The 41,067-nt window shown below is 39.6% G+C and carries 36 protein-coding genes and 1 tRNA gene; 19 read left to right on the plus strand and 18 right to left on the minus strand.

Features of this window, described 5'->3' with window-relative positions:
• Positions 1 to 264: GatB/YqeY domain-containing protein (locus RI557_RS06300; RefSeq protein WP_310682770.1), on the plus strand; the 264-nt coding region annotated here is incomplete at its 5' end.
• Positions 265 to 462: 198 nt separating this feature from the next.
• A complete protein-coding gene (locus RI557_RS06305; RefSeq protein WP_310682771.1) occupies positions 463 to 1,458 on the plus strand; it encodes an aminopeptidase in 996 nt (331 codons plus the stop codon).
• Between the two features lie 89 nt (positions 1,459 to 1,547).
• On the opposite strand, the gene groL is transcribed toward RI557_RS06305, so the two are convergent.
• The 7 genes from groL to miaB form a co-directional block, all read right to left on the minus strand.
• A complete protein-coding gene (groL, locus tag RI557_RS06310) occupies positions 1,548 to 3,194 on the minus strand; it encodes a chaperonin GroEL (protein ID WP_310668738.1) in 1,647 nt (548 codons plus the stop codon).
• Between the two features lie 37 nt (positions 3,195 to 3,231).
• Positions 3,232 to 3,510, minus strand: coding sequence for a co-chaperone GroES (gene groES / locus RI557_RS06315; protein ID WP_310668739.1), 279 nt, complete (start codon positions 3,508 to 3,510; stop codon positions 3,232 to 3,234).
• Positions 3,511 to 3,689: 179 nt separating this feature from the next.
• The gene (secG, locus tag RI557_RS06320) at positions 3,690 to 4,112 is read right to left on the minus strand and encodes a preprotein translocase subunit SecG (RefSeq protein WP_151169896.1); all 423 of its coding nucleotides are present in this window, start codon (positions 4,110 to 4,112) and stop codon (positions 3,690 to 3,692) included.
• 6 nt (positions 4,113 to 4,118) lie between these two features.
• The gene (locus RI557_RS06325; RefSeq protein WP_310682773.1) at positions 4,119 to 5,069 is read right to left on the minus strand and encodes a hypothetical protein; all 951 of its coding nucleotides are present in this window, start codon (positions 5,067 to 5,069) and stop codon (positions 4,119 to 4,121) included.
• Positions 5,069 to 5,572 (minus strand): LptE family protein, encoded by a 504-nt coding sequence (locus RI557_RS06330; RefSeq protein ID WP_310682775.1) that lies wholly within the window; start codon positions 5,570 to 5,572, stop codon positions 5,069 to 5,071. The genes RI557_RS06325 and RI557_RS06330 overlap by 1 nt, the downstream gene beginning before the upstream one ends.
• A gap of 1 nt (position 5,573) precedes the next feature.
• Positions 5,574 to 6,824 (minus strand): sigma-54 dependent transcriptional regulator, encoded by a 1,251-nt coding sequence (locus RI557_RS06335; protein WP_310682777.1) that lies wholly within the window; start codon positions 6,822 to 6,824, stop codon positions 5,574 to 5,576.
• 1 nt (position 6,825) lies between these two features.
• Positions 6,826 to 8,286: a tRNA (N6-isopentenyl adenosine(37)-C2)-methylthiotransferase MiaB gene (gene miaB, locus RI557_RS06340; RefSeq protein WP_310682778.1), complete on the minus strand. Its 1,461-nt coding sequence runs from the start codon at positions 8,284 to 8,286 to the stop codon at positions 6,826 to 6,828.
• Positions 8,287 to 8,508: 222 nt separating this feature from the next.
• On the opposite strand from miaB, the gene topA reads away from it, so the two are divergent.
• The 7 genes from topA to gldN all read left to right on the plus strand — a co-directional run bounded on the left by topA (position 8,509) and on the right by gldN (position 18,087).
• Positions 8,509 to 10,863 (plus strand): type I DNA topoisomerase, encoded by a 2,355-nt coding sequence (topA, locus tag RI557_RS06345; RefSeq protein ID WP_310682780.1) that lies wholly within the window; start codon positions 8,509 to 8,511, stop codon positions 10,861 to 10,863.
• Positions 10,864 to 10,865: 2 nt separating this feature from the next.
• Entirely contained in the window at positions 10,866 to 12,035 is a 1,170-nt protein-coding gene (locus RI557_RS06350; RefSeq protein WP_310668745.1) for a formimidoylglutamase, read from the plus strand.
• 133 nt (positions 12,036 to 12,168) lie between these two features.
• Entirely contained in the window at positions 12,169 to 13,155 is a 987-nt protein-coding gene (locus tag RI557_RS06355; protein ID WP_310668746.1) for a type IX secretion system membrane protein PorP/SprF, read from the plus strand.
• 91 nt (positions 13,156 to 13,246) lie between these two features.
• Positions 13,247 to 14,560: an SUMF1/EgtB/PvdO family nonheme iron enzyme gene (locus RI557_RS06360; protein WP_310668747.1), complete on the plus strand. Its 1,314-nt coding sequence runs from the start codon at positions 13,247 to 13,249 to the stop codon at positions 14,558 to 14,560.
• A gap of 41 nt (positions 14,561 to 14,601) precedes the next feature.
• A complete protein-coding gene (gldL, locus tag RI557_RS06365) occupies positions 14,602 to 15,435 on the plus strand; it encodes a gliding motility protein GldL (RefSeq protein WP_310668748.1) in 834 nt (277 codons plus the stop codon).
• 86 nt (positions 15,436 to 15,521) lie between these two features.
• Positions 15,522 to 17,216, plus strand: coding sequence for a GldM family protein (locus tag RI557_RS06370; RefSeq protein WP_310682784.1), 1,695 nt, complete (start codon positions 15,522 to 15,524; stop codon positions 17,214 to 17,216).
• A 7-nt stretch (positions 17,217 to 17,223) separates the two neighbouring features.
• Positions 17,224 to 18,087 (plus strand): gliding motility protein GldN, encoded by an 864-nt coding sequence (gldN, locus tag RI557_RS06375; protein ID WP_310682787.1) that lies wholly within the window; start codon positions 17,224 to 17,226, stop codon positions 18,085 to 18,087.
• A 73-nt stretch (positions 18,088 to 18,160) separates the two neighbouring features.
• Here the strand turns inward: gldN and der are convergent, their stop codons facing one another.
• Together der and era are read right to left on the minus strand one after the other, a co-directional pair.
• Positions 18,161 to 19,474 (minus strand): ribosome biogenesis GTPase Der, encoded by a 1,314-nt coding sequence (gene der / locus RI557_RS06380; RefSeq protein WP_310682789.1) that lies wholly within the window; start codon positions 19,472 to 19,474, stop codon positions 18,161 to 18,163.
• Positions 19,475 to 19,477: 3 nt separating this feature from the next.
• On the minus strand, positions 19,478 to 20,362 hold the full coding sequence (gene era, locus RI557_RS06385) for a GTPase Era (protein WP_310682817.1): 885 nt from the start codon (positions 20,360 to 20,362) through the stop codon (positions 19,478 to 19,480).
• Between the two features lie 249 nt (positions 20,363 to 20,611).
• Here era and RI557_RS06390 point away from each other — a divergent pair.
• Positions 20,612 to 20,684, plus strand: a tRNA-Met gene (locus RI557_RS06390).
• A 59-nt stretch (positions 20,685 to 20,743) separates the two neighbouring features.
• Here RI557_RS06390 and RI557_RS06395 read toward each other — a convergent pair.
• From RI557_RS06395 to RI557_RS06410, 4 genes are all read right to left on the minus strand, one after another.
• Positions 20,744 to 22,183, minus strand: a complete 1,440-nt coding sequence (locus RI557_RS06395; protein WP_310682794.1) for an O-antigen ligase family protein — start codon at positions 22,181 to 22,183, stop codon at positions 20,744 to 20,746.
• Between the two features lie 3 nt (positions 22,184 to 22,186).
• Complete coding sequence (locus RI557_RS06400; RefSeq protein ID WP_310668238.1) at positions 22,187 to 23,212, minus strand: hypothetical protein; 1,026 nt, start codon at positions 23,210 to 23,212, stop codon at positions 22,187 to 22,189.
• 121 nt (positions 23,213 to 23,333) lie between these two features.
• Entirely contained in the window at positions 23,334 to 24,779 is a 1,446-nt protein-coding gene (locus tag RI557_RS06405; RefSeq protein ID WP_310668239.1) for a flippase, read from the minus strand.
• Between the two features lies 1 nt (position 24,780).
• On the minus strand, positions 24,781 to 25,512 hold the full coding sequence (locus RI557_RS06410) for an FkbM family methyltransferase (protein WP_310682799.1): 732 nt from the start codon (positions 25,510 to 25,512) through the stop codon (positions 24,781 to 24,783).
• Between the two features lie 71 nt (positions 25,513 to 25,583).
• Here RI557_RS06410 and RI557_RS06415 point away from each other — a divergent pair, with 71 nt between their 5' ends.
• The 6 genes from RI557_RS06415 to RI557_RS06440 are packed head-to-tail and all read left to right on the plus strand — an operon-like array spanning position 25,584 to position 32,788.
• On the plus strand, positions 25,584 to 26,711 hold the full coding sequence (locus RI557_RS06415) for a glycosyltransferase family 1 protein (protein ID WP_310668241.1): 1,128 nt from the start codon (positions 25,584 to 25,586) through the stop codon (positions 26,709 to 26,711).
• A complete protein-coding gene (locus RI557_RS06420) occupies positions 26,708 to 27,313 on the plus strand; it encodes a ribonuclease HII (protein ID WP_310668242.1) in 606 nt (201 codons plus the stop codon). The genes RI557_RS06415 and RI557_RS06420 overlap by 4 nt, the downstream gene beginning before the upstream one ends.
• On the plus strand, positions 27,310 to 27,915 hold the full coding sequence (locus tag RI557_RS06425) for a hypothetical protein (protein ID WP_310668243.1): 606 nt from the start codon (positions 27,310 to 27,312) through the stop codon (positions 27,913 to 27,915). Before RI557_RS06420 ends, RI557_RS06425 begins: the two co-directional genes overlap by 4 nt.
• Entirely contained in the window at positions 27,912 to 28,700 is a 789-nt protein-coding gene (locus RI557_RS06430) for a peptidylprolyl isomerase (RefSeq protein ID WP_310668244.1), read from the plus strand. Before RI557_RS06425 ends, RI557_RS06430 begins: the two co-directional genes overlap by 4 nt.
• 5 nt (positions 28,701 to 28,705) lie before the next feature.
• Complete coding sequence (locus tag RI557_RS06435; protein WP_310668245.1) at positions 28,706 to 31,414, plus strand: DUF3352 domain-containing protein; 2,709 nt, start codon at positions 28,706 to 28,708, stop codon at positions 31,412 to 31,414.
• A gap of 21 nt (positions 31,415 to 31,435) precedes the next feature.
• Positions 31,436 to 32,788 carry a DUF5723 family protein gene (locus tag RI557_RS06440; RefSeq protein WP_310682801.1) on the plus strand — a complete coding sequence of 451 codons (1,353 nt, stop codon included), beginning with the start codon at positions 31,436 to 31,438 and terminating at the stop codon, positions 32,786 to 32,788.
• A 177-nt stretch (positions 32,789 to 32,965) separates the two neighbouring features.
• On the opposite strand, the gene RI557_RS06445 is transcribed toward RI557_RS06440, so the two are convergent.
• Both RI557_RS06445 and RI557_RS06450 read right to left on the minus strand, forming a co-directional pair.
• On the minus strand, positions 32,966 to 33,958 hold the full coding sequence (locus tag RI557_RS06445) for a glucosaminidase domain-containing protein (RefSeq protein ID WP_310682803.1): 993 nt from the start codon (positions 33,956 to 33,958) through the stop codon (positions 32,966 to 32,968).
• 93 nt (positions 33,959 to 34,051) lie between these two features.
• Positions 34,052 to 35,026 carry a D-alanine--D-alanine ligase gene (locus RI557_RS06450; protein ID WP_310682805.1) on the minus strand — a complete coding sequence of 325 codons (975 nt, stop codon included), beginning with the start codon at positions 35,024 to 35,026 and terminating at the stop codon, positions 34,052 to 34,054.
• Between the two features lie 86 nt (positions 35,027 to 35,112).
• Between RI557_RS06450 and RI557_RS06455 the strand changes: the two genes are divergently transcribed.
• Both RI557_RS06455 and RI557_RS06460 read left to right on the plus strand, forming a co-directional pair.
• Positions 35,113 to 36,252 carry an acyloxyacyl hydrolase gene (locus RI557_RS06455; protein WP_310682807.1) on the plus strand — a complete coding sequence of 380 codons (1,140 nt, stop codon included), beginning with the start codon at positions 35,113 to 35,115 and terminating at the stop codon, positions 36,250 to 36,252.
• On the plus strand, positions 36,237 to 36,971 hold the full coding sequence (locus RI557_RS06460) for a GIN domain-containing protein (RefSeq protein WP_310668250.1): 735 nt from the start codon (positions 36,237 to 36,239) through the stop codon (positions 36,969 to 36,971). The genes RI557_RS06455 and RI557_RS06460 overlap by 16 nt, the downstream gene beginning before the upstream one ends.
• A gap of 1 nt (position 36,972) precedes the next feature.
• Here RI557_RS06460 and RI557_RS06465 read toward each other — a convergent pair whose 3' ends face one another.
• The gene (locus RI557_RS06465; protein WP_310682809.1) at positions 36,973 to 37,653 is read right to left on the minus strand and encodes an SDR family oxidoreductase; all 681 of its coding nucleotides are present in this window, start codon (positions 37,651 to 37,653) and stop codon (positions 36,973 to 36,975) included.
• Between the two features lie 20 nt (positions 37,654 to 37,673).
• On the opposite strand from RI557_RS06465, the gene RI557_RS06470 reads away from it, so the two are divergent.
• A complete protein-coding gene (locus RI557_RS06470; protein WP_310682811.1) occupies positions 37,674 to 38,228 on the plus strand; it encodes a hypothetical protein in 555 nt (184 codons plus the stop codon).
• On the opposite strand, the gene purL is transcribed toward RI557_RS06470, so the two are convergent.
• Positions 38,225 to 40,462, minus strand: coding sequence for a phosphoribosylformylglycinamidine synthase subunit PurL (gene purL, locus RI557_RS06475; protein ID WP_310682813.1), 2,238 nt, complete (start codon positions 40,460 to 40,462; stop codon positions 38,225 to 38,227). The genes RI557_RS06470 and purL overlap by 4 nt on opposite strands.
• A 170-nt stretch (positions 40,463 to 40,632) precedes the next feature.
• Positions 40,633 to 41,067: T9SS type A sorting domain-containing protein (locus RI557_RS06480; protein WP_310682815.1), on the minus strand; the 435-nt coding region annotated here is incomplete at its 5' end.

A 41,067-nucleotide genomic window follows, 5' to 3' on the forward strand; every position in this document is an offset into this window, starting at 1 on the left:
GATAGTGCTGAGCTTTTCAAGGAGCAGGGGCGTGATGACCTGGCAAAAGATGAAGAACTCCAGGCTGCAATTATTGAAGAATACATGCCTGAGCAAATGAGTGAAGATGAAGTGAGGGCAGAAGTACAAAAAGCGATTGAGCAAACCGGAGCTTCAGGTCCTTCAGATATGGGGAAAGTTATGGGACCTCTTGTTGGTAAACTCAAAGGAAAGGCAGATGGTAAATTGATCTCTTCACTTGTTAAAGAAGAACTCAATAAATAAACATTCTGTCTTTTTAAAAATGATAATAGGGGGGTGTATCAAAACCGAAAAATCTTACATTTTCGGTTTTAAAAAGCTACTTACATAAACTGAAGAAGGAGAAAGTACTGGATTAAAATATTGCAAACAAGGCCTTTTTTATCTCATTAACGCTTTTTGATACACCCCCTTTTTTTATTTCCGGAAATGCGGTTATTAATGTCTAATGCAGTAGTCGTCTTGCTAATCTCAGCACTGGCATTCCTCGATCTCATCGGTTATGGGATTAGGCAGGGTATGGGTCAATTGAGAATTTTGCGAAAAGCTGAGCCGCTTGAAGAGGTCCTGAAAAAGGACGAACTACCAGATGATTATCGCGATAAAATAAATTGGATCAATGAGGTTAAGCAATTTGCTTATGATTCTTTAAAACTCGATAAGACTGATAACTACACAAGTTTTTACGATCATGGTAATGATCCCATTCTCTGGGTTGTTACAGCCACGCCACAGTTTTCACTTCAGCCACATCGCTGGAAATATCCTTTTTTGGGGAGTTTACCTTACAAAGGTCATTTCAAGAAAAAACTTGCTGTAAGAGAGAAGCGAAACCTCGATACATTAGGCTTTGATACACGAATTGGAAGTGTTGATGCCTGGAGCACTCTCGGGTGGTTTTCAGATCCGATTTTGAGCGGAATGTTACAGCGAGACTCGGCAGAGTTAGCCGAACTTATTATTCATGAACTTACGCATTCAACTATTTATTTGCCTTCACAGGCAGATTTCAATGAAAACCTGGCGACATTCATCGGGAGGCAGGGAGCTATGAGATTACTTGCATCAAAAGGTGAGAAAGACCTATTGAAACGTTACGGTCAGAACCTGGATGATGAAGTAACCCTAAGACTTTACCTCAATCGGTCAGCTAAAGAGTTGGATTCGCTCTATCAAAATTTTGATCAGAACCTTTCAGCCAAAGAGAAAAGAACTTTAAAAAAGCAGAAAATAAGATCGATACTTGATGGCTTGTTGCAAGTTCAACTTAAAGAAAAAGAGTTGAATCCGGCTTATTTTAATGCTGACCGAGTGAACAATGCCTTCTTTTCAACTTACCTCACGTATAACGCTTCACAGGATAGCTTACAGTCAGATCTCGATCAAAACTACGGTGGTAACCTGGTTCGCTACATCGATCATTTCAGAGATATTTGATAGCAAAGTTTCCGGATCTGACCGTTACCAAATAAAAAATCCCGACCTCAAGTGAAGCCGGGATTTTTATGTTTAACTAAATAGGTTGATTACATCATACCTGGCATTCCGCCACCCATGCCGCCTGGCATTCCGCCACCGGCTGGTTCATTGTCATCTTCTGGTTCATCAGCCATAACGCACTCAGTTGTGAGTAACATGCCTGCAATTGAACCTGCGTTTTCAAGTGCTACGCGAGTCACTTTAGTTGGGTCAATAACACCAGCTTTTAGGAGGTTTTCAAATACCTCAGTGCGGGCGTTGTACCCGTAATCGTCTTTTCCTTCAAGTACTTTTTGAACGATTACAGCACCTTCACCACCTGCATTGTGTACGATTTGGCGTAAAGGTTCTTCAAGTGATCTGCGAACGATTGCAATACCGGTTGTTTCGTCTTCGTTTTCACCCTCAAGTGAATCGATAGCTTTAATACCGCGGATGAGCGCAATACCACCACCCGGTACAATTCCTTCTTCAACCGCTGCACGAGTTGCTGCAAGCGCATCGTCAACGCGATCTTTCTTCTCTTTCATTTCAACTTCAGTAGCTGCACCGATGTAAAGAACAGCAACACCACCAGCTAATTTAGCAAGGCGTTCCTGAAGTTTTTCTTTATCGTAATCAGATGTAGTTGATTCGATTTGCGCTTTAATTTGATTCACGCGAGCATCGATGTTGTCTTTTGCACCATTACCGTTTACGATAGTAGTGTTGTCTTTATCGATTTGGATTTTTTCGCAAGTTCCAAGGTCTTCAATAGTTGTATCTTCTAATTTACGACCTTGATCTTCACTGATTACATTACCACCAGTTAAGATTGCGATATCTTCGAGCATTGCTTTTCTGCGATCACCAAATCCTGGTGCTTTAACTGCTGCGATTTTCAATGATCCGCGAAGTTTATTCACTACTAGAGTAGCAAGCGCTTCACCTTCGATGTCCTCAGCAATGATCAATAAAGGTTTTCCACTTTGAGCTGTTTTCTCGAGGATCGGAACCATATCTTTCATAGTAGAAATCTTCTTATCGAAGATGAGGATGTAAGGATTCTCGAGATCAGCGATCATTTTTTCAGAATCAGTCACGAAATAAGGCGAGAGGTATCCGCGATCAAACTGCATACCTTCAACTGTTTTTACTTCAGTCTCAGTTCCTTTCGCTTCTTCAACGCTGATTACACCGTCTTTACCAACTTTTTTCATCGCCTGAGCGATGAGACTCCCTATTGTGTTGTCGTTATTAGCTGATATAGATGCTATTTGCTCTATCTTGGAGTTGTCATCGCCAACCTTTTTAGAAATTCCAGTCAGGTGTTTTACAACTTCAGCTACTGCTTTGTCAATTCCGCGCTTAAGATCCATTGGGTTAGCACCTGAAGCAACGTTTTTAAGACCTGTTGTAATCATTGATTGTGCTAGAACTGTAGCAGTTGTTGTACCATCACCGGCAATATCAGCAGTTTTAGAAGCTACTTCTTTTACCATTTGAGCGCCCATATTTTGGAAAGGCTCTTTAAGCTCAACTTCTTTTGCTACTGTAACACCATCTTTGGTTACTTGAGGAGCACCAAATTTTTTGTCGATAACTACATTACGTCCTTTTGGACCTAATGTAACTTTTACTGCATTCGCCAATGCATCAACACCAGCTCTCAACTGATCTCTTGCGTCAATGTCGTATAAAATATCTTTAGCCATTTTTATTCAGATTTAATTTTATTCAAAAATTGAATGATTAAACAATTGCGAAAATGTCTGATTCTCGCATGATCAAATAGTCTTTACCTTCAATTGAAATTTCAGTACCAGAGAATTTACCGTAGAGAACGGTATCTCCTTCTTTTACAGTCATCGGCTCATCTTTCTTTCCGCCTCCTACAGCAACCACGTTTCCTCTTTGAGGCTTTTCTTTTGCTGTGTCAGGAATGATAATTCCGCTAGCTGTTTTCTCTTCTGCAGGCGCTGGCTCTACTACCACGCGATCTGCTAAAGGTTTAATATTTAATCCTGCCATTTTATTAAAATTTTAAAATTGATTGTTTTTAAATTTTCAACTGTTACATGGTCATAAAATGTGCCAATAGTGTGGTAGATACATTTTGTCAGCGAGTAGAGAATTTTGGGCAAAAAAAAATGTCAGCATGCTGTCATGCTGACATTTTTTATAGAGTGAAACTATAATGTAATGTCAAATTATTCCTGATCTTCTTCTTCGTCATCGAAGATTGGCAAATCTTCACCACCGCCATTTTCTGCAGGAGCTTGTTGTTGCTGTTGCTGCTGAGGCTGTTGTTGTTGAGGCTGACCCGGTTGTTGTGGAGTTTGTGTTGGTTGAGATTCCATCAACTCTTCGAGTTCTCCTCCCTGGTTTTGATTACCTGTAGCAACCTGTTCTTTTTTCATGAATGATGAAGAAGCGATGCTCAACAACATCAATACAATAACAAGTGTCCATGTAGATTTTTCGAGGAAATCAGTTGTGCGCTTAACGCCACCAATTTGATTAGCTCCTGAAAATCCTGATGCCAAACCACCACCTTTAGGGTTCTGAACGAGAACAACTAAGATGAGTAAAAGGCAAACAACTGCGATAAGTACGGTGAAAAAAGTTGCCATAATTATTTATTTGTCTTGATTATCGATCTTTTTAAGTTGGCCGGCAAAGTAAGCCTTTTTTTCGGGATATTTCAACATGAGTTTGTTGTAGATATTTTTTGCTTTTTCAATATTTCCCTGCTGAGTGTAAATTTTAGCCAATGTCTCCGTCACGAAATCGTCATTATCAACGACATTCATGCGGGAAATGCCTTCTGGTGAAAAGTCTTCGTCTTTGTCGACTTTTGAGATTTGCGGTTCTTCTTTTATGAATTTATCAATCAGCTTACTTTGCTGCTGTTTTTGTTCTTGTTTTTCTTTCTCTCGAACTTTTTCAAGTCTTTCTTTATCTAAGATTTGCAGCCACTTTGAAAATGCCTGTCTTTCATTTGGAGAAAGCTTTTTCTTTTCACGGTCAGAGCCGGACGTTTCCTCAGGCTTTTCTGGGTCTTCGAAAGTTTTGTTTTTCTCAGGAATGTCGTCAGATGTGAAGGCGTAAGCGCTTTCCATTGCGTGCTTGAGAACCTCATTTTCTAACTCATCGAGTTGTTCTTCTTTTTGAGGATTTGCCTCATCAGCAATTTCTTCCTTTTCTCCAGGGATAATTGTGGTTTCGCCTTTTAAAGAATGAAACTGAAGTGGATTTTGAAAAGCTACATCTTCATCTGTAGCGGTTTCTTCTTTTTCAGCTTTAGGTGTCTCGGGCTGTGGTTTCTCAACAGTGCTGGCTATAGTGGTTCTGACCGTTTCCCTGTAAAGCAATTCGTACAATCTTTTGCGATTGGGAATGAGGATAGCCGTCTTTTTTATTTGCTGGCCAGCGTGAAGGTCGTTGTTGTCGTGTAGTTTTTTGGCTAAAAGCAAGTGCGGGAGTGTCATGTAGGGGAAATCACGAACGAGCTGATTGAGTTCTTCAACTGAAATCTGGTTGAGAATATCAATGTTACTCAGTATTTGTGTGATTTTTTGACTATTCATTACCAGTTCCCTATAGCGCTTTGCAAAATATCCTGTGTGAGTTGTTGGTTGATGTCTTCTATTAATTGATCTTCAACTTGCTTTAATGACGCGGTGCTTTCGTAATCCTCAAATTTACTGAATTGTTTTTCAAAGTTGTCTTCTTCATTCAAGGTATTTGTAAAACGTACGCTCACTGTTATTGTCAATCTGTTGAGTGCTGCTTGCTCATTTCCCTGAACAGCAACCGGTGCGTTGTTGTACCCAACTATTTCTCCTTCAAACTGAAGTTCGCCATTATTCTCAACTAATGCGATATTGGTTTGTTGGAGGAAAATATCTTTCAAACTTTCTGTAAAAGCCTGGCTGTAGGTTGGCGGAGCCAGCGGAGCTACACTCGGGAAATATTGAATGCTTACTGTTTCGGCATCAGTACTAATACCGGTGAACGAGTAATTTACTTTGCAGTTTTGAAGCAAAACGGGAATGCAAAGAAGTATTATGGCTGTAAAAAAACGTTTCATATTAACTCAATTCGTACTCTTTAATTTTTCTGTAGAGCGTGCGTTCTGATACGCCTAATTCTTCAGCAGCATATTTTCGTTTGCCGTTGTGTTTTTCAAGTGCTTTTTTGATTAAAATTCTTTCTTGATCTTCAAGGTTTAGTGACTCTTCAACTTCCTGGTGTTGGTGGAAATTAGAGTCCTGGAATTCTGCCTGTGCAGCATTTGCCTCGCTCGTGTGTGCAGGTAATTGTAGAGCCTGGTATTCGGGGTCTTTTGCCGGATCAGTCTCAGCTTCAGTATAAAGCTCTTTGATTATTTGGGTATCCTCATCAGAGATGCTACCATCTTTTAACAAGTCACCAACGAGTTTTTTGAGATCGTTCATCTCATTCCTGAGGTCGAAAAGTATTTTGTAGAGAATTTCCCTTTCGTTTAAGTCACTGTCAGATCCTGAGTTGCTTTGCCTGGTTGCCGGTAGGTTGGATTTCGATAAATCCGGGAGGTATTTGAGCAGTGTTTGAGCACTAACATTTCGTTCCTCTTCTAATACGTTGAGTTGCTCAGTAATATTTTTGAGCTGGCGGATGTTTCCGTGCCAATAGTAGCGTTCAAGCATCTCGCGTGCCTCATCTGAAAGTCTGATGAGGGGAGTTCTGTATTTTTCAGAAAAATCGGCTGCGAATTTTCTAAAGAGAAGATGAATGTCTTCTTTTCTTTTGCGTAGTGGAGGTAAGTGAATAGGAACAGTGTTTAACCTGTAGTAGAGATCTTCTCTAAACTTGCCAGCATCAATAGCTTTTGGGATATCGACATTTGTTGCGGCAACGATTCTCACATCCGTTTTTTGAACTTTTGATGAACCAACCTTTAAAAACTCCCCGGCTTCCAAAACACGTAATAGTTTAACCTGAGTTTCAAGGGGCATTTCAGCTACTTCATCGAGAAATATTGTACCGCCACTAGCTTCTTCAAAATATCCTTTGCGTTCGGTCCCTGCTCCGGTGAAAGATCCTTTTACGTGTCCAAAAAGTTCAGAGTCCATTGTGCCTGATGGTATAGCACCGCAGTTTACGGCTATGTAGGAGTTGTGTTTCCTCGGGCTCTGACTGTGAATAATTTGCGGGATGGCCTCTTTACCAACGCCACTTTCACCGGTAACCAGTATTGATAAATCAGTGGAAGCAACGCGAACAGCTGTTTCCAAAGCCCGGTTTAGTCCATCGTTATTCCCGATGATGCTAAAACGTTGCTTGATGGGTTGTAAATTCATTTTAGGCTGTTGTTAGAACTTTTTCTTCATCCACAACTTCACCGAGTAGTGTGGCACTTGTGCAATCAGTTACTTTCACTTTAACGTACTGCCCTTTTTGGTAGTCTCCTTTTGGGAATACAACCATTGTATTATGTGTATTTCGGCCGCACAAGTCATCATCAGATTTTTTGGATACTCCTTCGATCAGAACCTCAAATGTTTTGCCGAGTTGACGTTTGTTGCTCTCGGCAGAGTGCTGTTGTTGAAGTTGGATAATTTCCTGCAGTCTTGCTTTTTTAACTTCATCAGGAACGTCATCTTCGTATTTCCTTTCAGCTAAAGTTCTTGGGCGCTCTGAATATTTAAACATGTAAGCAAAGTCGTATTTAACTTCCTTCATGAGACTGATGGTTTCGTTGTGTTGCTCATCAGTTTCGCCACAAAAGCCGGTAATGATATCGGTTGAAATTGCACATCCGGGAATGATGCGGTGAATTGCTTCAATTCTGTTCATGTACCACTCTCTGGAATAACCGCGATTCATTTTTTTGAGCATTTCAGTATTTCCACTCTGTACAGGTAAGTGGATGTATTTACAAATGTTGTCGTACTTCGCCATTGCGTGAAGTACATCGTCAGTCATATCTTTTGGGTGAGAAGTTGAGAATCGGATTCTCAAATCAGGGGCAACCTGCGCGACCATTTCAAGAAGTTCAGCAAAGTTCACCGTAGGCTTGGATTCATCCTTGATTCTGCCTTTGCTTGACATGTTCCAGCGGTAACTGTCAACATTTTGCCCTAAAAGTGTCACTTCTCTATATCCGTTGTCATAAAGCTCTTTTGCTTCCTGCACGATAGACTGCGGATCGCGACTTCTCTCACGACCACGGGTAAATGGAACAACACAAAAAGAGCACATGTTGTCGCATCCGCGCATGATAGAAATAAAGGCTGTTACTCCGTTTTTATCGAGACGAACCGGAGAAATATCAGCATACGTTTCCTCTCTTGAAAGAAGTACGTTTACAGCTTTTTGTCCTCCTTCAACTTCACTGATTAAGCCCGGGAGATCACGATAGGCATCAGGCCCTGCTACAAGGTCAACGAGTTTTTCCTGGTCGAGTAGTTTTTTCTTGAGGCGCTCAGCCATACAGCCTAAAACTCCAACAACGAGATTTGGGCGCTCTTTTTTAGCATTTTTGAATTGCTTGAGACGAGTGCGTACACGTTGCTCGGCATTATCTCTTATAGAACATGTATTTAGCAGCACAACATCGGCCTCACTACTTTGGCTAACTGTTTCATAGCCTTCTTTTGAAAGAATTGAAGCAACTACTTCGCTGTCTGAAAAGTTCATTTGACAACCGTAACTTTCCAAATAAAGTTTTTTATTTCCTCCTTTAGTGGAATCTAATAAAGTTACCTCACCTTGTTTGCTTTCATCAATAGTTTTATTTCCTTCGTGCAATCCTTCTATCATGCCTTGTGTGTTTTAGCAATTCTAAGCCCGCAAAAATAACGAATTGCGTGTTGGTGTCAAAATGACAGTTGAGAATGAATTGTTAAAATCATAGGTCATTCCCTTGTTTTTTAGCTTTATGTTAGTTGCGCCTATTGGAAAGAGAAAAAATGTTTGCTTTTCTTTGTAAGCATTCAACAAGGCATTAATGTGCCTGTTAGAGAAAAAAATGTCTAGAAAAATATGAACTTAGTTATAGTGGAGTCGCCTGCAAAGGCTAAAACGATTGAGGGGTTTTTGGGTAAGGATTTTGTCGTGAAGTCGAGTTATGGACACGTTCGGGATTTAGCCAAAAAAGGACTCTCGGTAGATGTTGAAAATGCATTTGCACCTAATTACGAGGTTTTATCTGATAAAAAGAAACTGATCTCAGAACTCAAGAAGTTAGCTAAGAAATCAGAGATGGTTTGGTTAGCAACGGATGAGGATCGCGAGGGAGAAGCGATATCCTGGCATCTTTACAATGTGCTAGGGTTAAAGCCGGAGAATACAAAGCGCATTGTTTTTAATGAAATTACGAAACCGGCTATTACAAAAGCGATTGAAAACCCGCGCAATATCAATGACAACTTAGTAAATGCTCAACAAGCGAGAAGGGTACTGGATCGATTAGTTGGTTTTGAGTTGTCTCCGGTTCTTTGGAAAAAGGTACAGCCCAAACTGAGTGCCGGTAGAGTGCAAAGTGTTACTGTTCGGTTAATTGTTGAGCGGGAGCGTGAAATTGAAAAGTTTACTCCGCAAAACTCTTTTAAAGTATCAGCCTATTTCGATGTTGACGGTACAACTTTAAAGGCTGAGCTGAATAAAAAATTCAAAACTGTTGCAGAGGCAAAGACTTTCTTAAACGATTGCTCAGACAGTAATTTCTCAATTGATAAACTGGAGAAAAAACCGGGTAAAAGAACTCCGGCTGCTCCTTTTACTACATCAACTTTGCAACAGGAAGCGTCCAGGAAGCTCGGATTCTCAGTTGCTCAAACCATGTCGGTAGCTCAAAGATTATACGAGTCAGGTAAGATCACTTACATGCGTACTGATTCAACGAATTTGAGCGATACTGCAATCAAGCAAAGTAAAGCTGTGATCAGTGATAAGTTCGGATCTGACTATCACAAAAGCAGAAACTACGCGACAAAATCAAAAGGAGCTCAAGAAGCGCACGAGGCTATTAGACCAACAAACCTCGGTGTAAATGAGGCTGGAGATGATTCTGCACAAGAGCGACTCTACGACCTTATTTGGAAGAGGACGATTGCCACTCAAATGGCAGATGCTAAATTAGAACGCACAACTGTTACTATTCCCGTTCAGAACCGAGACGAGGTTTTTACGGCTAAGGGTGAAGTAGTAAAGTTTGATGGTTTCCTCAAAGTTTACGTTGAGTCGACTGATGATGAACACGAAGAGGATAAGAAAAATACTCAGGGGTTATTGCCTCCATTAAAAGAAGGTCAAAACCTCGATCTCCAAAAAATTGATGCAATTGAAAGGTTTACGCACCATCCACCACGATATACTGAAGCAAGTTTGGTTAAAAAGCTCGAAGAGTTAGGGATTGGAAGACCTTCAACTTATGCACCAACAATCAGCACAATTCAAAAGCGCGGTTATGTTGTAAAAGAAGATCGTGACGGATACGAGAGGAAATATAAGCACTTAACGCTTAAGGAGAGTGAGGTCAAAGAAGAAGAGAAAAAAGAAAACACAGGTGCAGAGCGCAAAAAACTGTTCCCAACCGATATAGGTGTGGTGGTAAATGACTTCTTAATCGATAACTTTAACAAGATTCTCGATTACAACTTTACTGCTGAGGTAGAAAAAGAGTTTGACGATATTGCCCAGGGCCAGCTGAAGTGGAATAAAATGATCGATAATTTTTATGGTCCGTTCCATTCAAATGTAGAAAATACTCTCGAACATTCAGAACGCGCTAAAGGGGAACGTCACCTGGGAGATGATCCAAAAACTGGAAAGCCAGTTTATGCAAAGATCGGTCGTTATGGCCCCATGGTTCAATTGGGTGAAACGGAATCTGAAGAGAAACCGAAATTTGCCTCTTTGCGAAAAAATCAGAGTATCCAGCAGATTTCACTTGACGAGGCGTTGGAGCTTTTCAAACTCCCAAGAGAACTCGGTGAGTTTGAAGGTGAAAAAGTATCAGCTAATGTTGGTAGATATGGTCCTTACGTTAGGCACAAAAGCCTTTTTGTTAGCTTGAAAGAAGACGATCCTATGGAGGTGAATCTCGACAGAGCTATTGAGTTGATAAAAGAAAAACGCGAGCAGGCTGAGAAAAATAAAATCAAGACATTCGAGTCAGAGCCCGATTTACAGGTTCTGAAAGGTAGGTACGGACCTTATATAAAGTATAAGAAAAAGAACTTTAGAATACCTAAAGATGTAGAGCCTGAGGAGTTGACACTGGAAGATTGCATGGGGATTATTGAAAAAGGTGGAAAGTCTGGAAAAGGGAAAAAGAAGCCGGCAAAATCAACTAAATCAAAGGCTAAAAAGAGTACTAAAGCTAAGAAGAAATAACGATGGATATTGCATTTTACTTCAATGAGGTAGATGCTCAACTCATGAAAAATGGGAAGGGCGACCTCGGCTCCATAATTGAAAAGCACGGAGATGGTGAGCTACCATCAATTACTGAAGGTGTTCAAATAGTTTTATTTGGAGTTGGAGAATCACGAAATGCATTATCTAATAGAGGGTCAGAACACGGAGCAAATTATGTGAGGAGCTATTTGTACAAGCTCAAAAAGACTTCAGGGTTTACGTTACCGATTATAGATTTGGGAAACATTCTTGGAGGCGAAACAGTTTCTGATACTTATTATGCCGTTAGTTCTGTAGTAGCTTATCTTGTAAAGCGGAACTGTATTCCGGTAATTATTGGGGGAACACAGGACCTGACATATGCAAATTATCTCGCTTATGAGAATTTGGAGCAGGTTGTAAATTTAACGACTATCGATAGGAAATTCGATATGGGAGTTTCACAGGAAGAGGAAATCAATAATGAAAACTTTCTTAGTAAAATCTTGCTCCATCAGCCAAACTACTTGTTTCATTATACCAATATCGGTAACCAGAGCTATTTTGTAGCTGAGGATGTGAAAGACCTTATTGATAAACTCCACTTTGATGAGTTGAGGCTTGGCTTATGTAGGCAGGACATGAAATTGGTGGAGCCGCTTGTTCGTAATTCAGATATTGTAAGCTTTGATATGAGCTCTATAAAAGGGAGCGATTCACCGGGGAACGAAGTTGCCGGGCCAAATGGATTTACAAATGATGAATGTTGCCAGGTAGCAAGATATGCGGGCATTAGTGAAAAAGTCACGTCAATTGGTTTTTACGAGTACGATCCTGAGTTTGACCACCAGGGGATATCAGCACATGTTCTGGCTCAAATGGTTTGGTACTTTATAGATGGCGTAAATTCTCGAAAAGGTGACCTTCCTTTAATGAATTCGAAAAACTACCTTAAATACAGAGTACACATTGATAGTTTTGATGAGGATCTTGTCTTTTTGAAAAGCGTTAAGACAGATAGATGGTGGATGAATGTTCCTTTCCCTTCTCCAAAAGCGAACAGATTCAAAAGACATCAATTGGTGCCCTGTAGTTATGAAGATTATCAGGAAGCCTGTAAAAATGAAGTTCCTGATTTGTGGTTAAAAACCTATCAAAAATTCTTGTAGTATTTAATTTATTCAAAAAATCAATCTGTTTAAGTTATCACACGATTGATGTTAAAAATTTTTGTTAATAAAATCTTTTGACTATTTTAGCCACCACTATTAGGACAATTGCTTTAATAAAGCGTATTACTCTATGAAGAAAATTTTACTTTGGAGCATTGCTGTAATGAGCGTGACTACTGTTTTTGGGCAGCAAGACCCCCAATTCACGCAGAATTATTTTAACAGATTCTATCCGAACCCTGCAGTAGCAGGAAGTAATGACGGAATTTGCGCAACACTTATTGGGCGTCAACAGTGGGTTGGCTTTGAAGGTCGGCCTGAATCGTATCTGTTTACGGCTCATATGCCATTTACTGATCCATGGTTAAATCAGTCTCACGGGGTTGGTTTTAGTGTACTTTCTGATAAACTAGGTCAGGAGACTACCTTTGGCTTTAAGGTGTCTTATGCTTACAGAAGAGCTATTGGTCCTGGTATGTTAAGTGGTGGATTTGGCTTAGGTCTCATCAATAAAACAATCAATAATGATTGGGATGCAGTAGATGATTTTCAAGTAGATCCATCTATTCCAGATAATGGAGCTTCAGACCTTTCATTTGATATGGACTTTGGTCTGTATTACAAAATACCTAAAAAAGCTTATGTAGGTGTGAGTGTTACTCACTTAAACGGAGCTGTCCTTCAGGATGAAGATCAAAATGCTGCGAGTATTCCGGCTAACTTAGAATACGGTATGGCTCGTCATATTTATGTGATGGCAGGCTACCAAACTCAAATCATCAGTCCAGATTGGCAAATTAAGCCAAATGTATTTGTTAAGTCTGATGGTGTCTCAACTACTTTTGATATTGCAGGATTAATCGAATATCAGGAACGTTTTTGGGGAGGTATAAATTACAGGCTTCAGGATGCAGTAGGTCCTATATTAGGAGTTAATTATCAAATGCCGGGAACTGGTCTAACAGGAGGTATGTTGAAAGTTGGTTACTCGTATGATGTGACTACCTCTCAACTCAGAAAACACAGTTCAGGTTCTCATGAGTTAATGCTTAATTACTGCATGAATATCATTTCAAAACCAAAATTCGAGCGTCACAGAACAGTACGATTCCTGTAATTCTTCATAATAATTGAATAAACAAGGCGTTAAAACTGGCACAATTTAATTGTAAGATTATATTTGTGTCATCGATATAAAACACACCAGCATGAAACGATTGTTGTTTTTCTTAATAATAGGTGCTTTTGTTGCCAGTTGCGGACCACGTGAAAATGGTCAGCTAATTGGTGTGCAAAACAGACCAGCCTGGTATGATATTGATCCTTACGGAACAGTATATATACCAATGGGAAGCTTTACTATGGGGGGTAACGACCAAGATGTACCTTATGCCCATGTTTCAAAAGCGAAAACAGTTTCTGTTCAGGCATTTTACATGGATGATACAGAAATCACTAATAATGAATACCGTCAATTTGTACATTGGGTAAGAGATTCAATGGCTCTGACACTTCTAGCAGATGTAGATGAAGAGCAATACTTTATCATGGAGGATCAATATGGTAGAGAACTTGATGAGCCTAAATTGAATTGGGATGCTGAAATTCCATGGAATAGTCCAGAGGAAGATGTTCAGGATGCATTGGCTCCATTATTCTATCCTCGTGCAGAAAGAATTCATGGTATAAAGCAAATTGATACAAGAAGGTTGATCTATGAGTACACATGGATGAACTACAGGAAAGCGGCCAATAAAGGTCGTCCTCGTCATCAGTATGGTGAACCGGAAGGGTTAGATCGTACCAGCTTTATTGAAAGAGATAGGGTAGAAGTGTACCCAGATACTCTATGCTGGGTGGCTGATTTCTCTTACTCATTTAATGAGCCAATGACGAATACGTATTTCTGGCACCCTGCATACGATGATTATCCTGTTGTGGGTGTTAATTGGAAACAAGCTACTGCATTCTCTCAATGGAGAACGCAATTGTTTAACTCTTTCTTGAGAAGAGCAGGAGTTCCAATGGTTCAGGATTTCAGATTGCCTTCTGAATCTGAATGGGAGTACGCAGCTCGTGGTGGACTTGACCTTTCTTCATATCCATGGGGCTCACCTTACATAAGGAATGATAAAGGGTGCTTCTTAGCAAACTTTAAGCCTTTAAGAGGTAACTATGTAGATGATGGAGGTTTCCATACTGTAGCGGCAAATTCTTATTCACCAAATGATTACGGTCTTTATTGTATGGCTGGTAATGTTTCAGAGTGGACTAAGAATGCATATGATGAGTCTGCCTACAGTTTTTCACATGACTTGAATATGGACTACCAGTACCAGGCTGATGAAAATGATTTGCCAGTATTTAAAAGAAAAGTTATACGCGGTGGTTCCTGGAAAGACGTTGGGTATTATATCCAAAACGGAACAAGAGCATACGAATATCAAGATACAGCAAAAAGTTACATAGGTTTTAGAAACGTAATGACCTACCTTGGTAGGGCGAAAGGCGATAGATTATAATTTTATTAACACAGTTAAACTGAACTCTAAATCGATTAATTATGAGCAAGGAAATAACAGGTTTTAAACCGGGTAGTAAGAGCTGGAAAAACTTCATGGCGAAAATGTATGGTATCGGAGGCGCCATTGTAATTATTGGGGCACTCTTTAAGCTACAACACTACCCCGGTTCAAGTATTATGCTTATAGTTGGACTTGGAACAGAAGCCCTTATTTTTACATTTTCTGCGTTCGAACCCCTACATGAAGAACCAGATTGGTCAAAAGTTTACCCTGAATTAGCTGAAGATTATGACGGTGAACCTGCTGAAGGCGGCCGCGGTGGCGGTAGCGGAGGTGGAGTTTCATCAACTCAGGAGCTCGACCTTATGTTGGAGCAGGCCAAGATAGGCCCTGATCTTATTGAAAGTTTGGGTAAAGGCATGAATAATCTAGCTGATACAGCTAAGAATATGAATAATCTTGGCGATGTTGCCGGAGCTACAAACGATTTTGTTGATAATGTTAAAGATGCCTCAACAAGAGTTGGCGAGTTATCTGAATCTTATCATCACGCAGCAGAATCTCTAACTGGTTTGTCTGTATCAAATGAAGATGGAGCTACTTATGCTGAGAACCTCAAAAAGGTAACAGATAATCTTTCAGCATTGAATAATGTATATGAGCTGCAATTGAAAAATTCTGAAGATCAAGCTGAGGTATCTAACCAAATGTTTGAAAATATTCAGGAGCTTATTACTAACCTTAACAATTCAGTTGAGGATACAAGAAGATATAAAGATAACATCTCTGAGCTTTCTAATAATTTAGAATCGCTCAATACTGTTTATGGTAACATGTTATCTGCAATGAACTTCCAGAAGCCACAGAGCTAAGCTGAATTACTAGTAATTTATTAATTGTTGAATCTTATAAGAAGAGACATTGATTTGTCTCTTTTTCATAATAATAAAGGAAACAAATGGCTGGAGGAAAAGAGACACCCAGGCAGAAGATGATCGGGATGATGTATCTTGTACTTCTTGCACTTCTGGCAATGCAGATGTCAAAAGAAGTACTACTATCTTTTGTAGTTATTAATGATGCCATGGAGCAGACTAATGAAGCTCTTGCTGAACAAAACGCCTCTACAATGGCTGAGTTTGAAAAGCAGAACTCCATTAACCCAGAGAAAGTTGGGAAGTGGTTAGATAAGGCTCAAACTGTTGTTTCTGCATCTGATGAGTTGAATCAGTATATAACAGATCTTAAAAGGGTTCTTATAGCTCAAACTGAGGCAGGAGCTGAAGACAACGAAACTGCTAAGAAGAATTATGTTGACTTAAGAACTGAGGAAGGAATTCCTAAAGATTCTGTATGGAACTTACAGTTTGTTCAATCTAAGGATAAATATGACGAAGTTACTACTATCATGATTGGCCCGGAGCCAGCAAATCCTAAGGAAGGACCATTCACGGCTTTGGAACTTAAGAGCAAGATGCAAGAATTTGATTCAAAAATTGAATCTTCACTTCCAGATAAATACAAAGCTAATTGGGATATGGGATTTAATTTTGATCCTATCCGTGTAGCTAGAGATGAAGTACAGGAATGGGAATCAGCTAATTTTTACCATGTTCCTATTTCTGCCGTTATCACAAATCTAAGCCGTTATCAGGCAGAAGCAAAAAAGATTGAAGGAGATGCCCTTAAGTTACTTTTTAGTGAAATAAGTGCTGAGGATTTCAAGTTTGACACACTGGCAGTGAAAGTAATTCCTAACTCTAATTATGTGACTTTAGGTGATTCTTTCAAAGCTGATGTAATTGTAGCTGCTTACAGCACTACTGATAATCCAAAATTAGAAGTTGGACAATCAATAGATACTTCAAGTGCTAATCCTGAAGACTGGAAAGTTTTAGACCCATTAGATACTTCTAGAGTTCATGTGGAAAATGGTGTAGCTCAATATGCATATAAGCCTACTACTGCAGGTGAAGTTGAATGGGGAGGCTTTATTAAAATTAGAAAACCTGGATCTGAAGAATATGTTCCATATCCATTTAAACATAAGTTCATCGCAGCTAAACCTTCAACGGTTGTTTCACCTGTAAAAATGAATGTTGTTTACCGTGGACTTTGGAATCCAATTGATGTTTCAGTTGCAGGGTTTAGTGCTCAAAAAATTAAAGCCAGTGCTTCAAACGCTGATCTGAAAAAGATTAGTCCAGGTCAATATGAAATACTTCCAAAGAATGGTAAAGAAGTTAACGTGTCTGTTCAAGTTGAAACAGAAGATGGAGGTACTAAATCAATGGGAGAGCCGTTTAAGTTTAGAGTAAAGGATGTACCTAAACCAGAACCTTACTTTGGAACAACTACTGGAAGTGGTTCTATGACAAAAGGAGGGATTAAGGTTAATGATTATGTAAGAGCGGAAATGGAAAACTTTGATTTTGAAGGTGTAGAGTGGGATATAACAAAATTTACTATAAGTGTTTTAGTTAACGGAGATTACCTCAATGAAGAAGTTAAAGGGAACAAAGTTTCTGCTGAACAAAGAAGGCTTTTAAACGGACTTAACAGTGGAGATCGTTTAACAATTGAGAATATTTGGGCTAAAGGTCCTGGAGGTAAGACTAGAAATTTAAATAATATAATTATTGACGTTAAATAATATTATTATGACACGACTGATTCTTCTTTTCTCAATGATACTTATTAACAGTACATTATTTTCTCAGGTTTTAGACCCTGATGACTCTCCACTAGATGGAGTCTATTCTAAATCAATGCATAATGCGAATAGAGAACCTATTCCATACGTTCATTTGCGAGAAGCAGATTTAATGTGGCTCAAACGTGTTTGGAGAGTAGTTGACATGGAGGAGAAGATGAATCAGGTTTTTTATTACCCTAAAAAACCAGCTCAAGGAAGAAAGAGTCTTATGTATGTTATTAAAGAAGCTATTACAGAGTCTGGTAACATCACTGCATATGAAGCATATGATGGTACTGAAAAAAACGATATGTTTACAATTCCGATGACTCCTGAAAAAGTTAATAATGATGTTCTTTCTAATACTACTACTGAACAGAAGATTGGTCCAGATGGAGAAACTGAAGATGTAGAAACTACGACTCCAATAGAATTGAGTAAAATTACTCGTTTTATGATTAAAGAAGAGGTTTTTTTTGATAAACAAAGATCTGTACTTGAGTTTAGAATACTCGGTATCGCACCAATGGTTCCAGTTTTAAACTCTAAAGGTGAACTGCAGAGTGTCCAGGAAGGTTTTTGGATTTATTTTCCAGAAGCTAGAAGAGTATTTGCTCAGGCTGAAGTTTACAACCGTCATAATGATGTTCATAGACTGACTTATGATGATATTTTTATGAAGAGAATGTTTTCCTCTACAATAGTTAAAGAGAGTAATGTTTATGATAGAAGCTTGGATCAATATCTCTCACCACTAGATGCTTTGCTTGAAGCTGAGAAAATTGAAGATAAAATCTTCAAGTTTGAACACGATCTTTGGAGCTTCTAATCAATGAATTTACTAGACACAAAAAAGGCTACCAATTGGTGGCCTTTTTTATTGCCTCAATTATTTTTGATCTTTATTTCTTACGCATGAATATTCTTAAAGGTGTCCCTGTAAAGTCGAATTGCTCCCTTAACTTATTTTCCAGAAAACGTTTGTAGGGCTCTTTAACGTATTGAGGAAGGTTTGCGAAAAACGCAAATGATGGGAACTTCGTAGGGAGCTGTGTCACGTACTTTATCTTGATGTATTTCCCCTTTACTGCCGGAGGCGGTTGTTTAGCGATAACAGCCTGGAAATAATCATTAAGTGGTGATGTTTTAATTCTTCTTTTACGGTTCTCGTAAGCTCTGATTGCTGCATCAAGTGATTTGTGAATCCTCTGCTTGGTCAATACTGATGTGAAAATAATTTCAACATCATCAAATGGGTTTATTCTCGACCTAATCAGTTTCTCAAACTTTTTCGCTGTTTGATGATCTTTCTCGATAAGGTCCCATTTATTGACGAGGATTACAACAGCCTTATTGTTCTTCGCTACAAGACTAAATATATTCAAATCCTGTGAGTGAAAACCTTCTTCAGCATCGATCATTAAAATGCATACATCTGAGCTTTCAATCGATCTGATAGAACGCATTACCGAGTAAAACTCAAGGTCATCATGGACTTTAGACTTCTTTCTTAGCCCGGCTGTATCTACAAGAGTAAAATCAAATCCATAGGCTTTGTAATGGGTGTCTATAGAGTCTCGAGTAGTACCTGAAACAGGCGTTACAATATTTCGGTCAGATCCTGTGAGTGCATTGATGAAAGAAGACTTTCCGGCATTTGGTCTGCCTACAACAGAGATGCGCGGTAATTCCTCCGCATCTTCGTCTGGATCTGACTGTGGTTTTGGAAATTTTGCAACTACTTCATCTAAAAGGTCTCCGGTACCGCTACCATTCATAGCTGAAATGGGATAAGGTTCACCAAGTCCCATAGCGTAGAACTCTGAGGCATCCATCTTTCTGTCATTTGTATCAGCTTTGTTGGCTACTACAAAAACAGGTCGGTCTTGCTTTCTGAGTAAGTTGGCCACATCATTATCCATATCGGTGATCCCTGTCATTGTATCAACAACGAACATGATGACATCAGCCTCTTCAACGGCCAATTGTACCTGCTTGCGGATTTCATCCTCAAATACATCGTCACTTCCGGTAACATAGCCACCTGTATCAATGATGCTGAATTCCTTTCCAATCCATTCTGATTTACCGTAATGACGATCTCGTGTAACACCGCTGAATTCATCAACGATGGCATCACGCGTGCCTACTAAACGGTTGAAAAATGTTGATTTTCCTACGTTGGGTCTACCAACGATGGCTACCATGTTTGACATATCTTATTGAATGTATCCGAAGCGTTTTAGCTTATTTGCGTTGCTTCTCCAGTTTTTATCTACTTTGACATACAGGTCTAAAAAAACCTGTTTCCCTACAAATGTCTCAATATCTTTACGAGCATCAATTCCCACTTGTTTGAGCGCTTTTCCACCTTTACCGATTAGGATACCTTTTTGCGAATCGCGTTCCACGTAAATTTCGGCTCTGGTTCTGACGATATCTTTTTCTTCTTTATAAGATTCAACCACTACTTCTGCCGCGTAAGGAATTTCTTTTTTGTAGTGTAGAAGCAGCTTTTCGCGAATGATTTCTGATATGAAAAAGCGCATCGGCTTATCAGTGAGTTGATCTTTTGGGAAATATGGTGGCGATTCAGGTAAAAGTTCTGTGATCTTTTTCAGAACCAAATCCACATTGAGGTTATGAAGTGCCGAAATGGGTAGTATTTCTGCCTGTGGGAACTCTTTATTCCAAAACTCAACTTTTTCTTCTAGCTCTTTTTGGCTTGAGAGATCAATCTTATTCACCAAAACGAGGGTTGGGAGTGAAGCCTCATTAATCCTTTTTATTAGCTCAGGATTTTTAAAACCTTTTTCACCAATTTCCACAACAACGAGGAGTACATCAGCATCCTGAAGAGCATTGTACACATAATTCAACATCGATTCGTGTAACTTGTATGCTGGATCTACAATTCCGGGAGTATCAGAATAGACGATTTGAAAATCCTCTCCATTCACAATTCCCATTATGCGATGGCGTGTAGTTTGCGCTTTTGAAGTAATGATGGACAGCTTTTCACCAACCAACTTATTCATCAACGTGGATTTTCCTACATTCGGACTACCGATGATGTTTACGAATCCCGATTTGTGCAAAGTGATTTTAATTTTAGATTTCTTTTGCAAAGAAACGAAATCTTTTATTACATTTGCACTCCGCTATCGAAAAGGATGGCAAACGTTCAGAAAAATAAACCGATTTAGGTTAAAAATATATCGCGGAGTGGAGCAGTTGGTAGTCCCGCAAAAACAGAAATCTGTTGATTTCGATTTTTTGCGAGGATGCACGCGCAAAGCGCGGCACTCGTTGGGCAAAGCCCAATTACCAGTAGCACCCGCACAAACTTATATCGCGGAGTGGAGCAGTTGGTAGCTCGTTGGGCTCATAACCCAAAGGTCGCAGGTTCGAGTCCTGCCTCCGCAACTTATTTAGGCTGGTCAATCGACCGGCCTTTTTTGTTTCTGAAAATTCAAATTAAAAAATCAGCTGGCTTTTTCTATACTCTGCTCATTCTTTTCGCAGTATAGATCCATCACAACGATAACAGCTAAAAAGCCCCAGAATGGGACACTTGCTTTGTCAGTATCTAAAAAGTTATTGAGAACTCCATGAGTTAAATAAGTTGTTAAGCCGAGTATGACAGACATTAAAATAGCCCTGTCACGCTTGTGTTTAAGCTTGTAATATAGAGGGATTCCTGTATAATAGAGCATGAAAACAATCAGCAAAAATGTAACCATTCCCATTACTCCCTGTTCGGCTAAAGGACCAAAATATTCGCTGTGAGCTGTTCCAAGGTCGCCAAAGTTCGTTGAGATAATGGTCAGATCCGAAGAGTGTTGGTAAGGAGCATACAAAAAGGCATAAGTTCCCGGGCCTTTACCCATCACAGGATCTTCAGCGAACATTCTAAATGCGGATTTCCATCTGTTAATACGTTCCAGGTTTGAGGCATCAGTAGCCACATTCGTAATTGACTGAACGTGCTCTGCCAAATCTCCTGATGAATCCTGTCGGTTTTGTTCAAGCTCTTGCAGAATCGTTGTTTGAAAAGAAAAGACCAACGCAACTAACGTTACTCCCATTAGAGATAATACCCACCACCTAATGCGCAATTTGATTAGTATAGCCAGAAATATAGCAGCAACAACACTCACCCAGGCAGCTCTTGTGTAGCTCATGATCAGTCCAATCAAAAAGATGAAAAAGAAAAAACCAGAAATAATCTTAGCATCAATTTTGAATTTTTCATCAAACATGAAATTGAAAAGCAACGGGATGAACATCGCAATCAAAGCTCCATAGCTCGTGTGATCGTTGAAAAATGGAGCCATTACCCAGTGAGCAGCTTTCTCATCAAAAGCTCTAACATATTGTCTGGACATTGTATAGATAATCACAAACGTCATCGGGATGATGTACATCCAAAAATACTTAATCAACAGATCTCTGTATCGAAACATCTGTACAGCGATAAAGTAAAATGTCACAACAAACCACAATCTTGAGATCAAAAACTTGAAAGAAACAAGTGGTAACTCACTGGTGATTGATGTCAAAAACATCCAAATGAGATTGATGAAGATAGCAATACTAATAGGATGCTTTACTATTCTCATGTCGTACCGATGATCGTAAAAAACCTTGAAAAGGAATACGAGCATGGCTCCGAACATGAGCGGATCAGTAGGTAAAGTAAGTCCAAAACCGCCACCAACATTGTCAATTGTGATTGAAACTGGAGTGACAAAAACAATCAATAGCATCAGCCAGTGGAGCCTGAAGAGGGCGAGATAAACGATAAGCAGGGCAACAGGTAAAGCGAGAAACCAAAGCACCTCGAAATACAGGAACAGGGCTGCCAATACAATGAAAGCCAACCCAGATCCGTAAACCCATTTTTGTTTTAAGCTATCCAGCACAAACTATTTATTTTCAGAAGATCTCAACCTACGGAAGTTCTCGTAACCGATGATGACCAAAATTGTCAATAGAAATGCAGAGAGTGTTGATACAACAACAATCAGCCACCTTACAGGATAAGCTTTTTTCTCTTGAGGTACTGCTCGGTTCACAACGAATTTGTGCGATACACTTTGGTTGGCATCAACTTTAACTTCTTCGTACTTTCCCTGAATGAGCACAAAGCGCTCTCTCAAAAACTCGAGGTTTTCAGTCATCGACTTGTAAGCAGATCCATATTTGGCGAGCGTATCGAGTTTTGCGTCAAGCGTCTTAATCGCCCGTTGATTATTGTTTGAAATTGCTTCGTAATAAACCTTTGTCAATTGCTCAATTTGCTTTTCGTACTCGTGAACTCCTTTGTTCCTCAAAATAGTTAATGAGTCATCGAGTGTTTGCATATAGCTACTGAGATCTTCATACTCTTTTTTGATAACCACGAGAGCATCTCTAGCTCGATCACGAAGCATTTCATTTTTAGTTGAATCGACAAGTGAGGCAATATCATTTGCAATATTAGCTGCCATTTGCGGGTCTTTATCAAGCACATCAATCCTTATAGAGTTAAACTCAGTTCGTTTGAAGTTGACATTGCTTTCCCATTTCTTAGCCAGACGCGTTTTAGCATATTCAGCCTCAGGGTCAATTTCATAATGCTCCATTAAGTTGTACTTGCCCCAAATCTTCCACTTGATTTTGTCAGAGTTCAAAATCTGTAGCATCGCCTCAGCCTGTTCCTCCTCACCAAAAGTGGAAATGTCGTTTTTCCCCTGAGCATCTTCAGTCATCACTGCCTTTGAAAGAGAACTGTTTTGAGCAGGGAAAAAGATAACGCTCGAATTGTACTTTTCCTCAATCAGTAGCGAAACAACTGAACTGACAATTGCGGCTACAATAGAGACTATGATTAAAGGTTTTCGGTATCTGAGCAGGAAAACGATCAGGTTACTCGAGTCGAATTCAGCTTTGTTTGGGGTTTGATCAGTCATGAAATATTGATTTTAAAGCGCCAAAAATATGAAACGAACATAAACAAACTTTCATCACACTTCTATAAGTACTATGATTTAGTGTTTATGCTAAAAGAAAACTGAAAAATTCAACGTTTAATCAGGTTCTATATTTCAACAAATTAAATAAATCTTTTAGTCTGATTAGCTTTAAGAGGAATGCACCTGTAATGGTCAGAACCGGGATAGCGAAAACACCAACATATTTAGGGATTTGCGTTTCCTTTTCAAGATATATGAGTGCTGCCATTAATACGATTAACCCAAGTGATTTCAAGAGATCTTTTTTATGAATTTTAAGATCGTTGAACTTATTGGCAGCAACAAATTGTGCAATCGCTACACCACTTTGAGTAACTGCTGTAGCCCATGCAGCACCCAGGGCTCCATAACTTTTGATTAAAAACCAGTTGAGGATAACATTTACTACTATTCCGGCCAGCGATAGAAGGTTCAATAACTTCATCTTTCCCTGAGCAGTGAGCAAGGTCCCGTAAATGTAGTTAGCAGCCATTGCAATGAAAGCGATCATTAAAACAGGGAAAATAGATGATGTTTTTTCCAATTCTGCTTTGTAGAGTAAATCAATTAATTCACCTCCGTAAAACCAGGACCAAATAGAAATTATCACAGCCGGAATAAGTAAAAGCCTTACAGTCCAATCGACAATTGGCCTTACTGATTCTCTGTTCGCGATGAGTTTTGAAAAAACAGGAAGTAATAGCGTGGCAAACAAAAAAGCAAACATATTGGCCGCTTCATAAACTTTGTAGCCTTGTGCATAAATACCTGCCTCAGTAGTTCCGTTTGGTAAAAGTCGCTCAATCATTACCGAGTCTATTCGCGTGTAGAATGACATGAGTAATGTTAAAAGCGCAAAAGGATAGCTTTGTCTCACGACTTTTTTGAGCAGTCCTTTTTTTATCGTCCATTTGACTTTCACTCTTTTTCCCGCCATTACGATTACAGCATAAACGATGGTTAAAGCGTAAGCTATCGTTTGTGCCCAGGCAAAATGGAAAATGGAGAAGCCGGCTTTATTTGGTTCTGACCATAAAAGAGCGCCACAAATCACGATCATTAATATGCGATCCAAAACAGAAGCTACACTATCCCACTTGAAAAGGTGAAGGCCGGCTAAGTTTGACCGCAAAAACATGAGAGCTGAAGAAAGAAAAAGATTGAGCGCAATGATCCACAACAAATCGAGATAGTGTGATGGATATTTCATCACCCAAACACCTAAGATCATAAGAACTGCGAGATAGATGATGCCTAAAAGCAGCTTAACGCCTGATATTGTTACGAAATGATTTTTGACGAAGTAATTGTCCTGCGCTACCTGTTTATTTGTGTAGTTGTTGAGTCCGGCATCGAGGATAATGAAAAATAAATACCCAAAATTGAGCAATGAGAAATAAGTTCCAAACTCGGTTGGGCCCACGGCATTTTGCACCATAACGGTGATGCCTAAAATCCAAAAGGGTTTAACCAAAAGATTTAGGCCGAGCAAAAAAGCCAGGTTTCTCAAAAACTTTTGCTGCAATTTAAAGGGTTTTAGTGCTAAAGATGAAGTTTTGAGTGTGGTGTGACTCCGGATTATATGGGGTAACCTTTTTATCTACAACAACATAACAGGTGTAGCCTAAATTCTTTAAAAATTCAAAGCATTTCTCCCTGTTTTCGTTTTCCCAAAGTTCAGTATAAATAATGGGAAGGTGTTGTTTTAAAAGCTGTTCTCCTCCTTTGAGTACGAAATACTCAAAATTCTCAACATCCAGTTTAATGCCACTTACACGCTCATTCTTCAACTCGGTTAGATCATCTAAACGAAATTGTTGGGTTGTTATTTTTTCACCCTCCGTAAAATCTGTGATCGATTCGTGATTGACATGACTCAACCCCTGCATTTTTACATCATCAACGACAGGAACAATCATCTCAATTTCATCACGGTCAGAGCCGAGCGCAAAATCATAAACCTGTACATTTTGTAGGCCGTAATGGTCGATGACACTGTTGAGCGCTTTTATGTTTTGGGGAATGGGCTCAAATGCTTTTACAGATTGACATTTTCTAGCCAAATGAACACTCATAATGCCAATATTGGCTCCAATGTCTAATACTGTCGATTCCCTGGGTAACAATTCCAAAAAAGTGAAAAAATCACGTTCCTTACTGTCCCATTTGAGCGTATTTATTTTAAATCTGGCGAAGGTGAATAAATAGCGCTCGTAGCCCAGTATGTTTTGTAAAAGGTATTTGATTCTTGTTTTCAAGGCGGTCAAAGATAGTTTTTTCCTCAAGTAGAATAAGGGATTACTTATTTTCGCAAACCAACGAAAGAAACATGAAAATTGCTGTCAATACAAGATTATTGTTGCCAGGTAAACTTGAAGGGATTGGCTGGTTTACATACGAAACCATGAAACGTATTGTAAAACAGCACCCTGAGCACGAGTTTCACTTCATCTTTGACAGGTCTTACGATGCTGATTTCATCTTTGAAGATAATGTAAAAGCTCATGTTTTGAATCCGCCAGCTCGTCATCCAATTTTGTTCTACTTTTGGTTTGAGTGGCGACTTCCTGGTTTATTGCGTAAAATAAAGCCTGATGTATTTCTCTCACCTGATGGCTATCTCAGCTTGTCATCCTCTGTCAAACAATTAGCAGTAGTTCATGATATTAACTTTGAGTATTACCCGTCATTTTTACCATTGGGAGCAAGGATCTATCTAAAAACATTTTTTCCAAAGTTTGCTCGCAAAGCGACAAGGATAGCTACGGTATCAGAGTTTTCTAAAAAAGACATCAGTTCTCAATACAATATTGATAACTCATTAATTGATGTGGTTTACAATGGAGCATCTTCAATTTATAAACCGGTTGATGAGAACGATAAAAAGAAAGTAAAGGCAGAGTTCACGAATGGGAGTGATTATTTTGTTTACGTTGGCGCTATACAGCCACGAAAAAACATCACGAATTTGATGCTGGCATTTGAACAGTTTAAGATTGATTCCGGATCTGACCAAAAGCTCGTACTTGTTGGTGAAAAGAAATGGTGGAGTAAAAAACAGGAAGAAACATTTGAATCGCTGGCGTGCAAAAAAGATATTATCTTTACCGGTAGGTTAGAGCAGGATAAACTCAATCAGGTTCTTGGAGGTGCCATGGCTCTGGCATACGTTTCTTTATTTGAAGGTTTTGGAATTCCAATTCTCGAAGCTATGAACTGTGATGTTCCGGTTTTGACTTCCAGTGTGACTTCAATGCCAGAAGTTGCCGGAGAGGCAGCTCTTTTAGTAAATCCTTTTACGGCCGAGAGTATCGCAGAAGGAATGTTGGAGTTGTATCAAAAACCGAAGTTACGCCAGGAACTTATCCAAAAAGGAAGAGAACAAAGAGCGTTTTTCAATTGGGAAAAAACAGCTGACTTACTGTGGCAAAGTATCACTAAAACAGCCAATCAATGAGTTTGCTTTTGCAACATACACCTGGAGTAATAGAAGCGGGCTGCGATGAAGCTGGGCGTGGCTGCCTTGCCGGACCTGTAGTTGCTGCAGCTGTTATTTTACCAAATAATTTTGAAAATGCACTACTCAATGACTCCAAACAGCTTTCTGAGAAAAATAGAAATGAGCTGAGGTCAGTTATTGAAAAAGAAGCATTGGCGTGGAAGGTCGCTTTTGTCGATCACGAAGAAATAGATGAAATCAATATCCTGAAAGCTTCTTTCATGGCGATGCACCGCGCAATTGACGGACTCAAAGTTAAACCTGAATCTCTACTGATTGACGGAAACCGGTTTGTTCCTTACTATAGTATCAAACACCACTGTATTATCAAAGGAGATGGGAAATATTTGAGTATTGCGGCTGCGAGTATTTTGGCAAAAACGCACAGAGATCAGTACATGGAGGAACTCCACGAAAAGTTCCCTGATTATGGATGGTTGAAAAACAAAGGCTATCCTACAAAGCAACATAAAACAGCAATTGCAAAAATAGGCCCGTCACCTTTTCACCGTAAAAGTTTCAACTGGAAAATCAGGCAAACTAAGCTCAAGCTGAAATGAGAAAATGGCTTTTGATAATCGCTCTCTTTTTGACCTCTGCTGTTGAGGCGAGCCATTACATGGATTATGTAATCTTCAAGCAGGATACTTTTTTTCAGGGATATTTTGATGATTCTATCGTTCCTCAAAGTAAAGATGGCGTTTACCTCAAGCCTGTTTTTAAAAACCGGCTTTTTGGAACTACACGGGAAGAGTTTTTTGAAGTCGTGAAGAAAGATCTTTATCCAAAATCTCATCAATTTATTTCGATAAGCTCAAAACTAGATACGTGTTTTGTTGAAGTGGATTCATCCATTATGAAATCCATTCATCCTTACAGGTTCCACAATGAAATGCTGGCTACTCTAACGCATTCCTCGTTGTGCGATGTGGTTTTGATAAATGTATCAGGTGAGCGTGGTGAGGCTCTGACCATGAAAGACCTTGAAGCGCCTTATTTTACGATGATTCGCGATTCAGCATATATCAAAGAAGAAACCGTAAAAGAAACACGAAAAATTGATGATATTGGCAAAATACAGCCCCTTGAAATCATTTTACTCACCTTTGCTGCTGTATTTGCATTGACAACCTTATATTTAGCACTAAAATCGAAAAGATGATGAGATTTTTTCAAATCGTATTGATCAGTTTATTCTTTGCAAGTTGTGGAGGTTCACAGTCAGAACCGAAACAAAAAAAGCAGCCAACGAACAAAATAGACAATAAGGCCCAGCCAAAGAAAAAAGAGCCTAAAGAGAAGACTTATCCTAAGCTCAATAACAAAAACGCGGCTGATTTTCTACTCGAATACGGCAAGAAAAACAATGAAACTCGCGCTGTCATCAAAACGAGATTGGGTGATATTCAGGTGAAGCTATATGAAAACACTCCTGTTCACCGCGCAAACTTTGTCTACCTCACCAAGAGAGATTACTACGATATGACTGAGTTTTACCGCGTAGCTGAAGGTTTCATTTGCCAGGCAGGTAACAGCGATTCGTGGGATACGCAAAAACTGAGAGCTAAAATTGGTCATTACACGCTCATGCCGGAATATGTGAAGTCAAATATCCACAAGTACGGATCCATTTCTGCAGCACGTCAATACAAGAAAAACCCTGACGAAAGATCTTCAGGTTATGAATTTTTTATTTCAACGGGAAGGGTTTATTCAAAAGCTGAGCTAAAAGCTATTGAAAAGGAAGAAGGAATTACCTTTACTGAAAAGCAGCTAGAAGCTTACTCTACTGTTGGAGGGAATCCTTATTTAGATGGCGACCACACAGTATTTGGAGAAGTGATTAGCGGAATGGATGTGGTTGATGTTATCGATACACTTGAAGTTGATCGCAAAGAATGGCCAAAAGACATTGTGCCTATTGATGTTGACATTGTAAACGAATAATTTTTATGCTGAAAAGAATAATCCTCTATGTTTTTATAGCTCTAATGATTGGAGCGCTTGTTTGGGTTTTCCTCGACCTGCGACAAGCGAATAAACCGGTAAAAAGTGCGTTGTATGCTATTCCTCAAAGTTCGTCAATTGTTATTGAAAACGATAACCCATTTGAAACATGGAACAGGATTGCCAATAAAACTGTGATTTGGGAGGAGTTTAAAACGCTTGATGGCTTTCAGTATGCTGATTCGTCCTTATTTCACCTCGATACTTTGCTCCAAAAAGATGAAAGTTGGCACACACTTTTAGAAAAAGAAAAAACCTATCTCGTGTTCAATCACAACGAAAACGGAGCGGAATGGGGTTGGCTCATGAAGTTCCCCGCTAACTATGACTATTCAGAGCTCGAAGGGGTTTTGACTCAGTCGCTTGAAGCGAAGAAAGACTCTGCCGGATCTTACTCGTTGAATATTCACGAGAAAAGCTTTTTTGTGCAATTCAAAGAGCAAATGGTGGTTGTGTCTCCTGCGAAAAAGTTCATTTCCAAAACGCTTCAAACGCTCGAAAGTGATGAGTCGCTCGCTTCAGATTCGCTTTTTAATGAGGTGTACAAAACAGCCGGTTCAACGAATCATGGTCACGTTTTTGTCAACTACCAAAATATTTCTGCTATCGGTCAGAACCTGATTAAAGCTGGCGATAAAGAGGTTTTCAAAACTGTTACCAATCATTTTGCTGAGTGGTCTGTCATGGATATTTCAATGAAATCTAACGAGGTAATGCTCAATGGATTTACGAATCTCGATCCGCTCAATAATCAATTTTTGGGAACGTTCTCTAATCAGAGTCCGCACGATCATGATGCTGCTAAGATTTTACCTGAAAACACAGCTTCATTCATTCACTTTGGTTTCTCAAATTACCTCAACTGGTACGAGCACTATCGCCAATGGCTTGAAAAAACGAGTCAGCTCTACAGCCATGACAGCCTTATCAAGGAACTTGAAGTGAACTATAAGTTGACATTGGAAAAAGATGTTCTTCCATGGATTGAGCACGAATCGGTATTGGGTTATTTGGATGATGAAACACTCAACCACAGAGATCGCTATTTCGCTGTTGTTAAGACCTCAAATGAAGTACTGGCGAGCAAAAAGTTAAAAGCAGTTTCAATTGAAAGTGCTGAGCCACGCAGTTATCGCGATTATGAAATCCATCAACTCAAAACAGGAAAACAATTCTCCCTGGCATTTGGCAGACACTTCAAAGCTATTGAAAAACCGTATTACACCATTATCGATCGGTTTGTGATTTTGGCAAATGATGAGCGTACGCTAGTGAAAATTATCAATGATTATTTGGCTGGTGAACCGCTCATCAAAAAGGAATCGTTTGCCCAGTTTAACGAGAGCGTTTCAGAAGAGTCAAATGTATTTTTGTATTGCAACCCGGCAGCATCATCTAACTTGTTGATGTCTTTCGGATCTGACCATTTAGATCAATTTATTGCAAAGAATAAATCGTTCATCAAGAAATTCCAGGCAATTTCATTGCAGTGGAGTCGAGAGAGTGATAATCTTTTCTATCAAAACGCATACCTGCTTCACAATCCGGTTTACAAAGAAGAAGTTCACTCGCTTTGGGAGTTGGCACTCGATACAACAACTTCTATGAAGCCTGCTGTGGTGAAAAACCATTACACCGGGGCAAATGAGATTTTTATTCAGGACGATAACAATACTGTTTACCTGATCAGTAACACGGGTAAGGTGTTGTGGAAGAAGCAAATTGAAGGTAAAATTATCAGTGAAATCGAGCAGATTGATGTTTACCAAAACGATAAACTTCAAATGATTTTCAACACTGATGAAGCTGTTTATTTGCTAGATAGACTTGGGAACAATGTGGAATCTTTTCCCGTGAAAATTGCTGGTGGAGGATCAGCCCCTATAACTGTTTTAGATTACGATAACAATGGTGATCACAGGATTTTGGTTCCGACCAAAACAGGAGATTTACTAAACCTGAATAATAAAGGTGAGTCGGTTAAAGGCTGGGTGTTTGAAAAGCAGAAATCGGCAATTGTGAGTAAAGTACTTTACACGGTAATTAAGCGTAAAGATTACCTGATTACTGTCAACGAGAAGGGGCATGTTTACGGACACAGCAGGAGAGGAAATGTGAGGCTGGAAATGGAGGAAGTACTGCCTGTTCACGGGAATTCGATTTTTTATTTACACGCCAACAGCTCGCTCGAATCGAGTTACCTGTCAACTGCCGATTCGTTTGGTTTGGTGCATAATCTTCTCTTAGATGATCGTTTGGTAAAGAAAGAGCTGGGTGATGTCCATACTCCAAATATCTATCTGCATGCTGATATCAACATGGATAATAAACCGGATTATATCGTAGCTGATTCATCAGGTGTGAAGGCCTGGAGCGATGATGACGATGAGTTGTTGAATTATGAACTGGATAACGAGGTTCCAACATCGCTCAATAATTACCGGTTCCAAAATACAAGTGCTGTAGGCGTTTCTTTCAAATCTAAAGATGAGATTTTGCTCATCGACAGGACTGGAAAGCTATGGCCTCATTTCCCTTTGAGAGGTGGAATGCCTTTTTCAATTTCAGATCTCAATGACGATGGCTCATATAACTTGATAGTTACAGATAAAAATGGGATATTGTACACTTATCTGTTAGATGAAAAAATGTAGTTCTAAACAAACCCTTTGCTGATGAGAAATTTGATACTACCACTGTTGTTTTTCCTGTTTTTGTCTTTCAATATGAATGCTCAGCAGGAGACGATGCTTTACGGTACATCGAGAATTCCGCAGAGTTTTAAGCTCAATCCGGCAATGATGCCATCAACTAAATTGAACATTGGAATTCCAGCCACAAACATGTTTTTTGAAGTGGGTAAATCAAAGTTCAGAACCCAGGGCATAGTAACCAGAAGTGGTGATGGTTACGATGTTGATGTTGACGCGCTCGTAGATGGTTTTGAGGATCGGAACCAGGTTTTTATGAACTTTTCGAGTGAGATTTTGCACGGTGGATTTAAGTTGGGTAACAACTATTTTCAATTCAATATTTCAGAACGCATTGGAATCAAAGCTGATTTTCCTAAAGAACTGGCAATCTTGTTTCGTGAAGTTTACGAAGAACGCTATATCAATCAAAACTTAGCAGTTAATAACATCCGTTTTAGTGGATATCACACCCGCGAATTTGGATTTGGTTACAGTCGTAAAATAAATGATAAACTCAATGTGGGTGCTCGTTTAAAGTTGCTTTACGGAGTGAGTAACTTTTATGCAGAAAGTACAGATCTCTACGTTGATACTCAATTAAGAGATGAGCAGGATGAAGTGGGTGGAAATATAACGTATCAGTTTAGGAGCTCAGGGTATGAAAACTACAACGAGGGGAATATTGAAAACATCCTTTACGCTAATGGCAATTGGGGTGCCGGGTTTGATTTAGGAGCTGAGTATAAATTCACTGATCGCATTTCAGCATCGGCCAGTATACTCGATTTAGGGTCGAGTATTCGATTCAGGAATGACAACCATAGTTACGAACAAACAAATATCAATGTGAGCCTGCAGCCAATGGATTTAGTCGCTTTTTATTTTCAAAACGATTCATTGTCTGTTGAGGAACAGGTTCAAAAGTTTGCTGATAGTCTCCAGTCTGAAGTTGACCCGGTTGAGAATGAAGATGCCTATACATACTCTATCCCAACCAGACTATTCATCTCAGGAACATTTGACATTACCAAAAAGCACAGCGTTACTTTGATCAATCAAAATATATTTAGTGAACAGCAAAACATCAGTTATGTGAAAGCTGTTTATCGCGGTCAAATCAAAAACTTTTTTACCGGAATTGTCGGGTATGATTTTTATAACCCTTACACAAAGTGGACAAACCTTGGACTTGGTTTTTCCATCAACGGAGGGCCTTTTCAGTTTTACCTGATGACTGAAGATTTTGTTTCAGTTCTCATCAGGCCTGATGATCAAATTCAGCCAAACTTACGAATTGGGATGAATCTCACTTTTGGGAAAAATGATGATGAATAGGTTACTTAACGTCAATAATGGATAAGAAATGTTTTTCTGGCCTATAGCTTTTAGCGGTTGGCTTAAAAACTTCTTGAATCCTAAGCTTTCAATCAATTAAAACCACCATTAAAATTCCTTCGCCTCAGCCTTGGCCTCAAACCTCCCAACCTACAAACACCAAACTAACATTTGCGGTTACTTAAAAAGCTTGAACTTTTCGCTGACAGGCTTTGGCTTTTTCGATTGGAGATACATTTTTTGACCGGGCTCAGGCTCTTCGCCTTTATCCATCCTGTTTTTTCTTCTCAACGCACCATCCTTGATGCCAAAACGCTGTGAGATTTCCCACATACTGTCGCCTTTTTTGGCAGTGTAGAATTTTTGAGAGCCTTTGTATTTTTTAGGTTGGAGGTAAACTTTAGAACCTTTTTCAAACTCATAACCGCGATCAACGTCATTGTACATCTTGATTTGCCATCTGCCCATTTCCATGGTTTTAGCAATTTCGCCAGGCGTTTCACCACCTTTTGCGGTCAGGTATTCAATTTCATTCCTTGTTTTGCTCACAGCAGGCTTCGGATTCAAATTGACATCTTCAAAACCGCTATTGTCACTCCCTCTGTTGTTAGATCTTTTCTCTTTTTTTTCGCTATTATCAGCCATTGCCGGCTCATCTACGTCTTCGCCCAACGCGATTTGATCGTAAACATAGAGTTTGTTATCTTCAATGATTTTGATCAGTAACTTAGGGTACTTTGGATTTGTAGCATACCCTGCTTTTTTGAGTTCTTTAGCCCAGGATTTGTAGTCCGTTATATCTTGTTTAAAACAGTTCTCGTAACGCGAACGTTGTAAGAAATCACTGTGATCAGCGTAAGAATCATAAACATCTTCGTAAACGCGAAAACACTCGCTTCGTTTATCATCATCGTGGTAAGTCCTTCCACCTCGCCAGCTAGAGTGACACTTAATACCAAAGTGGTTGTTTGATTTTTTTGCCAGCTCGCTATTTCCGTTTCTGCTTTCGAGCAGTGCCTGGGCAAGCGTAATACTGGCCGGAATACGGTATTCCCGCATATTCTTTATGGCCAAATCCTTGTACTTTTCAATGTACTCCTGGCGTGTTAAGTCCTGCCCAAAAACAGTAATGGTCAGAACCGTAAACAACAGCGTTGATATTATGCGCACTTTTCTCATTTCAAGCAAAAATAACGGCAACTGTAGAGTAATGTTGTGAAAGTGAAGTTCGTTTCCAACAATAGCGTGTGGATAGCAAAAAACTTATTGCTGTAAAGAAAACTCAACCCATGAATTGAAAAACGATTTTAGACTATAACCTGCAGCAGTGACTTGCTGCGGAACAAGGCTCGCCTCAGATAGTCCCGGAACTGTATTGACCTCGATGAAATAAGGTTGGTTATCTTTTACAATGAAGTCAACCCTGCAAACGCCTCTTAAGTCCAGCGTTTCAAAAATGAGTTTTGAGATTCCGCTCACTTTTCGTTCAATTTCATCATTGACTTTTGCCGGAGTTATTTCATTTGATGCTCCGTGGTATTTTGCCTCGTAATCAAAGAACTCGTTTTCAGAGATTATTTCAGTCAAAGGCAATGATTTTATTTGTCCTTCAATATTGTGAACACCACAAGTGATTTCACGACCTTCAATGAACTCTTCAACGATAACCGTTTTATCAAACTCAAATGCGTATTCTATAGCCGGCAAAAGTTCATCAGCGGTTTTCACTTTTGTAATTCCAAAACTCGATCCGGCTTCATTTGGTTTGACGAAACAGGGCAAACCAACAAGATCCACAATTTCCGAGAAATCGATTTGTTGACTTCTTTTAAGGTATTTTGCCTTTGCCATGACAACACCGTAGTGTCGCAATAATGAAGAGCACATTGCTTTATTAAAAGTTAATGCAGATTGGAAAGTAAGGCATGAAGAGTACGGTATCTCCAATAAATCAAAGTAGCCCTGGAGCAATCCATTTTCACCCGGGCTGCCGTGGATTGCAATGAAAACTCCGTCAAAGTTGATTTTGTTTCCATTGATATCAATTGAGAAATCGTCCTTGTTGACAGGGTATTGGTGATCGTCTTTTTCACAATACCATTCTTTACCGCGAACCATGATTTTGTAAACGTTGTACAAATCTGTATCAATATTGCTCGCGACAACATTAGCACTCTTTAAACTCACCTCATATTCTGATGAGTCGCCACCCATGGCTACGGCTATATTCTTTTTCATAAAACGTGCCTTATTTCACTGCTTTGCAAATTACAGCTTATTAAAGCTATGAGAATTTCAATATTTGATTTTTGTAAACAAAACAAGTGTTAATTCTAATTAGGTTTGGATCTGACCAAAAAAGTGAAATCATTGGATACAATTTCTATTTTTATCCCGTGAAGAAGACCCTTGCATTTATTTTATATCTGCTGATTGTTGGATCTGGATTATCGCAGAGCGCAATAATCAAACCTCATTATGGTTTCACATGGCCTCACAGGTCTAGTATTACCCACCTTGTTGAAAATCACACTGCCGGATTATCACTCAGTTTTGAAAAGCAGGTTTCTGGCAAGCAGTACTGGCACCGGGACTATAACTTTCCATCAGTTGGTGTTTCAGGATATTACACTCAACTTGGGAATAAAGATGTACTCGGTTATGCACTGGGTGCAATAGGGTATTTGAAATTTTATCCTTACAGGTTTTCAAAAGGCCGGCTCTATTTTAAAACGGGAGGTGGTTATGGTTATATCAGCAAAAAATGGAATCCTGAAAGCAATCATAAAAATGTCATTATCAGCTCGCACAGTAATTTGTTGATTCAACTTGAAAGTGGAGTGGAATTGAGGCTTGGTGATAGGCTGGCTACTTCTATTGGTGTTGGAGTAACGCACTTTAGTAACGGTAGTACCACGCTTCCCAACAAAGGGGTGAACTACCTGGCGGCAAATGTTGGGTTGCAATATAAAATCAATGAACCGGATACATTTGATTTGAAACGGAGTTCTATCGACTCATCCAGGTTTATGCTCAATTTAAGAGCCTCTGGATTTTATAAAGAAGGATTATATGAGCTCACAGGAAAAAAGCCGGTTTCTACTGTCAGACTTGAGTTTTCATACAAAGCATCCTTAAAGTCGAAAATCACTTTTGGCTCTGACCTGATGTATAACGGAACATTAGCAAGTTACTACGAGGAACAGGGCTACGAGAGCTCTAACAATTTTCAGGCAGGAACAACAGTAGGATATCATTTGAATTTACACAAGTTCGAAATATTCTTACACCAGGGATTTTACCTGTATTCTTTTGATTATCCTGATGGCAGGCTTTATCAAAGGTTAGGTCTCATGGTTGACTTGTCAAAAGGCTGGTTTGTGAATGGAAGTATCAAGTCTCACCTGGTTACGGCCGATTATTTTGAAATTGGAATTGGAAAAACTCTATGGCGAAGCAACTAACAGTAATACTGAGCATTATCGTGCTTTTATCGGGTTGTGACAAAAGCCTGGTTGGTGATTGTTTCGTAAAGCGGGGCAGCGTGAAGAAAGAAGTGCGGTATTTTGACCAGTCGTTTAACAGTATTCAGAGCCAGGATATGGTGGATGTAGTGATTGTAGCTGATTCAATTCATTTTGTAGAAGTTTCAGCTGGCGAAAATCTACTTTCAAAAGTCACGACCAAAGTTGAAGGTAACTTTTTGATTATCGATAAAGAATCGAATTGTAACTGGACAAGAGAATTTAAAAAGCCAACAGTTTATGTTCATTTACCAATGGTCAGAACCATCGAGTATCGCGGGAACGGAACGATAGAAAGTAGAGGAGAGCTCATTGGGGATACATTATCAATTCATAGCTGGATGGGAGGGGAGAAAATCCAATTAAACGTTGATTACAACCGAGTTGAAACCTATCACCACTCAGGAACTACCGATATTGTTTTGAATGGAGAAGCGAATGAACTTTCATGCTACAAGCATTCAATGGGAAAATTAAAGCTATTCGGGTTGCGGGTTTTGAATGCTTACGTAGACACAAAAAGCTCAACCGATGCTGAACTTTGGATCACGAACAGGATTGATTACAAACTCAATTTTGAGGGAGATATTCTGTTAAAAGGTGATCCTGTGATCAATAAACTCGAACATACAGGGAACGGAATTCTTATCCATAATTGAATCACGGATTTGACAATGAAAGTGGGATGATTTGCCCGTTACCGGCCTCGTGGAAGTTGAGCGTTATATTCAAAATTGTTTGAGCTGCCTTTTCTGAAGTAAGTTGCGCTTTTCCCTTTGGAAATGCTGTTTGAAACATTTCCGTTTCAACACTCCCCAAAGCAATCGAATTGAAACGGCCATCAGTGTATTCTTCTTTGAGGCACTGTGTTGCCGCCATGATAGCTGCTTTTGAAGCGCTGTAGCCAAGTAGCTCAGGAAACTTTACGGAGTTTTGAAATCCGCCCATGCTGCCAATTGTTACGGTGTGGTAACTTTGAGAGAGACAACCGTTTTTTGTCAGTTCTTTAAAAAGCAGAAGTGGAGCTATCGAGTTGACCTGAAACATTTTCTCCAAATCATCTTCAGAGATTTTTTCCAGCTTGTCTTTTATCAGCAAACCCGCATTTAAAATGAGGTAATCGAGTTTTATTTTGTGGTTCTGAAGAGCAGTTATTAATTTTTTTCTTCCTTTTTCTTCAGTGTACAGGCACTCAACAACAATAAGATTTTCATTGTTGAGTTGATGAAGTGTAGAGCCATTTCGTGTTACAGCTACAACTTTCATGTTATTTTTGAGAGCTTGCTTTGCGAGTGCGAAACCAAGCCCTCTGCTGCTACCGGTTATGAGAACAGTTTTCATTTATTGAATAGCTTTGAAATATGATACCAAAGAAAACAATTCTGCTTTTGGTTCTGACCATTACGGTTCCTTTTTTCCTGAGCGCTCAATATGTGCCTGAGGACAATGAGGAGAATTACCAAAAAAAGGAGGAGAAAGAAAACTCTTTTGATTGGGATAATGCCTACATAGGTGGCGGATTGGGGCTTAATTTTGGAGATATTACCTATATCAACGTCAATCCAATTTTTGGTTACTGGTTTAGCGAGAAATTTACATCTGGAGTTGGAATAAATTACCAGTATTTTTCTGATAATATCTACAACTACTCAACCAGCATGTACGGGGGGAATGTCTTTTCCCGATACATTGTTTATGAACCCATTTTCCTTCATGGAGAAATAGAAGTGTTAAATGGTGAGTTTGGCTACAACGAAGGTCGCAGTAACTTTACCAGTGTATTTGTTGGCGGAGGTTACATGCAGCGTTACGGCAACAGTTTTATCGCAGCTACTTTACTGTACAACCTGAATGATGATTCCAGGAGTCCGTACACGAACCCCTTATTCCGAATCAATTTTGGTGTAAACTTTTAATCCAGAGCCTTTTCTAAAGCTTCGTTGTAAAGCGATTTGAAGTGTGAAATGTCTCCCCAATTCTCATCGTCAATTGTGATTTCACCTTTGGTTACGTAGCCCAGTAAGCTGTAGTCTATTCCAAAGTGCGTCATCATTTCCATGAAGTCTTCATTGTAAATAGTCGGAACCGAAACCACAACTCTCGATTGCGCTTCACCAAAGAGGAATGCGTCCTTGCGGATGATTTGATCGGTTGTAATATTGAACCCGAGATCGCGGTGAACGGCACTTTCTAAAAGTGTTGTGAAGAGCCCGCCATTTGAGCAGTCGTGAGCTGATACGATGAGCTTTTCTTCGATCAGTTTTAACACTGCATCCTGAACTTCCTGTTCGCTTTCAAGATCGAAATACGGGGCCGGAGATTCTTTCACTCCGTGATATTTAGCGAGATATTCACTCGATGAAATGTCGTTGTGGTTTTCACCGATAACATAAATCATATCGCTTTCCTTCTTGAAGTCGAGCGACATCGTATTGTCTTTTTCCAACAATCCAATCATCCCGATTGTAGGCGTTGGGAAAACCGGCACATCACCGTCCTTCGTCACCGTTTGGTTGTAGAAAGAAACATTACCACCTGTTACAGGAGTTTTTAGCGCTTCGCAGGCGCTTCCCATTCCCTGAACAGCTTTTACAAACTGCCAGTAAGATTCAGGATTATAAGGGTTCCCAAAGTTTAAGCAGTTACTGATTGCTGAAGGTTTTCCGCCAGTACAAACAATGTTTCTCGCAGCTTCACAAACGGCAATTTGAGTTCCTTTGTAAGGATCAGCATTGACGTAACGCGAGTTGCAATCGACAGACATCGCAATGGCACGGTCAGATCCTTTGATCTGCGCCACACCCGCATCGGCTGGTTCGTTAGTCGTCATGTTTGCGGTTCCGACCATTGAATCGTACTGCTCAGAGATCCAATTTTTTGATGCGATGTTCGGTTGCTGAATTAAGAACTCGGCCACTTTTTTCAGATCCTTAGGTTCTTCAATACTCGCAATGGTGAATTTTTGATATTCTTTGAAGTAAGCCGGTTCTGAATATTCGCGCTCATAAACCGGAGCTCCACCACCTAGTACGAGTGGCTCAGCAGGTGTTGTGGCGATTAGCTCTCCGTTCTTGTGGAAATTCAACTCGCCACCTTCAGTAACCTCACCGATTTGTACAGCGTTGAGGTCCCACTTTTCAAAAATATCTTCAACAATTTTTTCTTTTCCTTTCTTCACAACAACAAGCATGCGTTCCTGAGACTCAGAAAGTAAAATTTCAAATCCGTGCATGCCATCCTGGCGAGTTGGAACTTTATCGAGGTCGATATCCATTCCAAATCCTTCTTCGGCAGACATCTCAGCTGTGGAGCAAGTGATTCCGGCAGCTCCCATGTCCTGCATTCCCACGACTGCATCAGTATCAGCTAGTTCGAGTGTAGCTTCTAACAAAAGTTTTTCTTGGAATGGATCGCCTACCTGAACAGATGGTAAATCATCTGTAGAGGCATCTGTGATATCTTTAGAGGCAAAAGCAGCTCCATGAATTCCGTCTTTTCCGGTTGCTGAGCCTACAATATAAACAGGGTTTCCGGCTCCGTGTGATGTAGCCGAAAGTGTTTTGCCGGCTTCAACGATACCGGCTGAGAAAGCATTGACAAGTGGATTTGTATTAAACGATTCATCAAAAAATGTCTCTCCACTCAAAACCGGAACGCCAAAAGAGTTTCCGTAATTACCAATTCCTTTCACAACTCCTTTTAGGAGCCATTTTGTTTTGTCGAGTTTCAAATCTCCAAATCGGAGCGAATTCATTTGAGCAATTGGGCGAGCTCCCATCGTGAAGATGTCGCGGTTGATTCCGCCAACGCCTGTTGCTGCTCCCTGATACGGCTCAATAGCAGATGGATGATTGTGCGATTCAATCTTGAATGCACAGGCAAGTCCATCACCGATATCAACAAGTCCGGCATTTTCTTCACCGGCCTCAGCCAGGAGGTGCGGACCTTTCTTTGGAAGAGTCTTTAGCCAAATGATCGAGTTTTTATAAGAGCAGTGCTCACTCCACATTGCCGAGTATATACTCACCTCGCAAAAATTGGGTTCGCGACCTAAAATTTCTTTCACTTTCTCGTACTCTTCACCGAGTAATCCGAGTTGAATGGCTTGATCTTTCGTGGCAATTACCGTATCTGCAGCGTTTTTAGACATGCTCTTATTTTTTGATGCTGCAAAAATAGGTATCTGTTTTGAGTTCGGTCTATATGAGACCGAGTTTTACAAAAACAAATACCATAGGTTCGTATCAATAATTTTAGGGTTTTCACAAAATACTTATTTCTAATAGACTTCTAATTTCAATGGGCAGAAGACTAATAATTTTAACGTGTGATCGTAATCTTTCGAACTTGTGTGTAGTCTGTTTGTGAAACAACATGCACTACATACATGCCAACCGGCCAATTTGAAGTATTGACCTTGAGAGTGCCGGTACTATTTTGCGGAACTCCTCTGTACACAACAGAACCTGTTGCATTGTAAATCACTACTTCTTTTGGTGGCTTCTGACCATCATTGGTGTAATTAATGTAGAGTTGGTTATTAGCAGGATTTGGATAGATTTTCAGTTCAGTCCCTTTCGCTTTTAGTGCTAAGCTGTTAGGAGATGTGACAAAATGTTCAGGGCCAATATGGCTACTGCTATCAGAGCTACTGCAAACTGAGTTCACATACGCTTCATAACCGGTATTGGAAATTAGGTTGTTAATAGTAACTGAAGTATCATTAGTTATAATGGTATCACCTGATCCTATATT

Origin of the sequence: Salibacter sp. (assembly GCF_031581065.1) — a bacterium.
Lineage (GTDB): Bacteria > Bacteroidota > Bacteroidia > Flavobacteriales_G > Salibacteraceae > Salibacter.

Bases quoted from the DNA above. Each gene is read 5' to 3' on its own strand.
- RI557_RS06305 (WP_310682771.1), top strand. From the start codon at position 463: ATGTCTAATGCAGTAGTCGTCTTGCTAATCTCAGCACTGGCATTCCTC.
- groL (WP_310668738.1), bottom strand. From the start codon at position 3,194: ATGGCTAAAGATATTTTATACGACATTGACGCAAGAGATCAGTTGAGA.
- groES (WP_310668739.1), bottom strand. From the start codon at position 3,510: ATGGCAGGATTAAATATTAAACCTTTAGCAGATCGCGTGGTAGTAGAG.
- secG (WP_151169896.1), bottom strand. From the start codon at position 4,112: ATGGCAACTTTTTTCACCGTACTTATCGCAGTTGTTTGCCTTTTACTC.
- RI557_RS06325 (WP_310682773.1), bottom strand. From the start codon at position 5,069: ATGAATAGTCAAAAAATCACACAAATACTGAGTAACATTGATATTCTC.
- RI557_RS06330 (WP_310682775.1), bottom strand. From the start codon at position 5,572: ATGAAACGTTTTTTTACAGCCATAATACTTCTTTGCATTCCCGTTTTG.
- RI557_RS06335 (WP_310682777.1), bottom strand. From the start codon at position 6,824: ATGAATTTACAACCCATCAAGCAACGTTTTAGCATCATCGGGAATAAC.
- miaB (WP_310682778.1), bottom strand. From the start codon at position 8,286: ATGATAGAAGGATTGCACGAAGGAAATAAAACTATTGATGAAAGCAAA.
- topA (WP_310682780.1), top strand. From the start codon at position 8,509: ATGAACTTAGTTATAGTGGAGTCGCCTGCAAAGGCTAAAACGATTGAG.
- RI557_RS06350 (WP_310668745.1), top strand. From the start codon at position 10,866: ATGGATATTGCATTTTACTTCAATGAGGTAGATGCTCAACTCATGAAA.
- RI557_RS06355 (WP_310668746.1), top strand. From the start codon at position 12,169: ATGAAGAAAATTTTACTTTGGAGCATTGCTGTAATGAGCGTGACTACT.
- RI557_RS06360 (WP_310668747.1), top strand. From the start codon at position 13,247: ATGAAACGATTGTTGTTTTTCTTAATAATAGGTGCTTTTGTTGCCAGT.
- gldL (WP_310668748.1), top strand. From the start codon at position 14,602: ATGAGCAAGGAAATAACAGGTTTTAAACCGGGTAGTAAGAGCTGGAAA.
- RI557_RS06370 (WP_310682784.1), top strand. From the start codon at position 15,522: ATGGCTGGAGGAAAAGAGACACCCAGGCAGAAGATGATCGGGATGATG.
- gldN (WP_310682787.1), top strand. From the start codon at position 17,224: ATGACACGACTGATTCTTCTTTTCTCAATGATACTTATTAACAGTACA.
- der (WP_310682789.1), bottom strand. From the start codon at position 19,474: ATGTCAAACATGGTAGCCATCGTTGGTAGACCCAACGTAGGAAAATCA.
- RI557_RS06400 (WP_310668238.1), bottom strand. From the start codon at position 23,212: ATGACTGATCAAACCCCAAACAAAGCTGAATTCGACTCGAGTAACCTG.
- RI557_RS06415 (WP_310668241.1), top strand. From the start codon at position 25,584: ATGAAAATTGCTGTCAATACAAGATTATTGTTGCCAGGTAAACTTGAA.
- RI557_RS06420 (WP_310668242.1), top strand. From the start codon at position 26,708: ATGAGTTTGCTTTTGCAACATACACCTGGAGTAATAGAAGCGGGCTGC.
- RI557_RS06425 (WP_310668243.1), top strand. From the start codon at position 27,310: ATGAGAAAATGGCTTTTGATAATCGCTCTCTTTTTGACCTCTGCTGTT.
- RI557_RS06430 (WP_310668244.1), top strand. From the start codon at position 27,912: ATGATGAGATTTTTTCAAATCGTATTGATCAGTTTATTCTTTGCAAGT.
- RI557_RS06435 (WP_310668245.1), top strand. From the start codon at position 28,706: ATGCTGAAAAGAATAATCCTCTATGTTTTTATAGCTCTAATGATTGGA.
- RI557_RS06440 (WP_310682801.1), top strand. From the start codon at position 31,436: ATGAGAAATTTGATACTACCACTGTTGTTTTTCCTGTTTTTGTCTTTC.
- RI557_RS06450 (WP_310682805.1), bottom strand. From the start codon at position 35,026: ATGAAAAAGAATATAGCCGTAGCCATGGGTGGCGACTCATCAGAATAT.
- RI557_RS06460 (WP_310668250.1), top strand. From the start codon at position 36,237: ATGGCGAAGCAACTAACAGTAATACTGAGCATTATCGTGCTTTTATCG.
- RI557_RS06465 (WP_310682809.1), bottom strand. From the start codon at position 37,653: ATGAAAACTGTTCTCATAACCGGTAGCAGCAGAGGGCTTGGTTTCGCA.
- RI557_RS06470 (WP_310682811.1), top strand. From the start codon at position 37,674: ATGATACCAAAGAAAACAATTCTGCTTTTGGTTCTGACCATTACGGTT.
- purL (WP_310682813.1), bottom strand. From the start codon at position 40,462: ATGTCTAAAAACGCTGCAGATACGGTAATTGCCACGAAAGATCAAGCC.